This is a genomic window from Pseudomonas sp. GD03944 (genome assembly GCF_029839275.1).
Classification (GTDB): domain Bacteria; phylum Pseudomonadota; class Gammaproteobacteria; order Pseudomonadales; family Pseudomonadaceae; genus Aquipseudomonas.
Genome location: NZ_JAOCAH010000009.1, coordinates 56,746 through 113,095 on the forward strand (window position 1 = coordinate 56,746; position 56,350 = coordinate 113,095).

Annotated in this window: 51 protein-coding genes (2 of these 51 running past the window's edge); 32 read left to right on the forward strand and 19 right to left on the reverse strand. The window is 65.2% G+C overall.

Annotated features, from left to right (window positions below):
• The 5 genes from N5C28_RS15135 to N5C28_RS15155 all read left to right on the forward strand — a co-directional run.
• Positions 1-1,293, forward strand: the 3' portion of a protein-coding gene (locus tag N5C28_RS15135) for a flavohemoglobin expression-modulating QEGLA motif protein (protein ID WP_279823505.1). 3 nt of this gene lie to the left of the window's left edge; only the last 1,293 of its 1,296 coding nucleotides appear in the window; the start codon falls outside the window, past its left edge; it ends in the stop codon at positions 1,291-1,293.
• A 46-nt stretch (positions 1,294-1,339) separates the two neighbouring features.
• Positions 1,340-1,999: a Bax inhibitor-1 family protein gene (locus N5C28_RS15140; protein ID WP_279823507.1), complete on the forward strand. Its 660-nt coding sequence runs from the start codon at positions 1,340-1,342 to the stop codon at positions 1,997-1,999.
• A 109-nt stretch (positions 2,000-2,108) separates the two neighbouring features.
• Complete coding sequence (locus N5C28_RS15145; protein ID WP_279823508.1) at positions 2,109-2,858, forward strand: TIGR00266 family protein; 750 nt, start codon at positions 2,109-2,111, stop codon at positions 2,856-2,858.
• Positions 2,858-3,739, forward strand: a complete 882-nt coding sequence (locus tag N5C28_RS15150; RefSeq protein WP_279823746.1) for an alpha/beta hydrolase — start codon at positions 2,858-2,860, stop codon at positions 3,737-3,739. Before N5C28_RS15145 ends, N5C28_RS15150 begins: the two co-directional genes overlap by 1 nt.
• On the forward strand, positions 3,736-4,056 hold the full coding sequence (locus N5C28_RS15155) for a hypothetical protein (RefSeq protein ID WP_279823509.1): 321 nt from the start codon (positions 3,736-3,738) through the stop codon (positions 4,054-4,056). The genes N5C28_RS15150 and N5C28_RS15155 overlap by 4 nt, the downstream gene beginning before the upstream one ends.
• A gap of 134 nt (positions 4,057-4,190) precedes the next feature.
• On the opposite strand, the gene N5C28_RS15160 is transcribed toward N5C28_RS15155, so the two are convergent.
• From N5C28_RS15160 to N5C28_RS15170, 3 genes are all read right to left on the reverse strand, one after another.
• Positions 4,191-4,979, reverse strand: a complete 789-nt coding sequence (locus N5C28_RS15160; protein ID WP_279823510.1) for an OmpA family protein — start codon at positions 4,977-4,979, stop codon at positions 4,191-4,193.
• A 47-nt stretch (positions 4,980-5,026) separates the two neighbouring features.
• Entirely contained in the window at positions 5,027-5,446 is a 420-nt protein-coding gene (locus N5C28_RS15165) for a DUF4398 domain-containing protein (RefSeq protein ID WP_279823511.1), read from the reverse strand.
• Between the two features lie 301 nt (positions 5,447-5,747).
• Positions 5,748-6,092 carry a pilin assembly protein gene (locus N5C28_RS15170; RefSeq protein ID WP_279823512.1) on the reverse strand — a complete coding sequence of 115 codons (345 nt, stop codon included), beginning with the start codon at positions 6,090-6,092 and terminating at the stop codon, positions 5,748-5,750.
• 187 nt (positions 6,093-6,279) lie between these two features.
• On the opposite strand from N5C28_RS15170, the gene ppc reads away from it, so the two are divergent.
• The 7 genes from ppc (at position 6,280) to N5C28_RS15205 (ending at position 13,594) form a co-directional block, all read left to right on the forward strand.
• The gene (gene ppc, locus N5C28_RS15175; protein ID WP_279823513.1) at positions 6,280-8,916 is read left to right on the forward strand and encodes a phosphoenolpyruvate carboxylase; all 2,637 of its coding nucleotides are present in this window, start codon (positions 6,280-6,282) and stop codon (positions 8,914-8,916) included.
• Between the two features lie 250 nt (positions 8,917-9,166).
• Entirely contained in the window at positions 9,167-9,814 is a 648-nt protein-coding gene (adk, locus tag N5C28_RS15180) for an adenylate kinase (RefSeq protein WP_279823514.1), read from the forward strand.
• Positions 9,815-9,957: 143 nt separating this feature from the next.
• Entirely contained in the window at positions 9,958-10,638 is a 681-nt protein-coding gene (gene tsaB / locus N5C28_RS15185) for a tRNA (adenosine(37)-N6)-threonylcarbamoyltransferase complex dimerization subunit type 1 TsaB (RefSeq protein ID WP_279823515.1), read from the forward strand.
• A gap of 140 nt (positions 10,639-10,778) precedes the next feature.
• A complete protein-coding gene (locus N5C28_RS15190; RefSeq protein WP_279823516.1) occupies positions 10,779-11,120 on the forward strand; it encodes a hypothetical protein in 342 nt (113 codons plus the stop codon).
• A gap of 10 nt (positions 11,121-11,130) precedes the next feature.
• Positions 11,131-12,000: a DUF72 domain-containing protein gene (locus tag N5C28_RS15195; RefSeq protein ID WP_279823517.1), complete on the forward strand. Its 870-nt coding sequence runs from the start codon at positions 11,131-11,133 to the stop codon at positions 11,998-12,000.
• 67 nt (positions 12,001-12,067) lie between these two features.
• The gene (locus N5C28_RS15200) at positions 12,068-12,898 is read left to right on the forward strand and encodes an isocitrate lyase/phosphoenolpyruvate mutase family protein (RefSeq protein WP_279823518.1); all 831 of its coding nucleotides are present in this window, start codon (positions 12,068-12,070) and stop codon (positions 12,896-12,898) included.
• Positions 12,899-12,904: 6 nt separating this feature from the next.
• The gene (locus N5C28_RS15205) at positions 12,905-13,594 is read left to right on the forward strand and encodes an extensin family protein (RefSeq protein ID WP_279823519.1); all 690 of its coding nucleotides are present in this window, start codon (positions 12,905-12,907) and stop codon (positions 13,592-13,594) included.
• Here the strand turns inward: N5C28_RS15205 and N5C28_RS15210 are convergent, their stop codons facing one another.
• Positions 13,595-14,362 carry a hypothetical protein gene (locus N5C28_RS15210; protein WP_279823520.1) on the reverse strand — a complete coding sequence of 256 codons (768 nt, stop codon included), beginning with the start codon at positions 14,360-14,362 and terminating at the stop codon, positions 13,595-13,597.
• Positions 14,363-14,490: 128 nt separating this feature from the next.
• Between N5C28_RS15210 and N5C28_RS15215 the strand changes: the two genes are divergently transcribed.
• On the forward strand, positions 14,491-15,243 hold the full coding sequence (locus tag N5C28_RS15215) for a class I SAM-dependent methyltransferase (protein ID WP_279823521.1): 753 nt from the start codon (positions 14,491-14,493) through the stop codon (positions 15,241-15,243).
• A 7-nt stretch (positions 15,244-15,250) separates the two neighbouring features.
• Here the strand turns inward: N5C28_RS15215 and N5C28_RS15220 are convergent, their stop codons facing one another.
• Positions 15,251-15,880, reverse strand: coding sequence for a TetR/AcrR family transcriptional regulator (locus N5C28_RS15220; protein ID WP_279823748.1), 630 nt, complete (start codon positions 15,878-15,880; stop codon positions 15,251-15,253).
• A gap of 267 nt (positions 15,881-16,147) precedes the next feature.
• Between N5C28_RS15220 and N5C28_RS15225 the strand changes: the two genes are divergently transcribed.
• Together N5C28_RS15225 and N5C28_RS15230 are read left to right on the forward strand one after the other, a co-directional pair.
• Positions 16,148-17,251 carry an efflux RND transporter periplasmic adaptor subunit gene (locus tag N5C28_RS15225; protein ID WP_279823522.1) on the forward strand — a complete coding sequence of 368 codons (1,104 nt, stop codon included), beginning with the start codon at positions 16,148-16,150 and terminating at the stop codon, positions 17,249-17,251.
• Between the two features lie 5 nt (positions 17,252-17,256).
• Positions 17,257-20,337 (forward strand): efflux RND transporter permease subunit, encoded by a 3,081-nt coding sequence (locus N5C28_RS15230; RefSeq protein WP_279823523.1) that lies wholly within the window; start codon positions 17,257-17,259, stop codon positions 20,335-20,337.
• 60 nt (positions 20,338-20,397) lie between these two features.
• Here N5C28_RS15230 and N5C28_RS15235 read toward each other — a convergent pair whose 3' ends face one another.
• Together N5C28_RS15235 and plsB are read right to left on the reverse strand one after the other, a co-directional pair.
• Positions 20,398-21,075 carry a DUF4197 domain-containing protein gene (locus N5C28_RS15235; protein WP_279823525.1) on the reverse strand — a complete coding sequence of 226 codons (678 nt, stop codon included), beginning with the start codon at positions 21,073-21,075 and terminating at the stop codon, positions 20,398-20,400.
• Between the two features lie 120 nt (positions 21,076-21,195).
• A complete protein-coding gene (plsB, locus tag N5C28_RS15240; protein ID WP_279823526.1) occupies positions 21,196-23,679 on the reverse strand; it encodes a glycerol-3-phosphate 1-O-acyltransferase PlsB in 2,484 nt (827 codons plus the stop codon).
• Positions 23,680-24,001: 322 nt separating this feature from the next.
• On the opposite strand from plsB, the gene N5C28_RS15245 reads away from it, so the two are divergent.
• The 4 genes from N5C28_RS15245 to N5C28_RS15260 all read left to right on the forward strand — a co-directional run bounded on the left by N5C28_RS15245 (position 24,002) and on the right by N5C28_RS15260 (position 28,689).
• Positions 24,002-24,925 carry an ATP-binding cassette domain-containing protein gene (locus tag N5C28_RS15245; protein ID WP_279823527.1) on the forward strand — a complete coding sequence of 308 codons (924 nt, stop codon included), beginning with the start codon at positions 24,002-24,004 and terminating at the stop codon, positions 24,923-24,925.
• A complete protein-coding gene (locus N5C28_RS15250; protein ID WP_279823529.1) occupies positions 24,922-25,656 on the forward strand; it encodes an ABC transporter permease subunit in 735 nt (244 codons plus the stop codon). Before N5C28_RS15245 ends, N5C28_RS15250 begins: the two co-directional genes overlap by 4 nt.
• A gap of 8 nt (positions 25,657-25,664) precedes the next feature.
• Positions 25,665-27,497, forward strand: a complete 1,833-nt coding sequence (locus tag N5C28_RS15255) for a Gldg family protein (RefSeq protein ID WP_279823531.1) — start codon at positions 25,665-25,667, stop codon at positions 27,495-27,497.
• 982 nt (positions 27,498-28,479) lie between these two features.
• Entirely contained in the window at positions 28,480-28,689 is a 210-nt protein-coding gene (locus N5C28_RS15260; protein ID WP_208708776.1) for a cold-shock protein, read from the forward strand.
• Between the two features lie 229 nt (positions 28,690-28,918).
• Here N5C28_RS15260 and N5C28_RS15265 read toward each other — a convergent pair whose 3' ends face one another.
• The 5 genes from N5C28_RS15265 to N5C28_RS15285 form a co-directional block, all read right to left on the reverse strand.
• Positions 28,919-29,290 carry a hypothetical protein gene (locus N5C28_RS15265; RefSeq protein WP_279823535.1) on the reverse strand — a complete coding sequence of 124 codons (372 nt, stop codon included), beginning with the start codon at positions 29,288-29,290 and terminating at the stop codon, positions 28,919-28,921.
• Between the two features lie 23 nt (positions 29,291-29,313).
• Positions 29,314-30,126: a putative RNA methyltransferase gene (locus tag N5C28_RS15270; protein ID WP_279823537.1), complete on the reverse strand. Its 813-nt coding sequence runs from the start codon at positions 30,124-30,126 to the stop codon at positions 29,314-29,316.
• Positions 30,123-31,262 (reverse strand): succinyl-diaminopimelate desuccinylase, encoded by a 1,140-nt coding sequence (gene dapE, locus N5C28_RS15275; RefSeq protein WP_279823540.1) that lies wholly within the window; start codon positions 31,260-31,262, stop codon positions 30,123-30,125. Before dapE ends, N5C28_RS15270 begins: the two co-directional genes overlap by 4 nt.
• A gap of 104 nt (positions 31,263-31,366) precedes the next feature.
• Positions 31,367-33,961: a glycosyltransferase gene (locus N5C28_RS15280; protein ID WP_279823542.1), complete on the reverse strand. Its 2,595-nt coding sequence runs from the start codon at positions 33,959-33,961 to the stop codon at positions 31,367-31,369.
• A gap of 185 nt (positions 33,962-34,146) precedes the next feature.
• Positions 34,147-35,298: an iron-containing alcohol dehydrogenase gene (locus tag N5C28_RS15285; RefSeq protein ID WP_279823546.1), complete on the reverse strand. Its 1,152-nt coding sequence runs from the start codon at positions 35,296-35,298 to the stop codon at positions 34,147-34,149.
• Between the two features lie 152 nt (positions 35,299-35,450).
• Between N5C28_RS15285 and tcdA the strand changes: the two genes are divergently transcribed.
• Complete coding sequence (tcdA, locus tag N5C28_RS15290; protein ID WP_279823549.1) at positions 35,451-36,260, forward strand: tRNA cyclic N6-threonylcarbamoyladenosine(37) synthase TcdA; 810 nt, start codon at positions 35,451-35,453, stop codon at positions 36,258-36,260.
• A 15-nt stretch (positions 36,261-36,275) separates the two neighbouring features.
• On the opposite strand, the gene N5C28_RS15295 is transcribed toward tcdA, so the two are convergent.
• From N5C28_RS15295 to map, 7 genes are all read right to left on the reverse strand, one after another.
• The gene (locus N5C28_RS15295; RefSeq protein ID WP_279823553.1) at positions 36,276-36,686 is read right to left on the reverse strand and encodes a SufE family protein; all 411 of its coding nucleotides are present in this window, start codon (positions 36,684-36,686) and stop codon (positions 36,276-36,278) included.
• A complete protein-coding gene (locus N5C28_RS15300) occupies positions 36,683-37,888 on the reverse strand; it encodes a cysteine desulfurase (RefSeq protein WP_279823557.1) in 1,206 nt (401 codons plus the stop codon). Before N5C28_RS15300 ends, N5C28_RS15295 begins: the two co-directional genes overlap by 4 nt.
• A 125-nt stretch (positions 37,889-38,013) precedes the next feature.
• On the reverse strand, positions 38,014-39,048 hold the full coding sequence (gene dapD, locus N5C28_RS15305; protein ID WP_279823561.1) for a 2,3,4,5-tetrahydropyridine-2,6-dicarboxylate N-succinyltransferase: 1,035 nt from the start codon (positions 39,046-39,048) through the stop codon (positions 38,014-38,016).
• Positions 39,049-39,079: 31 nt separating this feature from the next.
• Positions 39,080-39,427, reverse strand: coding sequence for an ArsC family reductase (locus tag N5C28_RS15310; protein ID WP_279823564.1), 348 nt, complete (start codon positions 39,425-39,427; stop codon positions 39,080-39,082).
• Positions 39,428-39,429: 2 nt separating this feature from the next.
• Complete coding sequence (dapC, locus tag N5C28_RS15315) at positions 39,430-40,626, reverse strand: succinyldiaminopimelate transaminase (protein WP_279823566.1); 1,197 nt, start codon at positions 40,624-40,626, stop codon at positions 39,430-39,432.
• A 58-nt stretch (positions 40,627-40,684) separates the two neighbouring features.
• Entirely contained in the window at positions 40,685-43,387 is a 2,703-nt protein-coding gene (locus tag N5C28_RS15320) for a [protein-PII] uridylyltransferase (protein ID WP_279823567.1), read from the reverse strand.
• A 31-nt stretch (positions 43,388-43,418) separates the two neighbouring features.
• Positions 43,419-44,201 (reverse strand): type I methionyl aminopeptidase, encoded by a 783-nt coding sequence (gene map / locus N5C28_RS15325; protein ID WP_279823569.1) that lies wholly within the window; start codon positions 44,199-44,201, stop codon positions 43,419-43,421.
• A gap of 301 nt (positions 44,202-44,502) precedes the next feature.
• On the opposite strand from map, the gene rpsB reads away from it, so the two are divergent.
• The 12 genes from rpsB to fabZ all read left to right on the forward strand — a co-directional run.
• The gene (gene rpsB, locus N5C28_RS15330; RefSeq protein ID WP_279823571.1) at positions 44,503-45,246 is read left to right on the forward strand and encodes a 30S ribosomal protein S2; all 744 of its coding nucleotides are present in this window, start codon (positions 44,503-44,505) and stop codon (positions 45,244-45,246) included.
• Between the two features lie 125 nt (positions 45,247-45,371).
• On the forward strand, positions 45,372-46,235 hold the full coding sequence (tsf, locus tag N5C28_RS15335; RefSeq protein WP_279823573.1) for a translation elongation factor Ts: 864 nt from the start codon (positions 45,372-45,374) through the stop codon (positions 46,233-46,235).
• A gap of 197 nt (positions 46,236-46,432) precedes the next feature.
• Positions 46,433-47,176, forward strand: coding sequence for a UMP kinase (pyrH, locus tag N5C28_RS15340; RefSeq protein WP_279823575.1), 744 nt, complete (start codon positions 46,433-46,435; stop codon positions 47,174-47,176).
• Positions 47,173-47,730 (forward strand): ribosome recycling factor, encoded by a 558-nt coding sequence (gene frr, locus N5C28_RS15345; RefSeq protein WP_279823576.1) that lies wholly within the window; start codon positions 47,173-47,175, stop codon positions 47,728-47,730. Before pyrH ends, frr begins: the two co-directional genes overlap by 4 nt.
• Positions 47,731-47,745: 15 nt before the next feature.
• Positions 47,746-48,501: a polyprenyl diphosphate synthase gene (uppS, locus tag N5C28_RS15350; RefSeq protein ID WP_279823578.1), complete on the forward strand. Its 756-nt coding sequence runs from the start codon at positions 47,746-47,748 to the stop codon at positions 48,499-48,501.
• Complete coding sequence (locus tag N5C28_RS15355; RefSeq protein ID WP_279823580.1) at positions 48,501-49,316, forward strand: phosphatidate cytidylyltransferase; 816 nt, start codon at positions 48,501-48,503, stop codon at positions 49,314-49,316. Before uppS ends, N5C28_RS15355 begins: the two co-directional genes overlap by 1 nt.
• On the forward strand, positions 49,313-50,512 hold the full coding sequence (gene ispC, locus N5C28_RS15360) for a 1-deoxy-D-xylulose-5-phosphate reductoisomerase (RefSeq protein ID WP_279823582.1): 1,200 nt from the start codon (positions 49,313-49,315) through the stop codon (positions 50,510-50,512). The genes N5C28_RS15355 and ispC overlap by 4 nt, the downstream gene beginning before the upstream one ends.
• Positions 50,512-51,864 (forward strand): sigma E protease regulator RseP, encoded by a 1,353-nt coding sequence (gene rseP / locus N5C28_RS15365; RefSeq protein WP_279823584.1) that lies wholly within the window; start codon positions 50,512-50,514, stop codon positions 51,862-51,864. The genes ispC and rseP overlap by 1 nt, the downstream gene beginning before the upstream one ends.
• A gap of 73 nt (positions 51,865-51,937) precedes the next feature.
• Positions 51,938-54,298 (forward strand): outer membrane protein assembly factor BamA, encoded by a 2,361-nt coding sequence (gene bamA / locus N5C28_RS15370; protein WP_279823586.1) that lies wholly within the window; start codon positions 51,938-51,940, stop codon positions 54,296-54,298.
• Positions 54,299-54,342: 44 nt separating this feature from the next.
• The gene (locus N5C28_RS15375) at positions 54,343-54,846 is read left to right on the forward strand and encodes an OmpH family outer membrane protein (RefSeq protein WP_279823587.1); all 504 of its coding nucleotides are present in this window, start codon (positions 54,343-54,345) and stop codon (positions 54,844-54,846) included.
• Positions 54,846-55,907: a UDP-3-O-(3-hydroxymyristoyl)glucosamine N-acyltransferase gene (gene lpxD / locus N5C28_RS15380; RefSeq protein ID WP_279823750.1), complete on the forward strand. Its 1,062-nt coding sequence runs from the start codon at positions 54,846-54,848 to the stop codon at positions 55,905-55,907. The genes N5C28_RS15375 and lpxD overlap by 1 nt, the downstream gene beginning before the upstream one ends.
• Before the next feature lie 51 nt (positions 55,908-55,958).
• Positions 55,959-56,350, forward strand: partial view of a 3-hydroxyacyl-ACP dehydratase FabZ gene (gene fabZ / locus N5C28_RS15385; protein WP_279823589.1) — the 5' portion only. 49 nt of this gene lie beyond the right edge of the window; 392 of the gene's 441 nt are visible here — the first part of the coding sequence; the start codon lies at positions 55,959-55,961; its stop codon lies off the right edge, out of view.

A 56,350-nucleotide genomic window follows, 5' to 3' on the forward strand; every position in this document is an offset into this window, starting at 1 on the left:
AACAGTCACCAAGAGCTGGACGACTACCAACTGATCGTGCGGGCGCTGTCCGACCGTATCGTCGAGGCGCAAACTCCGATCCGCGTGCTGGACGCGGTGAAGTGGGGCGACAACGTGCGCAAGGCGTTCCTCAAGGACAAGGGCCGCGAGCTGCCGGCCATCGACCGGGCCTACTACGAGGCGAGGCCACTGGCGTTCGACCCGGCGGCGAAGAAGCTCGAACTGCAGAACATCGAGCGCGACATCACCCGCCAGCTCGGCCAGTTCAACCCGGTCGGGCAGATCATGCGGCGCATGTGCCGCGAATACCGCATGGTGATCCGCATGCTCGAGGCCCGGGGCACCCCGGATTTCGGCCTGATCTCCCAGGAGCTCTACGGCGCGGCCTCCGACGCCTTCCATGCCGGCGACCCAACCCTGGCCGACCTCGGCCTGATGTTCTCCGACTACCTGAACAAGATCGATGACCGTGGCGACCTCAAGGACGAACCCAAGACCCTGACCGCCAAGGATGCCGTGCAGCTGTTGCAAAGCCGGCTGAACCTGGTGTTCGGCGAGGAGGAGGGCACCATCCGGGTGTTCGAGTCCGACGGTATCCTGGCCGATGCGGCCGCCGGGGCCGACTACATCAAGATCCGCGCCGATGCGATGTTCAACGAACGTGACGTCAAGGCGCTGGAAGTGCATGAAGGGCTGGTGCACGTCGCCACCACCCTGAATGGCCAGAACCAGCCGATCTGCACCTTTCTGGCCAAGGGGCCTCCCTCGTCCACCGTGACCCAGGAAGGCCTGGCGATCCTCATGGAGGTCATCGCCTTCGCCTCCTACCCGACCCGCCTGCGCAAGCTGACCAACCGCACCCGCGCGATCCACATGGCCGAGCAGGGCGCGGATTTCATTCAGGTCTGCGATTTCTACCGCGAGCAGGGCTTCAGCCTGGAGCAGAGCTACAGCAATGCCAGTCGCGCCTTCCGCGGCTCCAGCCCCACCGGCCTGCCTTTCACCAAGGACCTGTCCTACCTGAAAGGCTTCATCATGATCTACAACTACATCCAGCTCGCCGTGCGCAAGGGCAAGCTGGAGCAGATCCCCTTGCTGTTCTGCGGCAAGACCACCCTCGAAGACATGCGCACCCTGCGCCAACTGGTCGATGAAGGCCTGGTGACCGCGCCCAAGTACCTGCCCCAGCAGTTCCGCGACCTCAACTCGCTGTCGGCCTGGATGTGCTTCTCCAACTTCCTCAACCACCTGAGCCTGGACCGCATCGAAGCGGACTACGCCAATATCCTCTGATTCGCGCCGCTCCGGCGCTGCAGCAACCACGTACAGGGAGTACGACATGGAACACTCGGTTTTCGAGCGGCAAGGACAGCTTACGGATCGGACCATCAGCCCGGGGGCCTACAACCTGGTCATTGGCCTGACCCTGCTCTGGGGCTTTCTGATCAACTGGTGGATGGTCGATACGATCAGCACCGAATGGATACGCAGCATCAACAGCTGGGTGTTCTTCGGTGGCTACTTCGCGTGCTGCATGTTCGGCATCTACCTGTTCAGCCGTTCGACCCATCCGCTGGTGAGTTTCCTGGGCTACAACCTGGTGGTCGTGCCGTTCGGGCTGATCATCAACCTGGTGGTCAGTCGCTACGACCCGAGCCTGGTGCTGGAGGCGATCCGCATCACCGCCCTGGTGACGGTGGCAATGATGGTACTGGGCACGCTGTTTCCGGCGTTCTTCGAGCGGATCGCCTCGGCGTTAACCGTGGCGTTGCTGCTGGTGATCATCGTGGAGCTGGTGGAAATCTTCGTGTTCGGCATCCACCATGGCATCCTCGACTGGATCGTGGTGCTGATCTTCTGCGGTTACATTGGCTATGACTGGGGGCGCGCCAACCAGATTCCGAAGACCCTGGACAACGCGATCGACAGCGCCGCTGCGCTCTACATGGACATCATCAACCTGTTCCTGCGCATTCTGCGGATACTCGGACGCAAATGATCGGCCGGTTACGCGGTCTGTTTCGGGTAACCCATACTGCCGTTCACCTGTGAACGAAGCCTGACCAGCCCGGGTCAACCCGGGACCTGAAGCCCAAGGAGACCCGTACATGCCCAGCCATCAACTCGACTATGAAATCCTCGGCGCGTCGGCGCAGTCCGTGGAGATCATCCTCGACCCCGGTGAAACGGTGATCGCCGAGGCCGGCGCGATGAACTACATGACCGACGGTGTGCGCTTCGAAACGCGCATGGGCGACGGTGCCGCCAGCGGTGTGCTGGGCAAGCTGTGGGGGGCGGGCAAGCGCCTGCTCACCGGCGAGTCGCTGTTCATGACCCACTTCTCCAACGCCGGCAAGCAGCAGGCGCGGGTGGCGTTCGCGGCGCCATACCCGGGCACCGTGGTGCCGATCCAGCTGGCGGAGGTCGGCGGCACGCTGATCTGCCAGAAGGACGCCTTTCTCTGCGCGGCCCACGGCACGTCCATCGGCATCAGTTTCAACAAGCGCCTGGGAGCCGGGTTCTTCGGCGGTGAAGGGTTCATCCTGCAGAAGCTCCAGGGCGATGGCCTGGCCTTCGTGCACGCGGGCGGCACGGTCATCCGCAAGCAGCTGAACAACGAGACCCTGCGCCTGGACACTGGCTGCCTGGTGGGCTTCACCAGCGGCATCGATTACGACATCGCCCTGGCCGGCGGCCTGCGCAGCATGCTGTTCGGCGGCGAAGGCATCCTGCTGGCGACCCTCAAGGGCACCGGCACGGTATGGATTCAGAGCCTGCCGTTCTCCCGACTGGCCGAGCGGGTGTACGAGGCCACCTTCCGCGCGCGCGAGGAAGTACGCGCCGGCGGCAAGCAATGATCCGCGCCCTCGGCCTGCTGCTGGCCAGCCTGCTCCTGTCGGGGTGCAGCGGGCTGCTGTTCTACCCGGAGCGCGGCCTGCCGTTCACCCCGGAACGGGCGAAGCTGGAATACCGTGACGTGACCCTGCAGGCCGAGGATGGCACGCGCCTGCATGGCTGGTGGCTGCCGGTGAAGGAGGGCGTTGCCTTGAAGGGCACCGTGCTGCACCTGCACGGCAATGGCGGCAACCTGGCGACCCACCTGGGCGGCAGTTGGTGGCTGCCGGAGCAGGGCTACCAGGTCCTGATGCTGGATTACCGCGGCTACGGCCGGTCCGAGGGCAAACCGAGCCTGCCGGCGGTCTACCAGGACATCGAAGCCGCCTTCACCTGGCTGGAGCAGGCGCCGGAAACCCAAGGGGTACCGCTGGTGGTGCTGGGGCAAAGCCTGGGCGGCGCACTGGCCGTGCATTACCTGGCCGAGCACCCGCAGCAGCGGGCGAAGCTGTCGGCCCTGGTGCTCGATGGCGTACCGGCCAGCTACCGCGACAGCGCCCGCTATGCGCTGAGCACCGGCTGGCTGACCTGGCCGTTGCAGGTGCCCCTGAGCTGGCTGATACCGGACGGCGACAGCGCGATCCGCGCGGTGTCGCGGCTCGACGGATTGCCCCTGCTGCTCTACCACAGCCTTGACGATGACATCGTGCCGCTTTCCAATGGCGTGCGCTTGTATCAAGCTGCGCCCGCGCCACGGTTGTTCCAGCCAACCCGTGGCGGGCATGTACAAACCTTTGCCGACCCGACGTGGCGCCAGGTCATGCTGCTGTTCATGAGCGATCCGCGCGGTTTCACTGGCCTGCGTCGTCTGGCTGAAGTCCCCAATCCTGAGAGTCCACAATGAGCGAACGCAATCCCATCCCTCTGATCCTCACCGGTATCGGCAGCATCTGCGCCACGGTGGCGGTGCTCGGCTATTACGGCTACCTGCACATCGCCAAGCCCGAAGATGCGTTGCTGCTGTCGGAATTCACCATGCTCAAGACCATCCCGGGCGAGGACTACAAGGTGTCGCTCAAGCCTGCCAGCCAGGTGGCGCAGTGCATCGATGGGATCGTGGTGCTGTTCGACATGGAGCAGAAAGGCCTGTCCGGGGTGCTGGTCGATCAGCGCAAGCAGGCCGTGCGCTGCACCGGCGGCATGGGCGGCGCGGCCCAGTAAGGGCCGGCGGTCCTGTCTGCTGACCGCCGGGCTTGCGGCCAAGGCCGCTCCTACAGTTATGTAGAAGTATCCGGGCCGACATGCACCCATGAAAAAGCCCCGCCGAAGCGGGGCTTTTCACTATCGGACAGTACTCAGCCCTGACCCATCGACGAGCGCGGGGCGACCGGCTTCGAGTCATTGGAGATGGTCACTTCCACGCGACGGTTCATGGCACGGCCCGAGGCGTCGCTGTTGCTGGCGACCGGGTATTCCTTGCCATAGCCCTGGGCGACGATGCGCTCGGGGGACACGCCCATTTTCACCAGGGCGGTGCGTACCGCGTTGGCGCGGCGCTCCGACAGGCTCTGGTTATAGGCGGCCGAACCGGTGCTGTCGGTGTAGCCCTCGATGATCACCTGGCGCTCCGGGTTCTCCTGGAGGAAGGTTGCCAGTTTATTCACGTTGCCCAGGCCGTTGGTCTTCAGCTCCGAGCGGTCGACGTCGAACAGCACGTCACCGAAGGTCACCAGGGTGCCGCGCTCGGTCTGCTTGGCCTGCAGGTCCATCTGCAACTTGCGGATCTGCTGGTCGCGGGCGTCGAGGCGAGCCTGGGCGCGCTGGGCCGCGGTCTGCTCCAGGTTCTGCTCGGCGGTGCGCAGGGCGATGGTCTGGCGGGCGACTTCGACGCGCTGGGTGGTGAGGTACGACAGCTGGTCGACCTTCTTCTCGTCGGCGTCGTTGCGGTAGGCCTGCTCGGCCTTGTCGAGCATGTCGCTCGCGTCCTTGGTTTCCAGCGCCGCCAGCTTGCTGGCCTGCGGGTCTGTCTGCAGGGTCGCGTAGTTGCTGCGGGCCTGTTCCAGGTTGACGTTGGGCTGCGAAGAACAGGCGGCAAGTCCAACGCTCAGGGCCAGCAGGGCGGGGATCATCACTTGATTACGCATGGTCGGGTCATCCTTTATCGATAGGTGGAGTCAGTGCGCGTCGGGGCTCAGTTGCCGGTCTGGGGCAGGGTCTGAGTGCCGCGCAGGCTTTCTTCACGCAGGTCCTGAATGCCTTGCTGGGCGTTCTGCAGGGCTTTTTCGGCTTTGGCCGCCTGGGTCTTGCGTTCGGCCACGCGGGCATCCCATTCCGCCTGTTCGGCGAGGCGCTTGGCTTCTTCGTAGTTTTCTTCGTGCATCTGCAGCTCGGCTTGCTTGAGCTTGTCCTGCGCCATCTTCATTTCCACGGCAGCGAACTCGGTACCGCCGGCGCTCACGGCGTTGTTCACTGCCGACTGGGTCACGGCGAGCTGTTCGGTGGGCGGGTTGCTGGCGCAACCGACGAGCAGCAGGGAGCCACCGATGGCCAGGGCGGCGAGTTTCCAGCTGTGCAGCGTGGTACGTGGCGATTGGGTGGTGTTGATGATCATGGTTTCAGCTCCATTGCGAGTTTCCTGGTTCAGATTCGGTTCCCATGATGGTCACCAGCCAACACTCGGACCGGGTTTGCGAAGGGCAGTGCGCGAAGGGCGGCATCTGCGCTAGCAATGACCGTTGGTCGGCGCGGCATGTTTTTTCTGAGTCTGGAAAAAGCTGAAACGTTCAAAAAAAATTACAAAATTTGATTTTTACGGCGATTTTCAGCGGTTTAAGCAGCTTGGTGAATTTAATTTCGCACGCGCACAAAGCCGCCCCGCTCCCGATGGGGAGGGGGCGCTGAGCGGGACGGCGTCAGTGGCTGGTGCTGTCCTGCTGGTTCTGCATGTCGTGCAGGTACTTGCGCGACAGCGCCAGGAAGCGCGGTGTAGGGCCGATGTCTTCGTACAGGGGATGGCCTTCTTCATCGGTAGCCACGACCTGGCTGCCCTTCACATAGGGCAGGCTGGTTTCCAGCTCTTCCAGGGCGGCGCCGATCAGCTCGCCGATGATGTCTTCCGGGCGTCGCTTGGGGTACATCTCGGAAAGCGCGGCCAGGCGTGCGGCGGCTTCAAGGTCCAGGTGGATGTGGTAAGGGCTCATGCTCAGGCGGCCCTTTGCATTCTGTTCCCAATGGCGAACAAGCTCGCGAATCTTCATGGTGTCCTCATCCTGTGGCGACTCGTGGTAGGCCACGTTGCGGTCAGGTTGCGGGAGCGGGCCCTTGTGAAGCCCGCCCTTATAAGCCTAGACCGCGTGCAGCGGCCATCGGTTCGGTGTCGAACCCTTGTAAGAACCTGTCGCGCTGGGCACTCTTGAGGCTCAGGGGATCAGCGGAGAGTCAGCCATGGCAGAAATCGACGCGCGTCTGCGCGAGGATGTGCACCAACTCGGCGAGTTGCTCGGCAACACCATCAGCGCCCAGCACGGCGAGGAATTCCTGGCCAAGATCGAACGCATCCGCAAGGGCGCCAAGGCCGCACGGCGCGGCTCGGAGGAGGGCGCCGAACAACTCGCCGCAACCCTCGATGGCCTGGATGACGATGAACTGCTGCCGGTTGCCCGGGCCTTCAACCAGTTCCTTAACCTGGCCAACATCGCCGAGCAGTACCACCGCATTCGCCGCCGCTCGCCGGACGAGCCCGAGCCCTTCGAGTCCCGGGTACTGCCTGAGCTGTTGCAGCGTCTGCTGGCCGGTGGGCACCAGCCCGAGGCGCTGGCCCGGCAGGTCGGCCGGCTGGAGGTCGAGCTGGTACTGACCGCGCACCCGACCGAGGTGGCGCGCCGCACCCTGATCCAGAAATACGACGCGATGGCCGCCCAACTGGCGACCCAGGACCACAGCGACCTTTCGGACGCCGAGCGGGGCGAAGTGGCCGAACGCTTGCAACGCCTGATCGCCGAGGCCTGGCACACCGAGGAAATCCGCCGCAGCCGGCCCAGCCCGGTGGATGAAGCCAAATGGGGCTTCGCGGTGATCGAACATTCCCTGTGGCAGGCGGTGCCGACCGTCCTGCGCAAGGCCGACCAGGCCCTGCACCAGGCCACCGGCCTGCGTCTGCCCCTGGAAGCTGCGCCGATCCGCTTCGCCTCCTGGATGGGCGGCGACCGCGACGGCAACCCCAACGTGACGGCCGCCGTCACCCGGGAGGTGCTGCTGTTGGCGCGCTGGATGGCTGCCGACTTGTACCTGCGCGATGTCGACAGCTTGGCCGCCGAGCTGTCGATGCAACAAGCCAGCCCGGAGCTGCGCGCCCAGGCCGGGGACAGCGCCGAGCCCTATCGCCATGTACTCAAGCAGCTGCGCGAACGCCTGCGTGCCACCCGCGCCTGGGCCCATGAGGCGCTGCATGGCCAGCCGGCCGCCTCGCCAGCCGTGCTGCAGGACAACCGCGACCTGATGGCACCGCTGGAGCTGTGTTTCCAGTCGCTGCATGCCTGCGGCATGGGCGTGATCGCCGATGGCCCTCTGCTGGACTGCCTGCGCCGTGCCGCGACCTTCGGGCTGTTCCTGGTGCGCCTGGACGTGCGCCAGGATTCCACCCGGCATGCCGCGGCGCTGAGCGAAATCACCGATTACCTGGGACTGGGCAACTACGCCGAGTGGGACGAAGACACGCGCCTGGCGTTTCTGCTGACCGAGCTGGAAAGCCGTCGCCCCCTGCTGCCGGGGCATTTCAAACCCAGTGGCGACACCGCGGAGGTGTTGGCCACCTGCCGTGAAGTGGCGGCTGCACCGGCAGCGTCGCTGGGCTCCTACGTGATTTCCATGGCCGGTGCCGCCTCGGATGTCCTGGCGGTGCAACTGCTGCTCAAGGAAGCCGGCCTGCAACGCCCGATGCGTGTGGTGCCGCTGTTCGAAACCCTGGCGGATCTGGACAACGCCGGTGCGGTGATCGACCGCCTGCTGCGTCTGCACGGTTACCGGGCCCGTCTGCACGGTCCGCAGGAAGTGATGATCGGTTATTCCGACTCGGCCAAGGACGCCGGCACCACCGCGGCGGCCTGGGCCCAGTACCGGGCTCAGGAAACCCTGGTGAAGATTTGTGCCGAGCACCAGGTCGAGCTGCTGCTGTTCCACGGCCGCGGCGGCACGGTGGGTCGTGGCGGTGGCCCGGCCCATGCGGCGATCCTGTCGCAACCGCCGGGCTCGGTGGTGGGTCGATTCCGCACCACCGAGCAGGGTGAAATGATTCGTTTCAAATTCGGTCTGCCGGATATCGCCGAGCAAAACCTCAACCTGTACCTGGCCGCCGTGCTCGAAGCCACCCTGTTGCCGCCGCCAACACCGGAGCCCGCCTGGCGCGAGCTGATGGACAAGCTGGCGGCCGATGGCGTTACCGCCTACCGCAGCGTGGTGCGCGAGCACCCACAGTTCGTCGAGTACTTCCGCCAGGCCACGCCGGAGCAGGAGTTGGGCCGCCTGCCCCTGGGCAGCCGCCCGGCCAAGCGCCGGGAGGGCGGGGTGGAGAGCCTGCGGGCGATTCCCTGGATCTTCGCCTGGACCCAGACCCGCCTGATGCTGCCGGCCTGGCTGGGCTGGGACCATGCCCTGGCCAGCGCGTTGCAGCGCGGCGAGGGCCCGTTGCTCGGGCAGATGCGCGAGCACTGGCCGTTCTTCCGCACCCGCATCGACATGCTGGAGATGGTGCTGGCCAAGGCGGATGGGGCGATCGCCCGTTTGTATGACGAGCGCCTGGTCACGCCCGAGCTGCGACCCCTGGGTGCGCATTTACGCGACCTATTGTCGCAGGCCTGTGTCGCGGTACAGGGCCTGACCGGGCAGACGCAGTTGCTCGCGCACAGCCCCGAGACCCTGGAATCGATCAGCGTGCGCAACACCTACCTCGACCCCCTGCACCTGCTCCAGGCGGAGCTGCTGGCCCGTTCCCGGCAGCGTGAAAACGAGGCGGATAGCCCGTTGCAGCAAGCCTTGCTGGTCAGCGTGGCGGGGATCGCCGCGGGGTTGCGCAACACGGGTTGAGGGTGTGACGGAGCGCACCTTTCAGCAGGCTCGCCAAGGTGTTTTCGGCGCCGCCGGGAGCCCGTTTCGGGCCTGCTGAAGGCCCGTGTTCGTCCGACTTTCGGTGGCTTGTGCGGTGGGGGTGTGCTGTGTATCTTGATCGGCCTTTGGCAGTTTGTAGCCTGCTTGCGGCCCTGCTGAACCCTATTCTGAGATTGGCCCCATGAGGCGAGTCCGACGATTACTACTTTAAATCTTGAGGAGCACATCGATGCGCGTGATTCTGTTGGGGGCGCCCGGTGCCGGTAAAGGTACCCAAGCTGGCTTCATCACCAAGAAGTTCGGCATTCCGCAAATCTCCACGGGCGACATGCTGCGCGCAGCGGTCAAGGCCGGCACCGAGCTGGGCCTGGTTGCCAAGAGCGTCATGGACAGCGGTGGCCTGGTCTCCGATGACCTGATCATCAACCTGGTCAAGGAGCGCATCGCTCAGCCGGATTGCGCCAATGGCTTCCTGTTCGACGGCTTCCCGCGCACCATTCCTCAGGCCGAAGCCCTGAAAGAAGCTGGCGTGACCATCGACAACGTGGTCGAGATCGCCGTCGATGACGAAGAAATCGTCGGCCGTATCGCCGGTCGTCGCGTGCACCCGGCATCGGGTCGCGTCTACCACACCGAGCACAACCCGCCGAAAGTCGCCGGCAAGGACGACGAAACCGGTGAAGACCTGATTCAGCGTGAAGACGACAAGGAAGAGACCGTGCGTCATCGCCTGTCGGTCTACCACTCCCAGACCAAGCCGCTGGTGGATTTCTACCAGAAGCTGGCCGCCGCTGAAGGCACCCCGAAGTACAGCGCCATCGCCGGCGTCGGCTCGGTCGACCAGATTACCGCCAAGGTATTCGCTGCCCTGAGCTGATACCCGCGTCGCGGATTGCCAACGGCCCGTTCGCGGGCCGTTGTCGTTTCTGGTTCTCCCGTCGCCTGGCGGGGCACGCAGGTGGAAAAAACAGCGCCAAACCGTTTTAATGCCCGCCCCTTTGCTGTCCGATTGTGAACACGATGACCACTCTGCTGGCCCTGGATACCGCCACCGAAGCCTGCTCCGTCGCCCTGCTGCATGACGGCCGGGTGACCTGTCATTACGAAGTGGCGCCCCGCCTGCATGCCCAGCGCCTGCTGCCGATGATCAAGCAGCTACTGGCCGAGGCCGGTGTGCCGTTGTCGGCCCTGGATGCGATCGCCTTCGGCCGTGGCCCCGGCGCGTTCACTGGTGTGCGCATCGCCATCGGCGTGGTGCAGGGCCTGGCGTTCGCCCTGGACCGTCCGGTGCTGCCGGTGTCGAACCTGGCCGTGCTGGCCCAGCGTTCGCTGCGTGAGCACGGGGCGAACCAGGTGGCGGCTGCCATCGATGCGCGTATGGACGAGGTGTACTGGGGTTGCTACCGCAACGAGCAGGGCGAAATGCGCCTGGCCGGTGTCGAAGCGGTGCTGCCACCGGAACAGGCGAGCCTGCCCCGTGATGCGGCGGGCGACTGGTTCGGTGCGGGGACCGGCTGGGGCAGCTACGCGGCGCGTCTGCCGGTGGCGGTGCAGGGGCGCGACGATGCCCTGTTGCCCCACGCCGAAGACCTGCTGAGCCTGGCGCGCTTCGCCTGGGCCCGGGGCGAGGCCGTGGCGGCCGACGATGCCCAGCCGGTGTACCTGCGTGACAAGGTGGCCTCGCCCAAGCAGCCGGTCTGACCACGCACCGCCTCGTCTCGGCCAGCGCCATTGGTCATGCCGGGAGGCTGGATCGACGATGGCGGATTGCCAAGCCGCGCTGGCGCAGCTAAATTGCCCTCACCTCAACCCGGTTGGCGATCTTCGCCGAGCAGTAACTGATGCGCATCGACGGTTCAATACCTTCCTACTCGCCCGATCGCGGCCCTCGTTCAGGGACGGCCGTCACGCCGTTTCGCGAAGCGCAGCGCGAGGTCGAGGCGCGCCGTGAACAACCTGCGCTGCCGGGCGCTACCCAGGGATTCGAGCAGACGCCGCAGGCCCGCAAGGTCGAAGCCTCCAGTGCCGGTGTCGACAGCTTGCCCGCCCGTGCGCAGAACCTCGGCTACCAGCAAACCCTGAGCAACCGCGCCGCCCAGGCCATTGCCAGCTACAGCAGCACCGCTTCCTTCGCCAGCGAGTCCGACGCGCAGCAGGTGCTGGGTCTCGACCTGTTCGCCTGATCCCGGTTCGGTGAGTACGCCTCCCGCCTATTTCCTCGGTTGCCCCTCCTGGAGCGAAGCCGCCTGGCACGGCAGCATCTACCCCGACGACCTGCGTCCCGCCGAGCGCCTGATCCACTACAGCCGGCTGTTCAACGCGGTCGAGGGCAACACCACCTTCTACGCACGTCCCTCGGCCGACACCGTACTGCGCTGGGCCGAGCAGATGCCTGCCGATTTCCGCTTCTGCGCCAAGCTGCCCCGGGACATCAGCCACGAGGGCGACCTGCGTGACCAGTTTCCCCAGACCGAAGCCTTTCTGAAGCTGCTGGCTCCGCTGGGCGAGCGGGTGGCACCGCTCTGGTTGCAGCTGCCAGCCGCCTTCGGTCCGCCACGGCTGGGGGAGCTGGCGACCTGGCTCGACGCCTTTTCCGGCCGACGGCTGGCGGTGGAGGTGCGGCACCCGGCGTTCTTCGCCAAAGGCGAGGAGGAGCGGGCGCTCAACCGGCTCCTGCATGGCCTGGGCGTGGAGCGTATCTGCCTGGATTCCCGGGCCCTGTTCAGCTGCCAGTCCCGCGATCCGGCGGTGCTGCACGCGCAGTCGAAGAAGCCGCGCCTGCCCATACGCCCGACGGCCTTCAGCGACAGTCCCCAGGTGCGCTTCATCGGCGGTCCCGACCTGACGGCCAACGAGCCGTTCCTCCTGCCCTGGGTGGACAAGGTGGCGGACTGGATCGGCCTGGGCCTGACGCCCTGTGTGTTCCTGCACACCCCGGACAACCACCTGGCCGCTGCCCAGGCCCAGCGTTTTCACACCTTGTTACGAGAACGCCTGCCAGGCCTGCCCGCCCTGAACCAGCCGGACGTCGAGCCGGCGGCGGAGCAACTGGGCCTGCTCTGACGGCGCGCGGGCTTGCCTGGGCGTGCGTTACGCTTCAAGGTGAAGACCATCGAAGCGGAGGACTGATATGCACACGCAGGCGCAACGTGGCGAGGCTTTCCGGGCATTGCACCAACGCGAAGGGTTGCTGATCCTGCCCAATCCCTGGGATGCGGGCTCGGCCAAGCTGCTCGCCAGCCTGGGCTTCGAGGCCCTGGCCACCACCAGCGCCGGCCTGGCCTTCGCCCTTGGGCGACCGGATGCCGAAGGCCGGGTGTCGCGGGACGAGTGCCTGGACAACGCCCGGGCCATCGTCGAGGCCACGGCGCTGCCGGTGGCCGCCGACCTGGAAAATGGCTACGGTGACGCGCCCGAGGCTTGCGCCGAGACCATCGCCCTGGCCGCCCGTATCGGCCTGGTCGGCGGTTCCATCGAAGACGCCAACGGTCTGGCTGCGTCGCCGATCTATCCCCTGAGCCTTGCCGTCGAGCGTATCCAGGCCGCGGTCGAGGCGGCGCGCCGCCTGCCGTTCCCCTTCACCCTGGCGGCCCGGGCGGAAAACTACCTGCATGGCCATGAGGACCTGGACGACACCCTTCGCCGCCTGGTGGCCTATGCCGAAGCGGGGGCGGACGTGCTCTACGCGCCAGGGCTGACCACCCGCGAGGAAATCGCCGCCGTGGTCAGTGCCGTGGCGCCGCGACCGGTGAACGTGCTGGTCGGTTCGCCGGCGTTGCAGCTGTCCTTGCCAGAACTGGCCGAGCTGGGCGTCAAGCGGGTCAGCCTGGGATCGAGCATGGCCCGAACGGCCTACGGGGCGTTCTTCGACGCGGCCCAGGCCTTGGCCAGCCGCGGTAGCCTGGCGGACGTGCAACAGGCCATGCCGTTCGCGACGCTCAACGAGCTGTTCGGGCGCTAAGCGGGTATGGTGCGTTTTTTCTGGCTGTCGTTGCTGGTGGTGTTGGTGGGTGGGCCGCTGGCGGTGCACCAGAAGTGGATCGACATCCCGTCGCGCTGGGACCCTTGGGCGCCGCTGGATATCCGCGACACGCCGAACCTGCTGACCTCCTTCAAACTCTGGCGCCTGCAGGACGACCACGGCCTGTGCGAACAGGCCCTGGCGACGTCACCTTTGCGTTATGTGGCCCTGGCCGACAGCCAGCCGACTCCGGATTGCCCGCTGGAAAACACCGTGCGCGTGCAGGCGTCCGATGTAACCTTCAGCAGCAGTTTCATCGCCACCTGTCCGCTGGCGGCGGCCTTCGCCCTGTTCGAACGGCATGGCCTGCAACCGGCCGCCCGCGAGGTATTCGGGCAGCCGGTCACGCGGGTCGAGCATGTCGGCAGTTTCGCCTGCCGCTCCATCGCCGGCAGCCAGCGCCGCAGCCAGCACGCCAGCGCCAATGCCCTGGATATCGTCGGGTTTCGCCTGGCCGATGGGCGCCGGGTCAGCGTATTGAAGGACTGGCCGGGGGAGGGGGATAACGCACGCTTTCTGCGCCGGGTGCGGGATGCGGCCTGCGACAGCTTCAACACCACCCTCGGGCCGGAATACAACCAGGCCCACCTCGATCATTTCCATGTCGACATGGGCCTGTTCCGCATGTGCCGCTAGCTAGCGACTGGCGAGCAGCAGGTCCGCGGCGGTGCCCGTGCGACCGTCACCGAATTCGAACTGGCCGAGCTGGGCGATCTCGTCGTAGGCCCCCAGGGCGATCTGCACGTCGCGGGCGTCCAGGCGAATGGCGCTGACCCCGGCCTGGGCCAGGCTCTGCGTGTGCTGGCGACCGGCGGCATCGAAGCGCAGCAGGCTCAGGCGCTCGAATACCGCATCCTGGGCGTCGATGCGGCCGTCCTGGTTGTCATCGAACCTGCTCAGCTCGGCGAAACCGTTGCGGGCGCCGTGGTGGTCGCCGAACAGTTCCCGGCCGTCATCGATCCGGCCATTGCCGTTGCGATCCAGCGCCAGCAGGGCATCATCGCCGGTCGGCACGCTGATCTGCTCGCGGCGGCCGTCACCATTCAGGTCGAAGGCGATGCTGCGCTGCAGGCCGCTGGTGCTGAAGCCGTTACCGGCCAGATCGAGCGCCAGCGGATCGGTTTTCTGCGGCTGGGCAGGGACGGTGACGGTCAGGTTCAGTTCGCGCTGTTCCACCACATTCAGGAAGGCTTCGGCCTGCTGGGCGACCTCCAACGGCTCGCTGGCCGGCGCGGCAGCGGGCTCTGGCGCCGGCGCAGGCTCGGGCGGTGGGGCCTCGGGCATCAGGGTGCGGCGCAGGATCTGGTAGTCCAGCGAGTCGCGCAGGCCGGCGTCGAGGTCGCGCTCCAGGTGGGGCAGCGAACCGGTGGGCGTCGTGCGCAGCGCGTGGGTCGTGTCGAACATGTTCAACTCTGTGCGGTCGGGTCTGGCAAAATGCGCGTCATTCGGTTATCGGCGGTCTGTTCGCCGAGATGAACACTTTCTGAGCACATTTCTTCATGACAAACGAACGGCCTATAGCCACTGTCCGCATGGACGCCCTTGCACCGCACCTGGCGGCCGATGCCGCTGCCTGGGCTGCACGCCTGGGTTTGCCGCAGGCAGGGGAGAGCGAGTTCGCCCTGCAACTGGGTGATGCCGGTCTGCAACTGGTGGAGCTGGGGCCCCAGGCGCCGGGCCCGGTGCGGGTGGATTTCGTCGAAGGGGCGGTGGCGCACCGGCGCCTGTTCGGCGGCGGTGCTGGGCAGATGATCGCCAAGGCGGTGGGCGTACAGTCCGGTATTCGCCCGCGGGTGCTGGATGCCACGGCGGGCCTGGGCCGCGATGCGTTCGTGCTGGCCAGCCTCGGCTGTTCGATGACCCTGATCGAGCGCCAGCCGCTGATCGCCGCCTTGCTGGAAGAAGGCCTGGCGCGGGCTGCAGGCGACGCGGAGGTGGGGGCGATCGTGGCGCGCATGCGCCTGCTGACGGGCAACGCCATCGATTTGCTACGCGCCTGGGAGGGCGAGCCGCCCCAGGTGATCTACCTGGACCCGATGTTCCCGCACCGCGACAAGAGTGCGCTGGTGAAGAAGGAGATGCGCCTGTTCCGCCCCTTCGTTGGCGATGACCTGGATGCGCCAGCCTTGCTGGACGCAGCCATGAAGTTGGCCAGCCACCGGGTGGTGGTCAAGCGCCCGCGCAAGGCACCGACCATCGATGGCAACAAGCCCGGCTATGCGTTGGAAGGCAAATCCAGCCGCTACGACATCTATCCGAAGAAGAAGCTCGAAGCCGGCGCCTGAGGGCGCTTCAGCGTGGCCCGTAGGCGCGCATGAACATGCTCACCGAGGCTTCGATGTGCTGTTCCGCGTCCTCGCCCTGCAGCGGCTCGCCGCAGCCCACCAGCAGGCGGAAGTTGGCCCCGCCCTTGACCAGGCAGAAGAACTGGTCGGCGGCGGTCGGCACATCATCGATATCCAGCTGGCCGGCTGCCGTCGCCTGGGCCAGCAGGTGTTCCATGCCGTCCAGCAACCGCTGCGGCCCGGCCTCGTAGAACATCCGTGACAGCTTGGGGCTCTGGCTGCCCTGGCTGACCATGACCCGGTGCAGTTCCACCGACTCGCAGCTGTTGATCAGCACATGGAAGCCACGGGCGATGTTCAGCAGCACGTTCTCGATCCGCGCGCCCTCGGGCAGGGCAAAGAACAGGCCCGGTACCTGCTCTTCGCACTTGGCCTTCACCGCCGCCGAGAACAGGTTCTCCTTGTCGGTGAAATGGCTGTAGACCGTGAGTTTCGACACGCCGGCTTCGGCGGCGATGGCGTCCATGCTGCTGCCGTCGTAACCGTTGCGCAGGAACAGGGTCTTGGCGGCCTCGAGGATCGCGTCGCGCTTGGCGGGGTCTTTGGGGCGGCCTGGGCCGCTGCTCGGCGGCAGCATGGGGGGAGTGCTCACTGGGTTCATCCGGTCGATTGTCCCGCGTGCGCGAACGACGCGCCACGGGCTCGTGATCTTCTGTCGAGGGCACTGCCTTCGACCTGTGCCTCATCCGTCGTGCCGAGCGGCTATCCGCGCCTACCCTGGTTGAAACAATTGAGCACACATCCTGTGTCGGCTGGTCATTTTTAATACTGGACTGATGAGTTTGCTATTTTTACTATACCGGGCAGTATAAATATTCCAAACCTTTGCGAAAGGTCATTCATCATGTTCCGCCATGCGTTGTCCGTCGCCGTCCCGTTCAGTCTGATCGTCCTACTCGCTGCCTGCGGCAATGGCGAGCAGGTCGCCCAAGCCATCCGCCCGGCCATGGTCGTGCAGCCCCAGCTCTCCGCTGAACTGATGGACACCTACCCGGGTGAGGTGCGCGCGCGGCTGGAGCCGGAACTGGCGTTTCGCATCGGCGGCAAGGTGACCAAGCGCCTGGTCGAGGTCGGTGAACTGGTGAAGAAGGACCAGCCGCTGGCCGAACTCGACCCCCAGGACGTGCGCCTGCAACTGGAAGCGACCCGCGCCCAGGTGGCGGCGGCCGAGGCCAACCTGCAGATGGTCCGTGCCGAACGTGACCGCTACAAGACGCTGCTCTCGCGCAACCTGGTCAGCCGCTCGCAGTACGACAACGCGGAAAACCTCTACCGCTCCGGTGAGGCGCGCCTGAAACAGATCAAGGCGGAATTCAACGTGGCCAACAACCAGGCCGGTTATTCCGTGCTGCGCGCCTCGCAGAACGGCGTGATCGCGCGGCGCATGGTCGAGGTCGGCCAGGTGGTCGCCGCCGGCCAGACGGTCTTCACCCTGGCTGCCGACGGCGAGCGCGAGGTGTTGATTAGCCTGCCGGAGCAGGCCTTCGGCCGCTTCAAGGTCGGTCAGGAAGTGGCCGTGGAGCTGTGGTCGCAACCGGACCAGCGCTTCCCGGGGCGCATTCGCGAAATGTCGCCCTCGGCCGACCCGCAGTCGCGCACCTTCGCCGCCCGTGTGGCCTTCACCGACAACGACGTGCCGGCCGAGCTGGGCCAGAGTGCCCGGGTGTTCATCGCCCACCAGGGTGACGTGCCGCTGGCCGTGCCGCTCTCGGCGCTGACTGCCGAGCAGGGCGACCCCTATGTGTGGGTGGTCGATCCGCAGACCTCCACCCTCAAGCGCGCCCCGGTGCGCATCGGCGCCTATGGCGAGAAAACGGTGCCGGTGCTCGAAGGCCTGAAACCCACCGACTGGGTGGTGGTGGCCGGGGTTCAGGTGCTGCGTGAAGGGCAGGAGGTGCGACCGGTCGACCGCGACAACCGCGTGGTCGAGCTGGCGGCCAAGGAGTAATCCCGATGGATTTCAACCTCTCCGCCTGGGCGCTGCGCAATCGCCAGATCGTTCTCTACATCATGCTGCTGCTCGGTATCGTCGGGGCGCTGTCCTACAACAAGCTGGGGCAGAGCGAAGACCCGCCGTTCACCTTCAAGGCCATGGTCATCCGCACCAACTGGCCGGGGGCGAGCGCCGAGGAAGTGGCGCGCCAGGTCACCGAGCGCATCGAAAAGAAACTGATGGAGACCGGCGAGTACGACAAGCTCATCTCCTTCTCGCGGCCCGGCGAATCCCAGGTGACCTTCCTGGCCCGCGATTCGATGCACTCCAAGCAGATTCCCGAGCTGTGGTACCAGGTCCGCAAGAAGATCAGCGACATTCGCCACACCTTGCCCCAGGGCATCCAGGGGCCGTTCTTCAACGACGAATTCGGCACCACCTTCGGCAACATCTACGCGCTGACCGGGGACGGTTTCGACTACGCCGTGCTCAAGGATTACGCCGACCGCATCCAATTGCAGCTGCAGCGGGTCAAGGACGTGGGCAAGGTCGAGCTGCTCGGGCTGCAGGACGAGAAGATCTGGATCGAACTGTCCAACACCAAGCTGGCCACCCTCGGTCTGCCCCTGGCGGCGGTGCAGCAGGCCCTGGAAGAACAGAACGCGGTGGCGGCGGCAGGCTTCTTCGAAACCGCCAGCGACCGCGTGCAACTGCGGGTGACCGGGCGTTTCGAGTCGGTGGCGGAAATCCGCAACTTCCCGATCCGGGTGGGCGATCGCACCTTCCGCATCGGCGATGTGGCCGAGGTCAAGCGTGGCTTCAATGACCCGCCCGCGCCGCGCATGCGCTTCATGGGCGAGGACGCCCTGGGCCTGGCCGTCTCGATGAAGGACGGCGGTGACATCCTGGTGCTGGGCGAGGCCCTGCAAGGCGAGTTCGCCCGGCTTCAGGAAACCCTGCCGGTAGGCATGCAGCTGCGCAAGGTGTCCGACCAGCCCGCCGCGGTGAAAACCGGGGTCGGCGAGTTCGTGCGGGTGCTCACCGAGGCCCTGATCATCGTGCTGCTGGTGAGCTTCTTCTCCCTCGGCCTGCGCACCGGACTGGTGGTGGCACTGTCGATCCCGCTGGTGCTGGCGATGACCTTCGCCGCCATGTACTACCTGGGCATCGGCCTGCACAAGATTTCCCTGGGGGCGCTGGTGCTGGCGCTGGGGTTGCTGGTGGACGACGCGATCATTGCCGTGGAAATGATGGCGATCAAGATGGAGCAGGGCTACGACCGGCTCAAGGCCGCGGCCTACGCCTGGACCAGCACGGCCTTCCCGATGCTCACCGGGACCCTGATCACCGCCGCGGGCTTCCTGCCGATCGCCACCGCGCAATCCGGTACCGGCGAGTACACCCGTTCGATCTTCCAGGTGGTGACCATCGCCCTGGTGGTGTCGTGGATCGCCGCCGTGGTGTTCGTGCCCTACCTGGGCGCCAAGCTGCTGCCTGACCTGGCCAAGCTGCACGCCGCCAAGCACGGCGGCAGCGACCAGGGCCACGACCCGTATTCCACGCCCTTCTACCAGCGGGTTCGCCGCGCGGTGGAGTGGTGCGTGCGGCGCCGCAAGACGGTGATCGTGCTGACCCTGGGCCTGTTCGTCGCCTCGATCCTGCTGTTCCGCTTCGTGCCCCAGCAGTTCTTCCCGGCTTCCGGCCGCCTGGAACTGATGGTTGACCTCAAGCTCGCCGAAGGTGCCTCGCTGAAGGCGACCGAAGAGCAGGTCAAACGCCTGGAAACCCTGCTCAGCAAGCACGACGGCATCGACAACTACGTGGCCTACGTGGGCACCGGCTCGCCGCGCTTCTACCTGCCGCTGGACCAGCAACTGCCGGCCGCCAGCTTTGCCCAGTTCGTGGTACTGGCCAAGACCATCGAGGACCGCGAGGAAATCCGCAGCTGGCTGATCGAGACGGTCAACGAACAGTTCCCGGCGTTGCGTACCCGCATTTCGCGCCTGGAGAACGGCCCGCCCGTGGGCTACCCGGTGCAGTTCCGGGTGTCCGGCGAGCACATCGACGAGGTGCGTGATCTGGCCCGCCAGGTCGCTGACAAGGTGCGCGAGAACCCCCATGTGGTCAACGTGCACCTGGACTGGGAGGAGCCGAGCAAGGTGGTGCGCCTGAACATCGACCAGGAGCGCGCCCGTGCCCTGGGCGTGAGCACCGCCGACCTGTCGCAGTTCCTGCAGAGCTCGCTGACCGGCTCGCCGGTCAGCCAGTACCGCGAGGGCAACGAGCTGATCGAGATCCTGCTGCGTGGCACCCTCAGCGAGCGCCAGGAGCTGGGCCTGCTGCCGAGCCTGGCGGTGCCCACCGACAACGGCATGAGCGTGCCGCTGTCGCAGATCGCGACCCTGGAGTACGGCTTCGAAGAAGGCATCATCTGGCACCGCAACCGCCTGCCGACGGTGACCGTGCGCGCGGACATCTACGGCAAGGAACAGCCGGCCAGCCTGGTGGCGCAGATCCTGCCGACCCTGGAGCCGATCCGCGCCGAACTGCCGTCCGGCTACCTGCTCGATGTGGGCGGCACGGTGGAAGACGCCAGCCGCGGTCAGAGGTCGGTGAACGCCGGGGTGCCACTGTTCATCGTGGTGGTGCTGACGCTGCTGATGCTGCAGCTCAAGAGCTTCTCGCGCTCGGCGATGGTGTTCCTCACGGCTCCACTGGGGTTGATCGGGGTGACGCTGTTCCTGCTGATCTTCCGCCAGCCCTTCGGTTTCGTCGCCATGCTCGGCACCATCGCCCTGTCGGGGATGATCATGCGCAACTCGGTGATCCTGGTGGACCAGATCGAGCAGGACATCGAGGCCGGTCTGGACCGCTGGCACGCCATCATCGAAGCCACGGTGCGGCGTTTCCGCCCGATCGTGCTGACCGCCCTGGCGGCGGTGCTGGCGATGATCCCGCTGTCGCGCAGCGTGTTCTTCGGGCCGATGGCGGTGGCGATCATGGGGGGGCTGATCGTCGCCACCGCGCTGACCCTGCTGTTCCTGCCGGCGCTGTATGCGGCGTGGTTCCGGGTCAAGGAGACGCCGCGCCCGGCAGCCTGAGCCCTGAAACGAAAAAGCCCGGTCAATCGACCGGGCTTTTTCTTGGGCGGGATTCGGCGATCAGAGGGCGCCGAATACCTTCTTGGCCAGGCTGGTGGCGGCACCGGCCGGGTTCTGGCGGATGCTGGCTTCCTGCTTGGCGATCATCTCGAACAGGCCATTGAGCGCCTGCTCGGTCACGTAGCTTTCGATGTTGGCGCTCTTGGCGTCGATCACCCCGAAGCTCGCGGCCTGGCCGGCGAAGCTGTTGTACTGCTTGGCCAGGCCGACCTGGTCGGTGGCCTGCTTGACGATGGGCAGGAACTTGGCGCGAATCTGCTCGCGGCTGGTCTTGTTCAGGTACTGGGTGGCGGAGTCCTCGGGGCCGATGAGGATGCCCTTGGCGTCCTGCACGGTCATCTTCTTCACCGAATCCACCAGCAGCGCCTGAGCCTGCGGCACGGCGGCCTCGGCGGCCTTGTTCATGCTGGCTTCCAACTGATCGACCTGGGCGCCCATGCCCATCATCTTCATGGTCTTGGCGGCCTTGCCCAGGTTGCCCGGCAGCTCGATGCGCACCTCGGGGTTGTTGTTGAAACCGCCCGGCTTGCCCAGTTGCTGCACCGCGACCTTGGCGCCCTGGGTCAGGGCGTCCTTGAGGCCGCCGCTGGCGTCGCTCTGGCTGAGGTCGGCGAGGGACAGGGCAAAGGTGTGGGAAGACAGGGCGAGGCCAGCGGCCAGGACGATGGTACGCAGCATGGTGAGCATCCTTGTGAAGGGGGCAGTGAATTGAGCTTAACAGGCCGTTGAAAAACTACCTATGCGACGCAGAGGGGCGCCGGAGGCAGCGAGGGCAGGGCGCCCTCGCTGTCGGGACGATCACAGCGGATCGACGGCATCCTCGCTGCGGTCCATCGCCACCTGGCGGATCGACAGGCGAATCTCGGCCGGCAGCACGCGCTTGGCCGCGCCTTCGGCCAGTTCGTTGAGCAGCGGGTGGTGGCTCAGCTTGCCGGCCTCGTCGCGGCGCAGCACGCCCTGGTCCAGCAGGCTCTGGATGAAGTGGCGGAACAGGCTCTTGTCGAAGAACTCCGGGGCATTGAGGCCGTGGAGGATCGACAGGCGCTGGGCCATCACGGTGCACAGGTCTTCCAGTTCTTCGGCGCTGATCGCGTTCTGCCCGGCATTGAGCAGCAGGGCGATGGCCATGTAGAAACGCTGCAGGGTCTGGGCGATGGCGCGCGACAGCAGGGTCAGCAGCACGAAGTGGCGCGAACTCGGGGCCGGGCGCACGTACACGTCGTTCTCGAACTTGAGCAGGCCTTGTTCGACGAACGCCGCCAGCCACTGGTCGACCACCGCGTCCAGCTCCTCCGGGCTCCAGCGGATGAACAGCTCCGACTGCAGGTACGGGTACAGCGCGTGGGTGAAGCGCAGGATCTGCTCGCGGCTGATCCGCGCGCTGCTCTGGAAGAAGCTCGCCAGCAGCGCCGGCAGGGCGAAGATGTGCAGCACGTTGTTGCGGTAGTAGGTCATCAGGACGGCGTTCTGCTCGTCCAGGTAGAGGATCTTGCCCAGGGCGTCCTTCTGCTCGGCCAGCAGGTCCATGCCCTGCACATACTCGATCAGCGTCTTGCCGTCGCCGGCGGGCAGGGTGGTGTGCGGCGAGTACGGCACCGCGCGCAGCAGCGCCAGGTACAGGTCGAGCACCCGGGCCAGGGCACGGTCGTCCAGGGCCAGCTTGCTGGTGGAGAGCAGCGCCAGGGCCACCAGGTTGACCGGGTTGACCGCCGCAGCTTCGTTCAGGTGCTGGGCCACGCGCTCGCCCAGGCGGTTGGTGGTCTCGTTGAGCCAGCCTGGGCGGAACTGTGGCCCCAGGTCCTGTTCGCGCCAAGCGGGCTGCTGCTGGTCGAGGAATTCGCCGAGCTTGATCGGCTCGCCGAAGTTGACCCAGACGTGGCCGAAGCGCTGCTTGAGGGCACCGATGACCTTGAAAATGTCGAAGATCGATTCCTTCTTCTTGCTCGCGCCGCGCAGCTCGCCCAGGTAGGTGCGGCCTTCCAGGACCCGCTCGTAGCCGATGTAGACCGGCACGAAGACCACTGGCATGCGGTGGTCGCGCAGGTAGCTGCGCAGGGTGATGGCGAGCATGCCGGTCTTGGGCTGCAGCATGCGCCCGGTGCGCGAGCGGCCGCCTTCGACGAAGTACTCCACCGGGAAGCCCTTGCTGAACAGGGTGTGCAGGTACTCGTTGAACACCGCGGTGTACAGCGGGTTGCCCTTGAACGTGCGGCGCATGAAGAAGGCGCCGCCCCGGCGCAGCAGGCCGCCGATCACCGGCATGTTGAGGTTGATGCCGGCGGCGATGTGCGGCGGGGTCAGGCCGTTGCGGAACAGCAGGTAGGACAGCAGCAGGTAGTCGATGTGGCTGCGGTGGCAGGGCACGTAGATCACCTCGTGGCCCTGGGCGACGTCCTGCACGCCTTCGATGTTGTTGACCTTGATGCCGTCGTAGATCTTGTTCCAGAACCAGGAAAGCACCAGCTCCAGGAAGCGGATCACCGTGTAGGTGTAGTCCGAGGCGATCTCGTTGCCGTAGCGCAGGGCCTGGGCCTCGGCCTTCTCGATGCTGATCTTCTCGCGCTCGGCTTCTTCGAGGATCGCCTGGCGCACTTGCGGGCCATGGATCAGGCCCTTGACCAGGTTGCGTCGGTGCGACACGTCCGGGCCGATGACCGCGGTCTTCTGGTTGCGGAAATGCACGCGCAGGATGCGGTGCACCATGCGCAAGGTGCGCTCGTGCCCCTTGTCCTGCTCCACCAGCTCGCGCAGGTGAATCGGCGTGGAGAACTGCACGCGGGTCTTGCGCCCCAGGATCAGGATGCTGACCAGACGACGCAGGCGCCCGGTGACCGCCCAGCTGTCGGCGAACAGCAGTTTCCAGGCGCTGGTCTCACGGTCCGGCGACTGGCCCCAGAACACGCTGACCGGCACGATCTGCGCGTCGTCCACGGCGTGCTGGCTGAGGGCGCTGACCACCCGCTCCAGGGTGGGCGAGATGCCGCGTTTGTCGTGACCGCCCAACCAGCCCGGCTCGGGGGTCAGGTAGAAGAACGCCGCCGGCTCGATCAGATCGCCCACCGCCACCGGCACCACTGGCCGTGGCAGGCCGGCCTTGCGGCACTCGGTGTCGACCACGGCCAGGTCGCTCAGCGAGGGCTGCTGCAGCACGAAGAACACCGGTTTGCTGCGGTCGAGCTTGAGGGTGAAGGCCGACTGGTTGATGGTTTCCGAGCGTACCCAGAGGTACAGGACGCGGCGCAGGGCACCGAACACGAGGCGGCGAAACGGGGAGCGGGTCATACGGAGTCTGCTGGCTATGCAAAACGAGCGGTGCTCGGGGCGGGTAGTGTGCCGCAACGGCTGCCTGCCGGCAAAATCTTGTAACCACGGCCCGGTCGCGCCGAACGGCTGCGATCGGACGGGCCCGAGCGGCTCTGCAGCGGGGCTTGCGCCACTCCAGCGATGACCGTTGAGGCGGCAGAGCGCTACGCAGGTCGTGACCGCCGGGTTCCTGGCTTGCACTGCCAACGGCCGACTCCTTATAGTCCCGCCCGCATAAAAAGGCCCGTCTCGCCGCTGTACGGGTAGCGAGCAGGGCCTGATACCGCAATGGTGAGAGGCCATGATCGAAATAAAAAACCTGACCAAGCGTTTCGCACAGCACACCGCTGTGGACGACCTGTCTTTCAGCGTCAAGCAAGGGGAAGTGCTGGGTTTTCTCGGCCCGAACGGCGCCGGTAAATCCACCACCATGAAGATGCTCACCGGCTTCCTGGCCCCGACCTCGGGTACCGCCAGTGTCCTGGGCTTCGATATCCGCACCGCCACCCTCAAGGCCCAGCAGCAGATCGGTTATCTGCCCGAAGGCGCGCCGTGCTACGGCGACATGACGGTGCGCAGCTTTCTCGAGTTCATCGCCGAGGTGCGCGGTTTCCGCCGGGCCGAGAAGGCCCAGCGGGTCCAGCGTGCAGTCGAGCAGGTGGAGCTGCAGAACGTCCTGGAGCAGTCCATCGAAACCCTGTCCAAGGGCTTCAAGCGCCGGGTCGGCCTGGCCCAGGCGATCCTGCACGACCCCAAGGTGCTGATCCTCGACGAGCCCACCGACGGCCTCGATCCCAACCAGAAACACCAAGTGCGCAAACTGATCCAGAGCCTGGCCGCCGACAAGATCGTGATCATTTCCACCCATATCCTCGAAGAGGTCAGCGCGGTCTGCACCCGTGCGGTGGTGATCGCCGGCGGCAAGCTGCTGGCCGATGGCACGCCGCTGGAACTGGAGAGCCGTTCGCGCTACCACCAGGCGGTGACCCTGGTGGCGGATGAGCCGCTGGACCATGCCGCCCTGGCGGCGCTGCCAGGTGTGGCCGGTGTGGAAGACAACCTGGCCGAGCACAGCGTCAGCGTGCTGGCCGAGCCGGGGGCGGTGATCTTCCCGCAGGTCAATGCGCTGATCGCCGAGCGCGGCTGGCGGGTCAGGGAGTTGAATGTCGAGCGCGGGCGGCTGGATGAAGTGTTCCGCAGCCTGACCCGTGGGGAGGTGGTATGAGTCAGTTGCCGGTTGTATTCAAGCGCGAGCTGGCGAGCTATTTCGCCACGACGCTGGCCTATGTGTTCATCGTGATCTTCCTGGTGCTGTCCGGGGTGTTCACCTTCTACCTCGGCGGTTTCTTCGAGAGCGGCCAGGCCGACCTCACGCCGTTCTTCAATTTCCACCCCTGGCTGTACCTGTTCCTGGTGCCGGCCATCGCCATGCGGCTGTGGGCCGAGGAGCGCAAGTCCGGTACCATCGAGCTGCTGATGACCCTGCCGATCACCCGCTTCGACGCGGTCACCGGCAAGTTCCTGGCGGCCTGGGTGTTCGCCGGCCTGGCGCTGCTGCTGACCTTCCCGATGATCATCACCGTCAACTACCTGGGTGAGCCGGACAACGGCGCGATCATCACCGGCTACATCGGCAGCTGGCTGCTGGCCGGCGCCTACCTGGCCATCGGCTCGTGCATGTCGGCCCTGGCGAAGAACCAGGTAATTGCTTTCATCCTGGCGGTCAGCGTGTGTTTCCTGTTCATCGTCAGCGGCTTCCCCATGGTGCTCGACGGCTTCAGCGGCTGGGCGCCGCAGTGGCTGATCGATGCCGTGGCGTCGCTGAGCTTCCTCACCCGTTTCGATGCCATCAGCAAGGGCGTGATCGACCTGCGTGACCTGCTGTACTTCATCACCCTGATCGCGGCCTGGCTGGCGGCGACGGCGGTGGTCATCGACCTGAAAAAAGCCGACTGAGGATGACCATGAAAAAGCTGATGGTTTCCAGTGCCGGGCTGGTTCTGATCGCCCTGGCCTTTCTCGCCTTCAACCTGCTGTCCAGCCTGACCCTGAGCGGGGCGCGCCTGGACCTCACGGAGCAGAAGCTCTACACCATCTCCGAGGGGACCGAGAAGATCCTCGCCGAGCTGGATTCGCCGATCGAGCTGAGCTTCTTCTATTCCGACACCGCTACCCGCAACCTGCCGGCGCTGCGCAACTACGCCACGCGCGTCGAAGAGATGCTCAAGGCCTACCAGCGTGAGGCCGGCGACAAGATCGTGCTCAAGGTCATCGATCCGGAGCCGTTCTCTGCCGACGAAGACAAGGCCGCCGAGTTCGGCCTGCAGGGCATCCCGCTGCAGCAGGGCGGCGACCAGGTGTATTTCGGCCTGGCCGCGACCAATGCCTTGGGCGACAAGCAGGTGATCCCGTTCTTCGCCCTGGACCAGGAGGCCTTCCTCGAGTACGAGCTCAGCCGCCTGATCCAGAACCTGGCCACGCCGAACCGCCCGGTGGTGGGCGTGCTGTCGGGCCTGCAGATCAACGGTGGTTTCGACATGGCTGCGCGTCAGCCGACCGCGCCCTGGATGGTGATGGAGGAAGTCCGTCAGCTGTTCCAGATCGAGAGCCTCAAGCGTGACGTCGACCAGATTCCCGACGACGTCTCGGTCCTGCTGCTGGTGCACCCGAAAAACCTGCCGGAGCAGACGCTCTACGCCATCGACCAGTTCGTCCTGCGCGGCGGCAAGCTGCTGGCCTTCGTCGACCCGTTCAGCGAGGCCGACAAGCAGGGCGACATCCCCGGCGAAGTGGCCATCGACAAGGCCTCCAACCTGGAGCCGCTGTTCAAGGCCTGGGGCCTGCGCATGCTGCCGGACAAGGTGCTGGGCGACGGCTCCTACGCCATGACCGTGACCCTGGGGCAGGGCCAGCGTGCGGTGAACCACGCCGCCTGGCTGAGCCTGCCGAAGGACGCCCTCGACCAGGACGACATCAGCACCGCGGGCCTGGAGAACCTGACCGTGGCCACCGCCGGTATCCTCGAGCCGCTGGAAGGGGCCAAGACCCGGTTCATCCCGCTGATCCGCAGCTCGCAGTACGCCATGCCGTTCGAGGTCAACCGCTTCGGCATGCTGAGCAACCCGGAATCGCTGATCCGCGACCTGGAGCCCACCGGCGAGCGCTACACCATCGCCGCACGGGTCAGCGGTCCGGCGCAGTCGGCCTACCCGGAAGGGATCGAAGGCCGCAAGGATGGCCTGAAGGATGCCGAGACCATCAACGTCATCGTGGTCGCCGACACCGACATGCTCACCGACCGTATGTGGGTGCAGGTGCAGGACTTCTTCGGCCAGCGCATCCCGCAGCCCTGGGCCGACAACGCCGGTTTCGCGATCAACGCCCTGGACAACCTGGCCGGTTCCGAAGCGCTGATCAGCGTGCGTTCGCGCGGGCGCTTCAGCCGGCCGTTCGTGGTGGTCGAAGCGCTGCAGCGCGAGGCCGGCGCCCGTTTCCGCCAGCAGGAAGATGCCCTGCAGACCCGCCTGCAGGAGACCGAGCAGCAACTGGCCGCCCTGCAGCAGAAGGATGACCCGCAGGCCTTGGAGCTGACCCCGGAGCAACAGGCTACGGTCCAGCAGTTCCTCCAGGAGAAGCTGAAGATCCGCAAGGAGCTGCGTGACGTGCGTTACCAGCTCAATGCCGACATCGAGGCCCTGGGCCGCACGCTGAAGCTGAGCAACATCGTGCTGATCCCGCTGCTGCTGACCCTGGGCGTGCTGGCCCTGTGGCTCTGGCGCCGTCGCAAGCACGGCTGATCGGGTCCTCCCGCTCGACAAAGCCCCGTCGCCCTCCAGGCACGGGGCTTTTTTATTGGGGGGATGATAAGCACGTAGCCGCGTGCTCGCCGGCGTAGGAGCGGACTTGTCCGCGAGCTTTTCGGCGGGCGTTCGGGTCGTTGTCAGGCGCGAACCGCCGAGCTCGCGGGCGAGCCCGCTCCTACAGGTTCGCTGGCTTGGGGCGGGCGGTGGTCAGCGGGTAGGGTGGAGCACGCTTCACCGATCCACCGCGTAGACGAGGGCCTGCTGGTGTAGGAGCGGACTCGTCCGCGAGCTTTTCGGCGGGCGTTCGGATCACCGTCCGGTACGAATCGCTGAGCTCGCGGGCAAGCCCGCTCCTACAGGTTGGCTGCCTTGGGTCGGGTGGTCGGTCTGCGGGTGGGGTGGGGCACGCTTCACCGATCCACCGCGTGAACGGGGCCTGCTGGTGTAGGAGCGGACTCGTCCACGAGCTTTTCGGCGGGCGTTCGGATCACCGTCAGGCGCGAATCGGCGAGCTCGCGGGCAAGCCCGCTCCTACAGGTTTGCTGCCTTGGGGCGGGCGGTGGTCAGCGGGTAGGGTGGGGCACGCTTCACCGATCCACCGCGTGGACGGGTGCCTGCTGGTGTAGGAGCGGACTCGTCCGCGAGCTTTTCGATGGGCGTTCGAAACAGGGTCAGGCACGAATCGGCGAGCTCGCGGGCAAGCCCGCTTCTACAGGTTCGCTGCCTCGGGCGGGGGGAAGTGGGGTGTGTCCCGGTGTGATTGCGGGCGCGAATCAAGCCGCGTGCACGTGTTTCCGGTTATGTCCAAAAAGTGCTTTTCAGTCACAAAGCTTGTTTTATACTCGGCTGGCGCTCGTTGTTCGCCTACCTGCTCCATGTGCTCTTTTTGGCCGGGGTTGGCGACAGGAGTAACGTCCGCAGCGAACGTCAGGCCGTTAATACGGAACAATAAAAACTGCAGTTGGAGAGTGTGGTAATGGCTGATCGTGAGACAGGAACCGTCAAGTGGTTCAATGATTCCAAGGGCTATGGCTTCATCCAGCGCGAAAGCGGCGCGGATGTCTTCGTTCACTACCGGGCGATTCGTGGCGAAGGCCATCGCTCGCTGGTGGAAGGCCAGAAGGTCGAGTTCGCGGTAACGCAGGGCCAGAAAGGCCTGCAGGCGGAAGATGTGTCCGCCCTCTGAACCCCGCACCACCCCATGAAAAAGCCCGTCGATGACGGGCTTTTTCATTTCCGCTGTTTCTGCGCCCTGTAGGAGAGGCCTTGGCCTCGAGCTCGGCGGTGCATGCCCCGTGGCGATCCGAGCGGGTGAAGAAAAGCTCGCGGGCAAGCCCGCTCCTACAGGTGAACAGACTGGCGGTAGCCTGGGTCGAGCGAAGCGACACCCGGGGGGGCGCTCTGCTGCAAATGGGTCAGCCCGTACGCCAGGTGATTTCTTCGACGCCATCGGTGCTGATGCGCATCCAGCGGTCGGCCTGCTCGTCGCTTTCTTCTTCCTGCCAGCCACCCGGGGCGCAGCGCACTTCGACGTTCAGCGCGGCGAACGCGGCCTGGGCACAGGCCAGGTCGTCGTCCCACGGCGTGGCATCGCTTTCCAGGTAGAGGCTGTGCCACTTGCCGACCGCCTTGGGCAGCCAGGTCACCGGCACGTTACCGGCCTTGCACTTGAAGGTCTGGCCTTTCTGCTGCCACTCCGTGCAGGGGCCCAGCGCCTCGGCCAGCCAGCCGGCAACGACCTGGTGGTCGGCGTCTTTCAGGTAAATCTCGATGTCCGGTTGGCGCATGGTGTTCCTCGTCGATGGGGCGCTCACTGCGCGTTACGCTGGATCCAATCGTAGCGTATGGCCACGGTCACTTCACACGGCTCGGCGATCACTGCGGCACGCCTGTCGGCACTGGCGCGCCAGCCATGGGGCGTCATCGCCAGCAGGTCGGCCCGGGCCTCGGGGGTGGCCAGGTTCAGGGTGAACTGCAGGGTTTCACTGTGGGCCAGGTGCATGCCCTCGGGGATCAGTTCCAGGTGCTTCTGGTCGTCGTAGTCTCGCACCTCGTCATACAGCTTCTGGCGCAGCTCCATCAGGTGGTCGCGGGTCGGGCCCATGCGCAGCAGGCCGCCACCCAGTGCCAGCAGGCGCCTGGCTTCCTGCCAGTCGAGGGGGCTGAACACGCTGGCCAGCAACTGGCAGCTGGCGTCGGCCAGGGGCACGCGGGCCATGCTGGCGACCAGCCAATCGAGCTGCGGCGCACGCCGGCAGGCACGCTTGACCGCCTCGCGGGAAATGTCCAGGGCATAGCCCTCGGCCTGGGGCAGGCGTTCGGCGATCTGCGCCGTGTAGTAGCCCTCGCCGCAGCCGATATCCAGCCAGCGTTGTGGCGCGTAGCTCGCCGCCAGGCTCGCCAGGCGCTCGGCCAGCGGGGCGTAGTGCCCGCCGTCGAGGAAGCGCCGGCGCGCCTCGACCATCGCGGCGTTGTCGCCCGGGTCGCGGCTGTTCTTGTGCTGCACCGGCAGCAAGTTCAGGTAGCCCTGGCGCGCGCGGTCGAAACGGTGGTTGGCCGGGCAGGTGACGCCGTTGTCGACGGTGCTCAGCGGGCCCTGACAGATCGGGCAGATCAGGCTCATGCGAGGAGTTTCACCATCGTCTGGTAATAGACCTCGGTGAGCAGGTCCAGGTCGCTGGCCAGCACGCGCTCGTTGATCTGGTGGATGGTGGCGTTGACCGGGCCCAGTTCGACCACCTGGGTGCCGAGGGTGGCGATGAAGCGGCCATCGGAGGTGCCGCCGCTGGTGGACGGGGTGGTGTCGCGGCCAGTGACGGCCTTGATGCCGGCGGCCACGGCGTCGAGCAGGTCGCCCGGCTGGGTGAGGAACGGCAGGCCGGACAGCGCCCACTCCAGGTGGTAGTCCAGGCCGTGCTTGTCGAGGATGGCGGCAACGCGCTGCTGCAGGCCTTCGACGGTGGATTCGGTGGAGAAGCGGAAGTTGAACACCGCTTTCAGCTCACCCGGAATGACGTTGGTGGCGCCGGTGCCGGAGTTGAGGTTGGACACCTGGAAGCTGGTCGGCGGGAAGTAGGTGTTGCCCTCGTCCCAATGCTCGGCGGCCAGTTCGGCGAATGCCGGGGCGGCCAGGTGAATGGGGTTCTTCGCCAGGTGCGGGTAGGCCACGTGGCCCTGTTTGCCGTGGACGGTCAGGGTGCAGCCGAGTGACCCACGGCGACCGTTCTTGACCACATCGCCGAGCAGGGTGGTGCTCGACGGCTCGCCGACGATGCACCAGTCCAGGCGCTCGTTGCGCTCGCGCAGGCGTTCGACCACGGCCTTGGTGCCGTGCTGGGCCGGGCCTTCTTCGTCGCTGGTGATCAGAAAGGCGATGGCGCCCTTGTGGTTCGGGTAGTCGGCGACGAAGCGCTCGACCGCGATGATCATGCTCGCCAGGCTGCCCTTCATGTCGGCGGCGCCCCGGCCACAGAGCATGCCGTCTTCATCGATGCGCACGTCGAACGGCTGGTACTGCCAGGCGTCCAGCGGGCCGGTGGGGACCACGTCGGTGTGGCCGGCGAAGCACAGCACCGGGCCTTCACCACCGCGTTTGGCCCAGAAGTTCTCCACGTCCTCGATGCGCATGTGCTCGACCGCAAAACCGCAAGCGGCCAGGCGACGCATCATCAGCTCCTGGCAGCCTTCGTCGACCGGGGTGACGGACGGGCGGCGGATCAGGTCGAAGGCGAGCTCCAGGGTGGGGGTCAGGGCGGTCATGGTGGCTCCAGTACGGCAACAAGCGAAAAGGCGCCTATCTTAGCAGGCTGCGCCAAGCAAAACGGCGACCATCGGCCGCCGTTTTTGTGTTTCCTGACGCGGGTTTACACCGGCACGGGCTCGTCGTTGGCCTCTTCCTGCGGTTTGGGCAGGGAGGACAGCAGGGCCATGATCAGCGCGGCCAGGTACGGCAGCGACTGCACCAGCAGGGTGGCGACCCAGAACTTCACGTCGGCGCTGGGCAGGCCCTGAGTGATCGCGATGCCGGCCGCGGCGCCCCACAGCAGCAGCATGATGAACACCTCTTCGCGGGCTTCGGCCAGGGCCACCATCAGGCCGTGGCTGCTGCGCATCTTCGGCGTGCGGAAAAACGGGATGCTGGTGGTGAAGAAGCCGTACAGCACCGCCTTGGCGATGGTGTGCGACAACGCCAGGCCCGCCAGCGCCGCGCAGAACGCATCCTTGAGGTTGACCCCCACGGCACGCTGGTACAGGAACACGATCTTGCCGAACTTGAAGAAGAACAGCGCCAGCGGCGGGATGGCGAAGATCAGCAGCGGCGGGTCGACCCGCTGCGGCACGATGATCATCGCCGCGGACCAGAGCAGGGCGCCGACGGTGAAGAAGATGTTCAGGCCATCGGCGACCCAGGGCAGCCAGCCGGCGATGAAGTGGTAGCGCTGGCCTTGCTTGAGGGCCGAATCCTTGCCGAGGAACAGGCTGCGGGCATGGCCCTTCATGATCTGGATGGCGCCATAGGCCCAGCGGAAACGCTGCTTCTTGAAGTCGATGAAGGTGTCGGGCATCAGGCCCTGGCCGAAGCTGTCATGGGCGTAGGCGGCGGAATAGCCCTTCTTGAACACCCGCAGGCCCAGCTCGGCGTCTTCACAGATGGTCCAGTCGGCCCATTTCAGCTCGTCCATCACGGTGCGACGGATCATGGTCATGGTGCCGTGCTGGATGATCGCGTTGCGGTCGTTGCGGGTCACCATGCCGATGTGGAAGAAGCCCTTGTACTCGGCGTAGCACAGGCGCTTGAACGCGCTTTCCTTGCCGTCGCGGTAGTCCTGGGGCGATTGCACCACGGCGATCTGCGGGTCGGCGAAGTGCGGCACCATGTGCTTGAGCCAGTTGCGGTCCACGCAGTAGTCGGAGTCGATCACCGCGATGACTTCGGCATCCGGCGCGGTGTGCGGCAGGATGTAGTTCAGCGCACCGCCCTTGAAGCCGGCGATGGGCGAGACGTGGAAGAAGCGGAAGCGCGGGCCGAGCTGTTCGCAATAGGCCTGCACCGGCTCCCACACGGCCGGGTCCTTGGTGTTGTTGTCGATGATCAGGACTTCGAAGTCCGGATAGTCGAGGTTGGCCAGGGCATCGAGGGTCTGTTTCACCATCTCCGGCGGCTCGTTGTAGCACGGCACGTGGATCGACACTTTCGGACGGTAGGCCGTGTCGGCCAGCACCGGCTGGAACGGCCGGCGGCGCTTGAGCACCCAGACCGACTCCGCCAGCTCATGGGCCTCGGTGAGCAGCACGATGAACACGCCCAAGGCGCCGAAGCCAAGCAGCATGCCAACCGTGAGGCTGAACCAGGTGCTGTACTGCTGGCTGTAGTCGTAGCCGATCCACACCAGCATCGAGCCGCCGGCGAAGGCGACGAAGGTCAGGAAGGTGCGCCCGCGCTGGCGCAGGGAGCTGCCGTCGATCAGCAGGATCGCGAGCGAGAGCAGCGCCATCACCACCGAGGCGATGGCCAGCAGGCGCCACTGCGGGATGGCGACCACCGGGCCTTCGAAGTTGAACTTGGGCTGGCGGTCCAGGTTGTAGACGCCCCAGTAGGCCCCCACCGAGCCTTCATCACTGATTTTCCAGGGCTGGTCGAAGGCTTCGATGACGAAGTAGTTGTAGCCCTGGGCGTTGAGGGTGGTGACCAGGGTGCGCAGGTAGATCGCCTGGTCGGCCTGGGTGGCGTCGGCGCCGCCGCGCATGCGGCCGTTGCTGGGCCAGCCCACCTCGGACAGCAGCAGGGGTTTCTTGGGGAAGAGCTTCTTCAGGTCCCGGGCCCGGTCGAGGACGAACTGGGTGGAGTCCTCCATCGGCACGAACTCCCAGTACGGCAGCACGTGGGCGGCGATCAGGTCGGTATGTTCGGCAATTTCCGGGTATTCCTCCCAGATGTGCCACTGCTCGGACGTGGTCACCGGCACCTTGACGGCGTCCCGCACCCGGTCGAGGTATTCGATCAGTTTCGGCGCGGTGATCTCCCGGCGGAACAGGGCTTCGTTGCCCACCACGACCCGTACCACGCTGCGCGAGGTGTTGGCGAGTTCGATGGCCTTGAGGATTTCCCGCTCGTTGCGCTCCTCGTCCAGGCTGATCCAGATACCGAGCGTGACCCGCAGGCCGAACTCTTCTGCCAGACGCGGAATCGCCTCCAGGGCGCCATCCACCGAGTACGTGCGGATGTTGTCCGTCTGGGTGGCCAGCAGCTCGAGGTCTTCGCGGATTTCCGCGTCGCTCGGGTAGACGCCGCTCTGGGGCGTCTGGTCCTGGCGGAACGGCGAGAACGAATAGCCGGAAATCTGCTCCGGCCAGGCGGGCGCGGTGACCGGTCGGTTGTAGAGCGCCCAGATCCCGGTGAACAGGGCGGCAATGGCCAGGACGACGACGAGGTTGAGTCCAAATTTGCGCGATGGCATAGCGGTATTGGGTTCCGAAAGGGGGAACGGGGACGGTGGCGAACGCCAGATGGCGCGCATGCTACTCCGCCGTCAGGGGACTGTATAGCGCCGCCAGGTGGCGTTTTTCAAGGCATCGGGGGCGAACGATGGCCGGTCGTGGCAAATCCGTGGATCGCCTCGGAGGCACGGGCTGGCGCATCCCTTCACAGGGCCCGCAGGAGGATGCGCTCGCTGGCCTGCAGGTCGATGTCGCGGTGCTCGCCCAGGGCGGTCATGTGGTGGCGCTCCAGTTGCGCCAGCACCTGGGGAATCACCTCGGCGTCCAGGCCATGCTCGGAGAGGGTGGTGGGTACGCCCAGGCGGGAAAAGAAGGCCCGGGTCGCGGCGATCGCCTCGTCGATGCGGCTGTTCTCGTCGCCGTCGTGCAACTGCCAGACCCGCTCTGCGTACTGCAGCAACTTGGCCCGTTTGCGCTCGCGGCATTCGGCGAGCAGCGCCGGCAGCACCACGGCCAGGGTCTGGGCGTGGTCCAGGTGGTAGAGGGCGGTCAGCTCGTGGCCGATCATGTGGGTCGCCCAGTCCTGGGGCACGCCGCAGCCGATCAGGCCGTTGAGCGCCTGGGTCGCGCACCACATCAGGTTGGCGCGGGCCGCGTAGTCGTCCGGGGCGGCCAGGGCCTTGGGGCCTTCTTCGATCAGCGTCTGCAGCAGGCCTTCGGCGTAGCGGTCCTGCAACGGGGCGTCGGCCGGGTAAGTCAGGTACTGCTCCAGGGTGTGTACGAAGGCATCGATCACGCCGTTGGCGATCTGCCGCGACGGCAGGCTGAAGGTGGTGCGCGGGTCGAGGATGGCGAAGCGCGGGTAAAGCAGCGGGCTGGAGAACGGCAGCTTCTGCTGGCGCACGGCATGGGTCACCACCCCGTGGGGGTTGCTCTCCGAGCCGGTGGCGGCCAGGGTCAGCACGCAGCCCAGCGGCACGGCGGCGGTGACCCGGGTGCCGGTGAGCAGCTCCAGCGGATCGCCGGGGTGGCGCAGCGCGGCGGCGATGAACTTGCTGCCGTCGATGACCGAACCGCCGCCGATGGCCAGGATGAAGTCGCAACGCTCGCCCCGGGCCTGCTCCACGGCGCGCAACAGGGTGTCGAACTGCGGATTGGCTTCGATGCCGGCGAAGCGGCTGATGGCGAAGCCTGCCAGGGCGCTTTCGACCTGTGCCCACACACCGTTCTGGAAGATGCTGCCGCCACCATGGGTAACCAGTACGCGGCTGCCAGCCGGGATTTCCTTGCTCAGTTTGGCGATCTGCCCTTCGCCGAAGTGGATCTTGGTCGGGTTATGGAAGGTGAAATTGCGCATGGCAGGCTCCGACGGGCTGTTCTTCTTGTCATCGCTGGACTATAGCGCCGCTGCGGCCAGGCCACCGATGGCACCACGGAAAAGCACGACCAAGGCTTGGGCAGCGGTCCGTGCCTTCCTATAATGCGCGCCTGCTTTGCTGAGGTGACGATATGCCGATCGACGAACAACGCTTTTCCGGGATAGCCCGCCTGTATGGCCGCGAGGGGGCGGAGCGGCTGGCGGCTGCCCATGTCGCGGTGGTGGGTATCGGCGGCGTCGGCTCCTGGGCGGCGGAGGCGCTGGCGCGTTCCGGTGTGGGCGAGATTTCCCTGTTCGACCTGGACGACGTCTGCATCACCAACACCAACCGCCAGGCCCATGCGCTTGCAGGTGCGGTCGGCAAGGCCAAGGTCGAGGTCATGGCGGAGCGTTTGCGGGCGATCAACCCGGCGTGCGTGGTGCATGCCGTGGCGGATTTCGTCACCCGCGACACCATGGCCCAGTACATCACCGAGGAGCTGGATGCGGTGATCGACTGCATCGACAGCGTGGCGGCCAAGGCGGCGCTGATTTCCTGGTGCAAGCGGCGCAAGATCCAGATCATCAGCACCGGCGGTGCCGGTGGCCAGGTGGATCCGACCCAGGTCCAGGTTGCCGACCTCAACAAGACCTACAACGATCCCTTGGCGGCCAAGGTGCGCTCCACTCTGCGCCGCGACTACGGCTTTTCCCGCACGCCGGGGCGCAACTACAGCGTGCCGTGCGTCTATTCCACGGAGCAGCTGCGCTACCCCAAGCCCGATGGCACGGTGTGTCAGTACAAGGGGTTCGTGGGGGAGGGGGTCAAGCTCGACTGCGCCGGCGGGTTCGGCGCGGTGATGATGGTCACCGCCACGTTCGGCATGGTGGCGGCGGCCCGTATCGTCGACAAGCTGGTAGCCGGGGCACGGCGCCCATCGGAGCGGGCCAGCCAGGGCTGATCGCCCGGTGGCGGTTCAGGCGCCGCCGGCCAGCTCGCGCATGCGTTGTAGCACGGCATTGAGGCCATTGCTGCGTGAGGGCGACAGCTGGCGGTTCAGCCCGAGCTGATTGAACCAGTCGGCCAGGTCCACCCCGTGCAGTTCGCTGGCCGAGAGCCCGTCGACCCGGGCCAGCAGCACGGCGAGCAGGCCACGCAGCAACCGGGCCTCGCTGGCGGCGCGAAAGTGCCAGTGCCCGTCCTGCTGCTCACCGGCCAGCCACACCTGGCTTTCGCAGCCGTGCACGCGGTTGTCCTCGGTGCGCTCGCTGGCGTCCAGCGGCTCCAGGCGTTCTCCCCATTGCATAAGCAGACGGGCGCGCTGCTCCCAGCCGGGGCAGGCGCCAAAGGCGTCCAGGGCGAGCTGGGCAGGGGCGGGCAGGCTCATCGCAACAGCTCCAGGGCCTTGTCCAGGGCATCGAAGAACCGCGCCAGGTCGCTGGCGTCGTTGTACAGGCCCAGGGACGCGCGGATCGCGCCGGGCAGCCCGAGGCCTTTCATCAGCGGCATGGCGCAGTGGTGCCCGGCGCGCACCGCAATACCCTGCTCGCTGAGCAGGTGGGCCAGGTCCGCATGGTGCACGCCCTCGACCACAAAACTGACCAGGGCGACATCGGGCGCGCCCAGCACGCGGATGCCGTCCCGCGCCCGCAGGCCAGCCAGCAGGTGGGCGTGCAGGGCGGCTTCGTGGGCGATGACACGCGCGTCGTCCAGGCCCGCCAGGTAGTCCAGGGCCGCGCCCAGGGCGATCACCCCCGACACCGGAGGGGTACCGGCTTCGAAACCCAGGGGCGCGGGGCTGAACGCGGCGCTGTGATACTCCGCGCTGCGCAGCATCTCGCCGCCGAACTGCCAGTGACGCAGCTGCTGCAAGGCCGAGGCGCGGCCACAGAGCAGGCCGACGCCGTCTGCGCCGTACAGCTTGTGGCTCGAGGCCACGTAGAAGTCGCAATCGAGCGCAGCCAGGTCGTGGCGGCCATGGACAATGCCCTGGGCGCCATCGACCACGGTCAGGGCGTCTTGGGCCTTGGCCAGCGCCAGCAGCTCGGGCAGCGGCTGCCAGCTGCCGAGCACGTTGGACAATTGGCTGACCGCCAGCAGGCGGCAGCGCGGGCCGATCAGCTGCGCGGCCTGTTGCAGGTCGATCAGCCCGTCGGCATCCAGGGGCAGGACCACCAGTTCGAGCTGACGCCGCAGCGCCAGTTGCTGCCAGGGCAGCAGGTTGGCGTGGTGTTCCAGGGCGCTGATGACGAGCTGCTCGCCCGGCTGAAACAGGTGCTCCAGGCCGTAAGCCAGGAGGTTGAACGCTTCGGTCGCACCGTGGGTGAAGACGATCTGCTGAGCGGAGGGCACATTCAGCCAGCGCGCGACCTTGGCCCGGGTGTCTTCGAAGGCGCGGGTGGCCCGCTCGCCCGGCAGGTGCTGGGCGCGGTGCACGTTGGCGGCGCCCTGGGCGTAGTAGCCCAGCAGGGCATCGAGGACCTGTTGCGGTTTCTGGGCGGTGGCGGCGCTGTCCAGGTAGGTCTGGCCTTCGGCCTCGAGGGCCAAAATGCCAGGGAAGTCAGCGCGCCAGGGGGAATGAATGGGCATGGGAAGCACTGTAGAACCGTCGGGTGGGTTGAGCGCAGCGATACCGGGGAGGGGGCTGACGGGCATCGCTCTGCTCAACCCATCCGGCAGGCTGCAAGCACCGGGCTTGCAGCCTGCCGTCGCACTCAGTTGTGAGCGTGCAGGGCTTCGTTCAGCTCGATGGCCGACTTGTGGGTCTTGCACTCCACGGCGCCGGTCTGCGAGTTGCGGCGGAACAGCAGGTCAGGCTGGCCGGCCAGGTCACGGGCCTTGAGCACTTTGACCAGGGCGCCCTGGTCGTCGAGCAGGGCCACCTTGGTGCCGGCGGTGATGTACAGGCCGGATTCCACGGTGTTGCGGTCGCCCAGCGGGATGCCGATGCCGGCATTGGCGCCGATCAGGCAGCCTTCGCCCACGGAGATGACGATGTTGCCGCCGCCGGACAGGGTGCCCATGGTCGAGCAACCGCCGCCCAGGTCAGAGCCCTTGCCGACGAACACGCCCGCGGAGACGCGACCTTCGATCATGCCCGGGCCTGCGGTGCCGGCGTTGAAGTTGACGAAGCCTTCGTGCATCACGGTGGTGCCTTCACCGATGTAGGCGCCCAGGCGGATGCGCGACGCATCGGCGATGCGCACGCCGGCCGGGACCACGTAGTCGGTCATTTTCGGGAACTTGTCCACCGAGAACACTTCCAGCAGCTCGCCTTTGAGGCGGGCTTCCAGCTGGCGCTCGGCCAGTTCGGCGAGGTCGATGGCGCCCTGGCTGGTCCAGGCCACGTTCGGCAGCAGCGGGAAGATGCCGGCCAGGTTCAGGCCGTGGGGCTTGACCAGGCGGTGCGACAGCAGGTGCAGCTTGAGGTAGGCCTCAGGGGTGCTGCTCAGGGCCGCGTCTTCGGCCAGGAAGGTGGCGACCAGCGGCTTGTGGCTTTCGGCCAGACGGGTCAGCAGAGCGGCCTGGGCGGCGTCGACGTGCTTCAGGGCTTCGGCCAGTTCGCCCGCCTGGGCGGTGGTGAAGGCGATGGCCTGGTTGCCACCGGTGTAGCCGAGCTTTTCAGCGGCCTTGGCCACCAGGTCGGCGTTCGGGTTGAGCAGGGGCTGGGCGTAGAACACTTCCAGCCAGGTGCTTTGACGGTTTTGGGTGCCGACACCGAAGGCCAGGCTGAACAGAGCGGTAGTCATTGATGTTTTCCTTGCAGCGAATAAGGGGGCGTCACGCCAGTTCGGCGGCGTAGCGCTCGGGTTTGAAACCAACCAGGGTCTTGTTGCCGAGGTCCAGCACCGGGCGTTTGATCATCGACGGCTGGGCCAGCATCAGGTCGATGGCCTTGCCTTGGTCGAGATCGGCCTTCTGGCTGTCGTCGAGCTTGCGGAAGGTGGTGCCGGCACGGTTCAGGACGGTTTCCCAACCATGTTCATCGCACCACTTTTCCAGGTTGCCGCGGTCGATGCCGACGGCTTTGTAGTCATGAAACTGGTAGTCCACGCCGTGCTCGTCGAGCCAGGTGCGGGCCTTTTTCATGGTGTCGCAGGCTTTGATGCCAAACAGGGTTTTGCTCATGGTTACAGGCTCTTCACAAAGTCGCGGATACGTTCGGCGGCTTCGACGCACTCCGCCAGCGGGGCCACCAGTGCCATGCGCACGCGGCCGGCGCCGGGGTTGTGGCCGTCGACGCTGCGCGACAGGTAGGAACCCGGCACCACGGTGACGTGTTCGCGGGCGAACAGCTCACGGGTGAAGGTTTCGTCGTCCACCGGGGTCTTGGCCCACAGGTAGAAGCCGCCATCCGGGCGCTGCACGTCGAGCACGCCGTCGAGGATCGCCAGCACGGCGTCGAACTTCTCGCGGTACAGGTCGCGGTTGGCCTTGACGTGGGCTTCGTCCTGCCAGGCCGCGACGCTGGCCAGCTGGGTCTGCACCGGCATGGCGCAGCCGTGGTAGGTACGGTACAGCAGGAAAGATTTCAGAATGTCGGCGTCACCGGCGACGAAGCCCGAGCGCAGCCCCGGCAGGTTAGAGCGCTTGGACAGGCTGTGGAACACCACGCAGCGCTTGAAATCGTTGCGACCCAGCTCGGCGCAGGCGGTGAGCAGGCCGGCCGGCGGCTGTTGTTCGTCGAAGTACAGCTCGCTGTAGCACTCGTCGGCGGCGATCACGAAGTCGTGCTCGTCGGCCAGGGCGATCAGCTTCTTCAGGGTTTCCACCGGGATCAGCGCGCCGGTCGGGTTGCCCGGCGAGCACAGGAACAGGATCTGGCAGCGCTCCCAGACGTCGCGGCTGACCGCGTCGAAGTCCGGGTTGAAGCCGTGTTCTTCCAGGCAAGGTAGGTAGTGCGGCTGCGCGCCGGCCAGCAGGGCCGCGCCCTCGTAGATCTGGTAGAACGGGTTGGGGCTGACCACCAGGCCATTGGCCGAACGGTTGACCACGGTCTGGGTGAAGGCGAACAGCGCTTCGCGGGTGCCGTTGACGGGCAGCACATGGCGCGCCGGGTCGAGCACGCCGGCGTCCAGGTTGAAGCGTCGGGTGGCCCAGGTGGCGATCGCTTCGCGCAGGGCCGGAATGCCCAGGGTGGTCGGGTAGACCGCCAGTTGCTCCAGATTGGCACTCAGGGCCTCGGCCACGAAGGCCGGCGAGCGGTGCTTGGGCTCGCCGATCGACAGGGCGATAGCCGATTTGTCTGCCGACGGCCGGGCGTCAGCGAGCAGGGCGCGCAGTTTCTCGAAGGGGTAGGGCTGCAACTGGTTCAACGCGTCGTTCATGGCGAGTTCCTGGTGTCGCTGGCTGCCGGTCGGCAGTCGGTGGAGATCATGGCCGGCATCAGATGGATATCCGGCTGAGGTCGGCGGGCTGCCCGTGGGCGTCCGACAGTTGTTCGATGATCGCGTCCTGCAGGCGGATGCACAGTTCGGGATCGGACAGCGGCTGGTTGTGCGCGTCGGTGACGAAGAACACGTCTTCCACGCGCTCGCCCAGGGTGGCGATCTTGGCGTTCTGCAGCGACAGGTCGAAATCGAGAAAGATCCGCCCGACGCGGGCCAGCAGGCCGGGGCGGTCCGGTGCGGTCAGTTCGAGGACGGTCACCGGGCGCTTGGCGTCGTTGTGGATGGTCACCTGGGGCGCGAAGGCGAAGTGCTTCAGCTGGCGCGGCACCCGGCGCTGGATGATGCTCGGATACTCGTCCGGGTTCTTCAGGGCGTCGACCAGCCCCTGGCGAATGGTCCGGATGCGCTCGGGGTTGTCGCCGATCGAGCCGCCTTCGGCCTCGAGCACGATGTAGGTGTCGAGGGTGAACTGGCTGGTGGACGTGAGAATCCGCGCGTCATGGATGTTCAGGTTGAGCTGGGCCATGGCGGCCACGGTCACGGCGAAGAAGTCGTGCTGGTCCTGGGCGTAGATGAATATCTGGGTGCCGCCCTCGAACTCGCGCTGGGTGGTTTCCTTGATCAGCACCAGCGGGTTGCCGTCGTTGGGGTGCTGGAGGATGGCTTCGGTGTGCCAGGCCACGTCGTTGGCGGTGTGGCGCAGGAAATAGTCGTCGCCCAGTTGCGACCACAGCTGCTCGGCGTCGTCCTGGTCGGTGCCGCCACGCACCAGGATGTCCAGGGCGGCGCTCTGGGTCAGGCGGATCTGCTCTTCGCGCTCCAGGCGGTTTTCCAGGCCCCGGCGCAGGGCGCGCTTGGTCTCGGTGTAAAGCTGGCGCAGCAGGCTGGCGCGCCAAGAGTTCCACAGGCTCGGGTTGGTGGCGTTGATGTCGGCCACGGTGAGCACGTACAGGTAGTCCAGGTGCGTCTGGTCGCCGACGAACTGGGCGAAATCGTAGATCACCTGCGGGTCGGAAAGGTCCTTGCGCTGGGCGGTGGTGGACATCACCAGGTGGTGCTGCACCAGCCAGACGATCAGTTTGGAATCCCAGCTCGGCAACTGGTGGCGCACGCAGAAGGCCTCGGCGTCCACCGCGCCCAGCTCCGAGTGGTCGCCGCCACGGCCCTTGCCGATGTCGTGGTAGAGACCGGCCAGGTAGATCAGTTCGGGCTTGGGCAGCTTGTCGATCAGCTTGCTGGCGAGGGGGAATTTCTCTGCCAGCTCCGGCCACTTGAACTTGCGAATGTGTTTGATCAGGTTGAGCGTGTGCGCATCGACCGTGTAGATGTGGAAGAGGTCGTGCTGCATCTGCCCGACGATGTGCCCGAACTCCGGCAAGTAGCGGCCGAGAATGCCGTAGCGGTTCATCCGCCGCAGGTTGCGGTGGATGCCCTGGGGGCTCTTGAACAGTTCGATGAACAGGCTGGTATTGCGGATGTCCTTGCGGAAATCGTCGTCGATCAGGTGGCGATGATCGCGCAACAGGCGAATGCTGTCGGCGCATACGCCCTTGATGTCCGGGTGCTGTGCCATCAGCACGAAAATCTCCAGGATCGCGAAGGGTGTGCGCTTGAAGACGTTCGGGTTGGTCACTTCGATGTAGTTGTCGCGCAGCTGGAAGCGGCTGTTGAGCGGGGTCGCCGGCCCGCTTTCGCCGGCCCGGAGGATTTCCTCCTCGAAGTGCTGGTTGATCAGGTCGCTCAGCTCGGCGATGCCCATGACCACGCGGTAGTACTTCTGCATGAAGCGCTCGATGCTGCGCTTGGCATTGGTGTCCTCGAAGCCGAGCAGCTCCGCGACCTTGCTCTGGTGGTCGAACAGCAGGCGGTCTTCGGCGCGGCCTGCCAGCATGTGCAGGGCGTAGCGCACCTTCCAGAGAAACTCCTGGCTGGAAGCCAGCAGGCTGTATTCGCCTTCCAGGAGGAAGCCCTGGCCCACCATGGAGTGCAGGTTGAGTGTGCCGAAGTGACGGCGTGCCACCCAGAGAATGGTCTGGATGTCGCGCAGCCCGCCCGGAGAGCCTTTGACGTTGGGCTCCAGGTTGTACTCGGTGTCGTTGTACTTGCGGTGCCGCGCGCGTTGTTCCTCGCGCTTGGCCAGGAAGAAGTGCTTGCTCGGCCACATGGCCGTGGTGCTGGTGACATCCTGCATACGCTGGCGCAGGCGTTCGGGGCCGGCGATGGTGCGGCTTTCCATCAGGTTGGTGACCACCGTCAGGTCAGCCTGGGCCTCCTGGGCGCACTCGTCGACCGAGCGCACGCTCTGGCCGACTTCCAGGCCGATGTCCCAGAGCAGCGTCAGGAAACGTTCGATCGGCTCGCGGAAGGTCTCGTGGTCGGCGCCGTCCAGCAGGATCAGCAGGTCGATGTCCGAATAGGGGTGCAGTTCACCGCGGCCGTAGCCGCCGACCGCGAGCAGCGCGATGTCGGCGTCTTCGCTCCAGGCGAGGCGATCCCAGGCTTGGCGCAGGATCTGGTCGGTGAACCAGGCACGGTCCTCCACTAGGCGGCGGATTTCCCGGCCATCGCGAAAACGCTTGTCGAGCACCTCGTGGGCCCGGCGGATGGCTTTCTTGAAGGCCGCGATAGGGCTGGCCTTCAGTGCCAGTTCCGCCTGGAACTGCCCACGGTCGAACAATTCGGGATCTACCTGCGGCATGCAGCAGCCTTCCTTTATAGAGCGGCAGTCATTAGGCGGAGGTGCGCGGGATGGTGTCGTCGCTGCGCAGGGTGAAAATCTCGTAGCCGTCAGCCGTGACCAGCAGGGTGTGTTCCCACTGGGCGGAGAGTTTGCGGTCCTTGGTGATCGCGGTCCAGCCATCGCCGAGCAGGCGGGTTTCGGCGCGGCCCTGGTTGATCATCGGCTCGATGGTGAAGGTCATGCCTTCTTTCAGCTCCATGCCGGTGCCGGCGCGGCCGTAGTGCAGGACCTGCGGCTCTTCGTGGAACACCGCACCGATGCCATGGCCGCAGTATTCGCGAACGACCGAGAAACCGTTCTTTTCCGCATGCTTCTGGATCACTTCGCCGATATCGCCCAGGCGCGCGCCGGGACGGACCAGCTGGATGCCCTTGTACAGACATTCCTGGGTGATTTTGGACAGGCGCTCGGCCCACTCCGGCACCTTGCCGACCATGAACATCTTGCTGGTGTCGCCGTGGTAGCCGTCCTTGATCACGGTGATGTCGATGTTCAGGACGTCACCGTCCTTGAGCGGCTTCTCGTTGGGGATGCCGTGGCAGACCACGTGGTTGATCGAGGTGCAGATCGACTTGGGGTAGCCCTTGTAGTTCAGGGGGGCAGGGATCGCCTGCTGCACGTTGACGATGTAATCGTGGCAGATGCGGTCCAGCTCTTCGGTGGTGACCCCGGGCTTGACGTGCTCGCCGATCATCTCCAGCACTTCGGCGGCCAGACGGCCGGCCACGCGCATTTTTTCGATTTCATCGGGCGTCTTGATCGTGACGGTCATGCGTACTCTCTCGGCGCTCAGGGGCGCAGGACAAAATAAGGGAAAGCGGGGATTCTAACAGAGAAGGCGACGGCGGGCGGCACGTGGCGATCTTCCCTCTCTATAATGGCAAGGCAGGCGGCAGTTTGTACTGCGTTGCTTGTAGCCTATCGGGCGTCGTTATGGTATAAAACGCGCCGCTTTACGAGGCAGTCGCCCGAAAGCTTAAACCCACACACGTGTCGACACGATTTCCTGGGTGCCCGCAAGGGTTGGAAATTGGGACGCGTGGAGGCCTAACCCGACTTATCAAGGAACTATCATGTCCCAAGTCAATATGCGCGATATGCTGAAGGCCGGTGTGCACTTCGGCCACCAGACCCGTTACTGGAACCCGAAAATGGGCAAGTACATTTTCGGCGCGCGCAACAAGATTCACATCATCAACCTGGAAAAAACCCTGCCGATGTTCAACGACGCCCTGTCGTTCGTTGAAAAGCTGGCTGCTGGCAAGAACAAGATCCTGTTCGTCGGCACCAAGCGTTCCGCTGGCAAGATCGTTCGCGAAGAAGCTGCTCGTTGCGGCTCCCCGTTCGTCGATCACCGCTGGTTGGGCGGCATGCTGACCAACTACAAGACCATCCGTGCTTCGATCAAGCGCCTGCGCGAGCTGGAAACCCAGTCCCAGGACGGCACCTTCGCCAAGCTGACCAAGAAAGAAGCCCTGATGCGTTCGCGCGATCTGGAAAAACTGGACCGCAGCCTGGGTGGTATCAAGGACATGGGCGGTCTGCCGGACGCTCTGTTCGTGATCGACGTTGACCACGAGCGCATCGCCATCACCGAAGCCAACAAGCTGGGCATCCCGGTCATCGGCGTTGTCGATACCAACAGCAGCCCGGAAGGCGTTGACTACATCATCCCAGGCAACGATGACGCCATTCGCGCCATCCAGCTGTACATGGGTGCAATGGCTGACGCCGTTGTTCGCGGTCGCAGCAACGCTGGCGGCGGCACCGACGAGTTCGTCGAAGAGGCTCCGGCTGCTGAAGCAGCTGAAGGCTGAGCGGTAAGCATCTAGCGTTACTCGCTGCGCAAAAAGGGGGCTAAGCCCCCTTTTTGCCACTCACAGAATTCATCACCCGCCTGTCGGGTGAAATGGTTGAAGACCTACACACGAGGATTTCGAACATGGCAGAGATTACTGCAGCCCTGGTTAAAGAACTGCGCGAGCGTACCGGCCAAGGCATGATGGAGTGCAAGAAGGCTCTGGTTGCTGCTGGTGGCGACATCGAGAAAGCGATCGACGACATGCGCGCTTCCGGCGCCATCAAGGCCGCCAAGAAGGCTGGCAACATCGCCGCTGAAGGCGCCATCGCCGCTCGCGTCGACGGTGGCCGTGGCCTGATCATCGAAGTCAACTCGCAGACCGACTTCCTGGCTCTGCAGGACGACTTCAAAGGTTTCGTGAAGGACAGCCTGAACGAAGCCTTCGAGCAGAACCTGACCGACGCCGCTCCGCTGATCGCTTCGCGCGAATCGGCTCGTGAAGCGCTGGTTGCCAAGTGCGGTGAAAACGTCAACATCCGTCGCCTGACCGCTGTTCAGGGTGATGTGGTCGGTTCCTACCTGCACGGCCACCGCATCGGTGTTCTGGTTGTCCTGAAAGGCGGCGACGCCGAGCTGGCCAAGGACATCGCGATGCACGTCGCAGCGTCCAACCCGGCCGTTCTGAACCCGTCCGACGTATCGGACGAGCTGGTTGCCAAGGAAAAGGAAATCTTCCTGCAGCTGAACGCCGACAAGATCGCCGGCAAGCCGGAAAACATCGTCGAGAACATGGTCAAGGGCCGTATCTCGAAGTTCCTGGCCGAAGCCAGCCTGGTCGAGCAAGCGTTCATCAAGGACCCGGAAATCAAGGTCGGCGCCCTGGCCAAGAAAGCCGGCGCTGAAATCGTCTCCTTCGTTCGTTACGAAGTGGGCGAGGGCATCGACAAGGGTGAAGTCGACTTCGCTGCCGAAGTAGCTGCCCAGCTGGCTGCCAGCAAGCAGTAAGACGGCCGACGCTGTCACCCAGAAGAGGCTGCCCGCTGACGCGTGCGGCCTCTTTTTTCAACCAGGGTGTGGCTAGTCTGTAGAGGTAGGATCGTTTGTACCCGATCGGCACAAACGATCAACGGCGCTGTCGAAGCGCTCGATGAGTGTGGGCCAAGAGCCCGCGAGAATTCTTTACGCCGCAGGAGAGACTGGTAATGGCTCAGCAGGTGAGTGGTCGTCAACCGCGCTACAAGCGCATTCTCCTCAAACTTAGCGGCGAAGCCCTGATGGGGTCGGAAGACTTCGGTATCGATCCCAAGGTGCTTGATCGTATGGCGCTGGAAGTCGGCCAGCTGGTCGGCATCGGCGTGCAGGTCGGCCTGGTGATCGGCGGCGGCAACCTGTTCCGCGGTGCCGCGCTGTCGGCAGCCGGCATGGACCGGGTCACCGGCGACCACATGGGCATGCTGGCGACCGTGATGAACGCCCTGGCCATGCGCGATGCCCTGGAGCGCTCGAATATCCCGGCCATCGTCATGTCGGCGATCTCCATGGTGGGCGTGACCGATCACTATGATCGCCGCAAGGCCATGCGCCACCTGAAAACCGGTGAAGTGGTGATTTTCGCCGCCGGTACCGGTAATCCCTTCTTCACCACCGACTCGGCCGCCTGCCTGCGGGCCATCGAAATCGATGCCGACGTGGTGCTGAAGGCAACCAAAGTGGATGGCGTGTACACCGCCGATCCATTCAAGGACCCACACGCCGAGAAGTTCGAGCACCTGACCTACGATGAAGTGCTCGATCGCAAGCTGGGCGTAATGGACCTCACGGCTATCTGCCTGTGCCGCGACCACAAGATGCCGCTGCGCGTCTTCAACATGAACAAGCCCGGTGCCCTGCTCAATGTCGTCGTGGGCGGCGCCGAAGGTACCCTGATCGAGGAGCATGAAGCATGATCAACGAGATCAAGAAAGACACCCAGGAACGCATGAAGAAGAGCCTGGAGTCGCTGATCCACGCGTTCAGCCGTATTCGTACCGGCCAGGCCCACCCCAGCATCCTGGGCGGTGTGCAAGTGCCTTACTACGGTGCCGATACCCCGCTGAACCAGGTTGCCAGCGTGACCGTCAAGGACGCCCGTACCCTGCAAGTGGTGGCGTTCGAGCGCAACATGCTGACCGCCATCGACAAGGCGATCCAGAGTTCTGGCCTGGGCTTCAACCCGACCAACCTGGGCGAGCTGCTGCTGATCTCCATGCCGGCGCTGACCGAAGAAACCCGCCGTGGCTTCACCAAGCAGGCGCGTGATGCGGCCGAAGACGGCCGTGTGGCAGTGCGCAACATCCGTCGCGACGCCCTGAGCCAGCTGAAAGACCTGGTCAAGGAAAAGGAAATCAGCGAAGACGAAGAACGTCGCGCCGCTGACGACATCCAGAAGCTGACCGACAAGTTCGTGGCGGAAATCGAAGTCGCCGTGAAGCAGAAAGAAGCGGACCTGATGGCCGTTTGACGGTCAGGCTGACTCATGGACAAGACAGCTGGCGGTAATGTGATGGTTGTGCCTCGGCACGTGGCAATCATCATGGATGGCAACAATCGCTGGGCGAAGAAACGCCTGCTGCCCGGTGTCGCCGGGCACAAGGCGGGTGTCGACGCGGTCCGTGCGGTCATCGAGGTGTGCGCCGAGGCGGGCGTCGAAGTGCTCACGCTGTTCGCGTTCTCCAGTGAGAACTGGCAGCGTCCTGCCGACGAGGTCGGGGCGCTGATGGAGCTGTTCCTGAGCGCCCTGCGCCGGGAAACCAAGCGCCTCAACGACAACGACATCAGCCTGCGCATCATCGGTGATCGCTCACGCTTCCACCCGGAATTGCAGGCTGCGATGCGTGATGCCGAGGCGCAGACCGCGGGCGACAAGCGCTTTGTCCTGCAGATCGCGGCGAACTACGGTGGGCAGTGGGATATCGCCCAGGCAGCCCAGCGTCTGGCGCGAGAAGTCCAGGGCGGCCACCTGCGTCCGGACGACATCACGCCCGAGCTGCTGCAGAGTTGCCTGGCCACGGGCGACCTGCCACTGCCGGACCTGTGCATCCGCACGGGTGGCGAGCACCGCATCAGCAACTTCCTGCTCTGGCAACTGGCCTACAGTGAATTGTATTTCTCCGACCTGTTCTGGCCGGACTTCAAACACGACGCCATGCGCAAGGCACTGGCGGATTTTGCCAAGCGTCAGCGTCGCTTTGGAAAAACGAGCGAACAGATAGCGGCTGGAGCCCAGGTCTAATGCTTAAACAACGAGTGATTACCGCGCTGGTGCTGCTGCCTATCGCGTTGGGCGGCTTTTTCCTGCTCGATGGCGCTGCCTTCGCCGCGTTCATCGGTTTCGTGGTCTGCCTCGGTGGGTGGGAGTGGGCGCGTCTGGCCGGCTTCGAGGCGCAATCGCAGCGCGTCGCCTACGCCGCCCTGGTGGGGGGCCTGCTGCTGGCGCTCTACTGGCTGCCCGTGCTGGCGCCGCTGGTGCTGGTTGTCGCCGTGGTCTGGTGGGTCCTGGCGACCCTGGCGGTGATCGGCTACCCCGAGAGCGGCCGTTATTGGGCCGGTGCGCCGGCCAAGCTGCTGATCGGCCTGCTGATCCTGCTTCCGGCCTGGCAAGGGCTGGTGCTGTTCAAGCAGTGGCCGCTGGCCAATTACCTGATCCTGGCGGTGATGGTGCTGGTATGGGCGGCGGATATCGGCGCGTACTTTTCCGGCAAGACCTTCGGCCGGCGCAAGCTGGCGCCCCAGGTCAGCCCCGGCAAGAGCTGGGAAGGGCTGATCGGCGGCCTGCTGACCAGCCTGCTGATCACCGTCGTGGTCGGGATCGTGCGCGACTGGTCGATGACCAGCCTGCTGCTCGCCGTACTGGGCGCGGCGGTGGTGGTACTGATCTCGGTGGTGGGTGACCTGACCGAAAGCATGTTCAAGCGCCAATCAGGCGTGAAGGACAGCAGCAACCTGCTGCCGGGCCACGGTGGCGTGCTGGACCGCATCGACAGCCTGACGGCCGCGATCCCTGTCTTCGCCGCATTGTTGTGGCTGGCCGGCTGGGGCGCGCTGTGACAGCACCCCAGCAGATCACTGTACTGGGAGCCACCGGCTCCATCGGCCTCAGCACCCTGGATGTGATTGCACGGCACCCTGATCGTTACCAGGTGTTCGCGCTGTCGGCGTTCTCCCGTCTCGTCGAGCTCGAAGCCCTGTGCGTCCGCCATCGCCCGCTTTACGCGGTGGTGCCGGACGACGCGGCCGCTCGCGCCTTGCAGGAGCGTCTGCAGGCGTCGGGCCTGGCCACGCGGGTTCTGTCCGGCGAGGCCGGTTTGTGCGAGGTTTCCGAACACCCTGATGTCGATGCGGTCATGGCTGCCATCGTTGGTGCGGCCGGGCTCAAGCCCACGCTGGCCGCCGTCCAGGCAGGCAAGAAGGTGCTGCTGGCCAACAAGGAAGCGCTGGTGATGTCCGGCGCGCTGTTCATGCAGGCGGTGCGCCAGAGCGGTGCGGTGCTGCTGCCCATCGATAGTGAGCACAACGCCATCTTCCAGTGCCTCCCGGGTGACTATGCCCGTGGCCTGGCACCGGTCGGCGTACGGCGGATTCTGCTGACGGCATCCGGTGGGCCTTTCCGCGAAACGCCGCTGGAAACCCTGCTGGAGGTCACACCGGAGCAGGCCTGCGCCCACCCGAACTGGTCCATGGGACGGAAGATTTCCGTCGATTCGGCCAGCATGATGAACAAGGGGCTCGAGCTGATCGAAGCCTGCTGGCTGTTCGATGCCAAACCGGCCCAGGTGGAAGTGGTGATTCACCCGCAGAGCGTGATCCACTCGCTGGTCGATTACATCGACGGCTCGGTGCTCGCCCAGTTGGGCAACCCGGATATGCGTACGCCCATCAGCCACGCCCTGGCCTGGCCGCAGCGCATCGACTCGGGTGTCGCGCCCCTCGACCTGTTCGCCGTCGCGCGCCTGGATTTCCAGGCACCGGATGAGCAACGTTTTCCCTGCCTGCGCCTGGCGCGCGAGGCGGCGGAGGCGGGGGGCACGGCGCCCGCGATGCTCAATGCCGCCAACGAAGTGGCGGTGGCGGCGTTTCTCGAACGGCGCATTCGCTTTCCGGAAATCGCGCGTATCATCGAGAACGTACTGAATACCGAGCCCGTCGTGCCGGTTGAAAGCCTCGACACCGTGCTGTCGGCAGACCGCCGGGCGCGTGAGCTCGCAGGCCAATGGCTCGATCGCGGCCATCGCGGAGAAGACTGATGAGTGCGCTGTATATGATCGTCGGCACCCTGATTGCCCTCGGGGTGCTGGTCACGTTCCACGAATTCGGTCATTTCTGGGTGGCACGCCGCTGCGGGGTCAAGGTCCTGCGCTTCTCCGTCGGCTTCGGCAGCCCCCTGGTCCGCTGGCATGACCGCCAGGGCACCGAATTCGTCATCGCCGCCATTCCCCTGGGCGGCTACGTGAAGATGCTCGACGAGCGCGAGGGTGACGTTCCGCCCGAGCTGGCCGAGCAATCCTTCAATCGCAAGACCGTTCAGCAGCGCATTGCCATCGTTGCTGCGGGTCCGATCGCCAACTTCCTGCTGGCCCTGCTGTTCTTCTGGCTGGTGGCAATGCTGGGCAGCCAGCAGGTTCGCCCGGTCATTGGCGCCGTGGCGCCCGACAGCCTGGCTGCTGAGGCTGGCCTGGTGGCCGGCCAAGAAATCGTCGCGGTGGACGGCGAAGCGACCAGTGGCTGGTCGGCGGTCAACTTGCAACTGGTTCGTCGCCTGGGCGAGAGCGGTACGCTGCTGGTCAGCGTCCGTGACGAAGGCTCCACCGCTGACAGTGTGCGTCAGATCGACCTGCGCGACTGGCAGAAAGGTGTGGACGAGCCCGATCCGATCGGCTCCCTGGGCATCCGCCCCTGGCGCCCAACGCTGCTGCCGGTTCTGGCTGAGATCGATCCGAAAGGGCCGGCCAAGGCGGCAGATTTGCGAGCTGGTGACCGTCTGCTGTCGCTCGATGGCGAGCCGCTGGACGAATGGCAGCAGGTGGTGGACCGGGTCCGCGCCATGCCGGGCCAGACCGCCGTGCTGGCGGTCGAACGCGAGGGGCGCCAGTTCGAGGTCAGCGTGGTGCTCGCCGCCCGCGGCGAAGGCGAGGCGCGCACCGGCTATCTCGGGGCAGGTCCCGAGGGCGCCGAATGGCCGGCCGAGATGCTTCGCGAGGTCAGCTATGGCCCGCTCGAAGCGGTGGCGGAAGGGGCGCGTCGTACCTGGACCATGAGCCTGCTGACCCTCGATTCCCTGAAGAAAATGCTGTTCGGGGAGCTCTCGGTAAAAAACTTGAGCGGGCCGATAACCATTGCTAAAGTGGCGGGCGCTTCGGCCGAGTCGGGTTTGGGGGATTTCCTTAATTTTCTCGCCTACTTGAGCATAAGCCTGGGGGTTCTCAATCTGTTGCCGATCCCTGTGCTGGACGGGGGGCATCTGCTTTTTTACCTGGTCGAGTGGGTGCGTGGTCGTCCACTGTCCGAACGGGTTCAAGGTTGGGGGATGCAGATAGGCATCAGCTTGGTGATCGGCGTCATGCTACTGGCACTGGTCAACGACCTGGGTCGTCTGTAACCGCTACTGAATTGCAAATCTGTCGCCTAGGGCGGCAGATTTTTTATCGTCAGTTGGAATAAGAAAGGACTTCATGAAACGTCTGCTGCTACCTGCGGTACTTGCCGCATTGATGATCGCCGAAGTTCACGCCGAGTCCTTCACTATCTCCGATATCCGCGTCAACGGCCTCCAGCGCGTGTCCGCCGGTAGCGTCTTCGGTGCATTGCCCCTGAACGTGGGCGAGCAGGCCGATGACCGCAACCTGGTCGAGGCGACCCGCGAGCTGTTCAAGACCGGCTTCTTCCAGGACATCCAGCTGGGCCGCGATGGCGACGTCCTAGTCATCACCGTGGTAGAGCGTCCGTCGATCTCCAGCATCGAAATCGAAGGCAACAAGGCGATCACCAGCGAGGACCTGCTCAAGGGCCTGAACCAGTCCGGTCTGGCCGAAGGCGAGATCTTCCAGCGCGCCACCCTCGAAGGCGTGCGCAACGAGCTGCAGCGTCAGTACGTGGCCCAGGGCCGTTATTCCGCCGAGATCGAAACCGAAGTGATCCCGCAGCCGCGCAACCGTGTGGCACTGAAGATCAACATCAACGAAGGTTCGGTCGCCGCGATCCAGCACATCAACGTGGTCGGCAACAGCGTTTTCCCTGACGAAGACCTGATCGACCTGTTCGAGCTGAAGACCACCAACTGGCTGTCCTTCTTCAAGAACGACGACAAGTACGCCCGCGAAAAACTCTCCGGTGACCTGGAGCGCCTGCGTTCCTACTACCTCGATCGCGGCTATATCAACATGGATATCTCCTCGACCCAGGTATCCATCACCCCGGACAAGAAGCACGTCTACATCACGGTCAACGTCGATGAGGGCCAGAAGTACACCGTTCGCGAAGTCAAACTCACCGGTGACCTCAAGGTGCCGGAAGAAGAAGTCCGCGCCCTGTTGCTGGTCAAGGAAGGTCAGGTCTTCTCGCGCAAGGTGATGACCACCACCTCCGAGCTGATCACCCGCCGCCTGGGTAACGACGGCTACACCTTCGCCAACGTCAACGGCGTGCCGGAAGCCCATGACGAAGACGACACCGTGTCGATCACCTTCGTCGTCGACCCGGGCAAGCGTGCCTACGTCAACCGCATCAATTTCCGTGGCAACACCAAGTCGGAAGACGAAGTGCTGCGCCGCGAAATGCGCCAGATGGAAGGCGGCTGGGCCTCGACCTACCTGATCGACCAGTCCAAGACCCGTCTCGAGCGCCTGGGCTTCTTCAAGGAAGTCAACGTCGAAACCCCGCAGGTACCGGGTACCGACGACCAGATCGACGTCAACTACAGCGTGGAAGAGCAGGCCTCCGGCTCCATCACCGCCAGCGTGGGTTTTGCCCAGAACGCCGGTCTGATCCTGGGCGGTTCGATCACCCAGAACAACTTCCTCGGTTCGGGTAACCGCGTCAGCCTCGGCCTGACCCGCAGCGAATACCAGAGCCGCTACAACTTCGGCTTCGTGGACCCCTACTGGACCGCGGACGGTGTGAGCCTGGGCTACAACGCCTTCTACCGCACCACCGACTACGACGAACTCGATGTCGACGTATCCAGCTACTCCGTGGACAGCCTGGGTGCCGGTATCAGCATCGGCTACCCGATCAGCGAAACCTCGCGCCTGACCTACGGCCTGACCGTTCAGCAGGACGACATCAACACCGGCCTGTACACCGTCGACGAGATCTTCGACTTCGTCGAGCAGGAAGGTGACAGCTACCTGAACTTCAAGGCATCGGTGGGCTGGTCGGAATCGACCCTCAACCGTGGCGTACTGGCCAACCGTGGCCATTCGCAGAGCCTGGTGTTCGAAACCACGATTCCGGGCAGCGACCTGTCGTTCTACAAGATCGACTACCGTGGCCAGGTCTTCACACCGCTGACCGACACCTACACCATGCGCTTCCACACCCAGCTGGGCTATGGCGACGCGTTCGGTTCCACGGCTGAGCTGCCGTTCTACGAGCACTACTACGCCGGTGGTTTCAACTCCGTGCGCGGCTTCGAAGACAGCAGCCTGGGCCCACGCAGTACGCCGAGCCGCGGCAACCGTCCGGGCACCATCATGGACCCCGATCAGGATCCGCTGCCGTTCGGTGGTAACGTGTTGATCCAGGGCGGTGCCGAACTGCTGTTCCCGCTGCCGTTCGTCAAGGACCAGCGTTCGCTGCGGACCGCGCTGTTCTGGGATGTGGGTAACGTCTTCGACACCAACTGCACGTCCAGCCAGAAGCGCCTGAGCGACAGTTGCGACATCGACGTCGGCAACCTGGCCAGCTCGGTCGGTGTCGGCCTGACCTGGATCACCGCCCTCGGCCCGCTGAGCTTCAGCCTGGCGATGCCGGTGGTCAAACCAGACGATGCCGACACCCAGGTATTCCAGTTCTCCCTCGGTCAGACGTTCTAAGCGTCTGACTACCGAACACCCACAGTTTTTGCAGGAGTTGCATCGTGCGTAAGTTGACTCAACTGGTTCTGTTAAGTGCCGCTCTGCTGGCAACTCCAGCCTTCGCTGAAATGAAAGTGGCCGTACTCAACTATCAAATGGCACTGCTCGAGTCCGACGCGGCCAAGCGTTATGCCGTGGACGCCGAGAAGAAGTTCGGCCCCCAGCTGAACAAGCTCAAGACCCTGGAAAGCGACGCCAAGCGCATCCAGGACCGTCTGGTCAAGGACGGCGAGAAGATGCAGACCGCCGAGCGTGAGCGTCTGGAGCTCGAATTCAAGCAGAAGGCCCGTGACTTCCAGTTCCAGTCCAAGGAGCTGAACGAAGCCAAGGCCGTCGCCGACCGCGACATGCTGAAGAAGCTCAAGCCGAACCTGGACAAGGCCGTTGAAGAAGTCATCAAGAACGGCAACTTTGATCTGGTGCTCGAGCGCGGTGCGGTGATCGATGTCAAACCTCAGTTCGACATCACTCGCCAAGTCATCGAGCGCATGAATCAGCTGCGCTGATCATGACGGCAGGTGTTTTTACTCTCGGTCAGTTGGCCGAGCGTCTGGGGGCCACCGTGCGTGGCTCCGCAGACACACTCATCAGCGGCCTGGCCACTCTTCAAGAGGCCGGGCCGACTCAGCTGAGCTTCCTGGCCAATCCGCAGTACCGCAAGTTCCTGCCTGACTGTCAGGCAGGCGCTGTCCTGCTCACGGCTGCCGATGCGCAAGCCTATACCGGTAACGTGCTGGTCGTGGCCAACCCCTACCTGGCTTATGCGCAGCTGTCCCACCTGTTCGACCGCAAGCCCCAGGCGGGTGCCGGTGTGCATGCGACCGCGCAGGTCGCGGCGGACGCCCATGTCGACGCCAGCGCCAGCATCGGTGCCTATGCGGTGATCGAGAGCGGTGCCCATGTCGCAGCCGGTGTCACGGTCGGTGCCCACTGCGTGGTGGGTGCCCGTTCGAGGATCGGCGAAGGCGGGTGGCTTGCGCCGCGTGTCACGCTGTACCACGACGTGAGCATTGGTAAGCGGGTGGTCATCCAGTCGGGGGCCGTCATCGGCGGTGAAGGCTTCGGCTTCGCCAACGAAAAGGGCGTCTGGCAGAAGATCGCCCAGATCGGCGGCGTGACCATCGGCGACGATGTGGAGATCGGTGCGAACACCACCATCGACCGTGGTGCGCTCTCCGATACCCTGATCGGCAACGGCGTGAAGCTGGATAACCAGATCATGATCGCGCACAACGTGCAGATCGGCGACAACACCGCCATGGCGGGATGCTGCGGCATTTCCGGCAGCACCAAGATCGGGCGCAACTGCATGATCGCCGGCGGTGTCGGCATGGTCGGGCACATCGAGGTGTGCGACAACGTGTTCGTCACCGGCATGACCATGGTGACGCGCTCGATCACCGAGCCAGGCGCCTATTCTTCCGGTACCGCCATGCAGCCGGCGGGCGAGTGGAAGAAAAGTGCAGCGCGAATTCGTCACTTGGACGACATGGCGCGGCGGCTGCAACAACTGGAAAAACAGTTGGCCGCCGTGACCCAAAGCGGGAACGCCTCATCTGATGCCTGAACCGGTCATCAGCGCCGCGTTCCCCTCTTTTTACTACAGGCTTCTCTGGAAATGATGGACATCAACGAAATTCGCGAATATTTGCCGCACCGCTATCCGTTCCTGCTGGTGGACCGGGTGGCCGACCTGGATGTTGAAGGCAAGTCCATTCGTGCCTATAAGAATGTCAGCATCAATGAGCCATTCTTCAATGGTCATTTTCCTGAGCATCCAATCATGCCGGGCGTCCTGATCATCGAAGCCATGGCCCAGGCGGCCGGTATCCTCGGTTTCAAGATGATGGGTGTGAAGCCGGCCGACGGCACCCTTTACTATTTCGTGGGCTCGGACAAGCTGCGTTTTCGCCAGCCCGTCGTGCCTGGTGACCAGTTGATCCTCGAAGCACGCTTCCTGAGCAGCAAACGCAGCATCTGGAAGTTCGAGTGCAAGGCGAGTGTCGATGG

Bases quoted from the DNA above. Each gene is read 5' to 3' on its own strand.
- N5C28_RS15190 (WP_279823516.1), top strand. From the start codon at position 10,779: ATGCGCATCGACGGTTCAATACCTTCCTACTCGCCCGATCGCGGCCCT.
- map (WP_279823569.1), bottom strand. From the start codon at position 44,201: ATGACCGTCACGATCAAGACGCCCGATGAAATCGAAAAAATGCGCGTG.
- N5C28_RS15205 (WP_279823519.1), top strand. From the start codon at position 12,905: ATGGTGCGTTTTTTCTGGCTGTCGTTGCTGGTGGTGTTGGTGGGTGGG.
- N5C28_RS15225 (WP_279823522.1), top strand. From the start codon at position 16,148: ATGTTCCGCCATGCGTTGTCCGTCGCCGTCCCGTTCAGTCTGATCGTC.
- N5C28_RS15320 (WP_279823567.1), bottom strand. From the start codon at position 43,387: ATGCCGCAGGTAGATCCCGAATTGTTCGACCGTGGGCAGTTCCAGGCG.
- N5C28_RS15255 (WP_279823531.1), top strand. From the start codon at position 25,665: ATGAAAAAGCTGATGGTTTCCAGTGCCGGGCTGGTTCTGATCGCCCTG.
- N5C28_RS15265 (WP_279823535.1), bottom strand. From the start codon at position 29,290: ATGCGCCAACCGGACATCGAGATTTACCTGAAAGACGCCGACCACCAG.
- N5C28_RS15140 (WP_279823507.1), top strand. From the start codon at position 1,340: ATGGAACACTCGGTTTTCGAGCGGCAAGGACAGCTTACGGATCGGACC.
- adk (WP_279823514.1), top strand. From the start codon at position 9,167: ATGCGCGTGATTCTGTTGGGGGCGCCCGGTGCCGGTAAAGGTACCCAA.
- bamA (WP_279823586.1), top strand. From the start codon at position 51,938: ATGAAACGTCTGCTGCTACCTGCGGTACTTGCCGCATTGATGATCGCC.
- N5C28_RS15210 (WP_279823520.1), bottom strand. From the start codon at position 14,362: ATGTTCGACACGACCCACGCGCTGCGCACGACGCCCACCGGTTCGCTG.
- N5C28_RS15170 (WP_279823512.1), bottom strand. From the start codon at position 6,092: ATGAAGATTCGCGAGCTTGTTCGCCATTGGGAACAGAATGCAAAGGGC.
- N5C28_RS15310 (WP_279823564.1), bottom strand. From the start codon at position 39,427: ATGAGCAAAACCCTGTTTGGCATCAAAGCCTGCGACACCATGAAAAAG.
- N5C28_RS15300 (WP_279823557.1), bottom strand. From the start codon at position 37,888: ATGCCCATTCATTCCCCCTGGCGCGCTGACTTCCCTGGCATTTTGGCC.
- dapE (WP_279823540.1), bottom strand. From the start codon at position 31,262: ATGACCGCCCTGACCCCCACCCTGGAGCTCGCCTTCGACCTGATCCGC.
- N5C28_RS15145 (WP_279823508.1), top strand. From the start codon at position 2,109: ATGCCCAGCCATCAACTCGACTATGAAATCCTCGGCGCGTCGGCGCAG.
- N5C28_RS15295 (WP_279823553.1), bottom strand. From the start codon at position 36,686: ATGAGCCTGCCCGCCCCTGCCCAGCTCGCCCTGGACGCCTTTGGCGCC.
- tsf (WP_279823573.1), top strand. From the start codon at position 45,372: ATGGCAGAGATTACTGCAGCCCTGGTTAAAGAACTGCGCGAGCGTACC.
- dapC (WP_279823566.1), bottom strand. From the start codon at position 40,626: ATGAACGACGCGTTGAACCAGTTGCAGCCCTACCCCTTCGAGAAACTG.
- N5C28_RS15285 (WP_279823546.1), bottom strand. From the start codon at position 35,298: ATGCGCAATTTCACCTTCCATAACCCGACCAAGATCCACTTCGGCGAA.
- N5C28_RS15280 (WP_279823542.1), bottom strand. From the start codon at position 33,961: ATGCCATCGCGCAAATTTGGACTCAACCTCGTCGTCGTCCTGGCCATT.
- N5C28_RS15155 (WP_279823509.1), top strand. From the start codon at position 3,736: ATGAGCGAACGCAATCCCATCCCTCTGATCCTCACCGGTATCGGCAGC.
- N5C28_RS15250 (WP_279823529.1), top strand. From the start codon at position 24,922: ATGAGTCAGTTGCCGGTTGTATTCAAGCGCGAGCTGGCGAGCTATTTC.
- frr (WP_279823576.1), top strand. From the start codon at position 47,173: ATGATCAACGAGATCAAGAAAGACACCCAGGAACGCATGAAGAAGAGC.
- N5C28_RS15200 (WP_279823518.1), top strand. From the start codon at position 12,068: ATGCACACGCAGGCGCAACGTGGCGAGGCTTTCCGGGCATTGCACCAA.
- uppS (WP_279823578.1), top strand. From the start codon at position 47,746: ATGGACAAGACAGCTGGCGGTAATGTGATGGTTGTGCCTCGGCACGTG.
- N5C28_RS15165 (WP_279823511.1), bottom strand. From the start codon at position 5,446: ATGATCATCAACACCACCCAATCGCCACGTACCACGCTGCACAGCTGG.
- N5C28_RS15270 (WP_279823537.1), bottom strand. From the start codon at position 30,126: ATGAGCCTGATCTGCCCGATCTGTCAGGGCCCGCTGAGCACCGTCGAC.
- ppc (WP_279823513.1), top strand. From the start codon at position 6,280: ATGGCAGAAATCGACGCGCGTCTGCGCGAGGATGTGCACCAACTCGGC.
- rpsB (WP_279823571.1), top strand. From the start codon at position 44,503: ATGTCCCAAGTCAATATGCGCGATATGCTGAAGGCCGGTGTGCACTTC.
- N5C28_RS15260 (WP_208708776.1), top strand. From the start codon at position 28,480: ATGGCTGATCGTGAGACAGGAACCGTCAAGTGGTTCAATGATTCCAAG.
- tsaB (WP_279823515.1), top strand. From the start codon at position 9,958: ATGACCACTCTGCTGGCCCTGGATACCGCCACCGAAGCCTGCTCCGTC.
- rseP (WP_279823584.1), top strand. From the start codon at position 50,512: ATGAGTGCGCTGTATATGATCGTCGGCACCCTGATTGCCCTCGGGGTG.
- N5C28_RS15160 (WP_279823510.1), bottom strand. From the start codon at position 4,979: ATGCGTAATCAAGTGATGATCCCCGCCCTGCTGGCCCTGAGCGTTGGA.
- N5C28_RS15355 (WP_279823580.1), top strand. From the start codon at position 48,501: ATGCTTAAACAACGAGTGATTACCGCGCTGGTGCTGCTGCCTATCGCG.
- N5C28_RS15235 (WP_279823525.1), bottom strand. From the start codon at position 21,075: ATGCTGCGTACCATCGTCCTGGCCGCTGGCCTCGCCCTGTCTTCCCAC.
- tcdA (WP_279823549.1), top strand. From the start codon at position 35,451: ATGCCGATCGACGAACAACGCTTTTCCGGGATAGCCCGCCTGTATGGC.
- dapD (WP_279823561.1), bottom strand. From the start codon at position 39,048: ATGACTACCGCTCTGTTCAGCCTGGCCTTCGGTGTCGGCACCCAAAAC.
- N5C28_RS15230 (WP_279823523.1), top strand. From the start codon at position 17,257: ATGGATTTCAACCTCTCCGCCTGGGCGCTGCGCAATCGCCAGATCGTT.
- N5C28_RS15220 (WP_279823748.1), bottom strand. From the start codon at position 15,880: ATGCTGCCGCCGAGCAGCGGCCCAGGCCGCCCCAAAGACCCCGCCAAG.
- pyrH (WP_279823575.1), top strand. From the start codon at position 46,433: ATGGCTCAGCAGGTGAGTGGTCGTCAACCGCGCTACAAGCGCATTCTC.
- N5C28_RS15215 (WP_279823521.1), top strand. From the start codon at position 14,491: ATGGACGCCCTTGCACCGCACCTGGCGGCCGATGCCGCTGCCTGGGCT.
- plsB (WP_279823526.1), bottom strand. From the start codon at position 23,679: ATGACCCGCTCCCCGTTTCGCCGCCTCGTGTTCGGTGCCCTGCGCCGC.
- N5C28_RS15245 (WP_279823527.1), top strand. From the start codon at position 24,002: ATGATCGAAATAAAAAACCTGACCAAGCGTTTCGCACAGCACACCGCT.